The 57,671-nt window shown below is 57.9% G+C and carries 46 protein-coding genes, 4 pseudogenes and 1 other annotated feature (1 of these 51 cut by a window edge); of the genes and pseudogenes, 27 read left to right on the forward strand and 23 right to left on the reverse strand.

Annotated elements, in window-relative coordinates; genetic code table 11:
* Window positions 1–9 (forward strand): annotated as a pseudogene (locus tag ACERZ8_RS03410) (IS66 family transposase) (it extends 1,352 nt beyond the left edge of the window).
* A gap of 116 nt (window positions 10–125) precedes the next feature.
* Here the strand turns inward: ACERZ8_RS03410 and ACERZ8_RS03415 are convergent.
* The 7 genes from ACERZ8_RS03415 to ACERZ8_RS03445 form a co-directional block, all read right to left on the reverse strand.
* Complete coding sequence (locus tag ACERZ8_RS03415) at window positions 126–2,147, reverse strand: hypothetical protein (RefSeq protein ID WP_407590716.1); 2,022 nt, start codon at window positions 2,145–2,147, stop codon at window positions 126–128.
* Complete coding sequence (locus ACERZ8_RS03420) at window positions 2,144–3,028, reverse strand: hypothetical protein (RefSeq protein ID WP_407590718.1); 885 nt, start codon at window positions 3,026–3,028, stop codon at window positions 2,144–2,146. Before ACERZ8_RS03420 ends, ACERZ8_RS03415 begins: the two co-directional genes overlap by 4 nt.
* A 317-nt stretch (window positions 3,029–3,345) precedes the next feature.
* Window positions 3,346–3,723, reverse strand: coding sequence for a hypothetical protein (locus tag ACERZ8_RS03425; protein WP_407590719.1), 378 nt, complete (start codon window positions 3,721–3,723; stop codon window positions 3,346–3,348).
* Window positions 3,723–4,664, reverse strand: a complete 942-nt coding sequence (locus ACERZ8_RS03430; protein ID WP_407590720.1) for a hypothetical protein — start codon at window positions 4,662–4,664, stop codon at window positions 3,723–3,725. Before ACERZ8_RS03430 ends, ACERZ8_RS03425 begins: the two co-directional genes overlap by 1 nt.
* Window positions 4,665–5,028: 364 nt before the next feature.
* Complete coding sequence (locus tag ACERZ8_RS03435) at window positions 5,029–5,340, reverse strand: hypothetical protein (protein WP_407590721.1); 312 nt, start codon at window positions 5,338–5,340, stop codon at window positions 5,029–5,031.
* Window positions 5,330–6,103: a peroxidase family protein gene (locus tag ACERZ8_RS03440; RefSeq protein WP_407594146.1), complete on the reverse strand. Its 774-nt coding sequence runs from the start codon at window positions 6,101–6,103 to the stop codon at window positions 5,330–5,332. The genes ACERZ8_RS03435 and ACERZ8_RS03440 overlap by 11 nt, the downstream gene beginning before the upstream one ends.
* Window positions 6,061–6,630 (reverse strand): peroxidase family protein, encoded by a 570-nt coding sequence (locus ACERZ8_RS03445; protein ID WP_407590722.1) that lies wholly within the window; start codon window positions 6,628–6,630, stop codon window positions 6,061–6,063. The genes ACERZ8_RS03440 and ACERZ8_RS03445 overlap by 43 nt, the downstream gene beginning before the upstream one ends.
* A 1,038-nt stretch (window positions 6,631–7,668) precedes the next feature.
* Between ACERZ8_RS03445 and ACERZ8_RS03450 the strand changes: the two genes are divergently transcribed.
* The 7 genes and pseudogenes from ACERZ8_RS03450 (at window position 7,669) to tnpC (ending at window position 15,758) form a co-directional block, all read left to right on the forward strand.
* Window positions 7,669–9,423, forward strand: a complete 1,755-nt coding sequence (locus ACERZ8_RS03450; RefSeq protein WP_407590723.1) for a BTAD domain-containing putative transcriptional regulator — start codon at window positions 7,669–7,671, stop codon at window positions 9,421–9,423.
* 224 nt (window positions 9,424–9,647) lie between these two features.
* Window positions 9,648–10,370, forward strand: a complete 723-nt coding sequence (locus ACERZ8_RS03455) for a phosphatase PAP2 family protein (RefSeq protein WP_407590724.1) — start codon at window positions 9,648–9,650, stop codon at window positions 10,368–10,370.
* A 33-nt stretch (window positions 10,371–10,403) separates the two neighbouring features.
* On the forward strand, window positions 10,404–11,417 hold the full coding sequence (locus ACERZ8_RS03460; protein WP_407590726.1) for a hypothetical protein: 1,014 nt from the start codon (window positions 10,404–10,406) through the stop codon (window positions 11,415–11,417).
* A 213-nt stretch (window positions 11,418–11,630) separates the two neighbouring features.
* Window positions 11,631–13,088 carry a polysaccharide lyase domain-containing protein gene (locus ACERZ8_RS03465; RefSeq protein WP_407590727.1) on the forward strand — a complete coding sequence of 486 codons (1,458 nt, stop codon included), beginning with the start codon at window positions 11,631–11,633 and terminating at the stop codon, window positions 13,086–13,088.
* Window positions 13,089–13,473: 385 nt separating this feature from the next.
* Window positions 13,474–13,866 carry an IS66-like element accessory protein TnpA gene (gene tnpA, locus ACERZ8_RS03470; protein ID WP_407590729.1) on the forward strand — a complete coding sequence of 131 codons (393 nt, stop codon included), beginning with the start codon at window positions 13,474–13,476 and terminating at the stop codon, window positions 13,864–13,866.
* Window positions 13,863–14,210: an IS66 family insertion sequence element accessory protein TnpB gene (gene tnpB, locus ACERZ8_RS03475; RefSeq protein WP_407590730.1), complete on the forward strand. Its 348-nt coding sequence runs from the start codon at window positions 13,863–13,865 to the stop codon at window positions 14,208–14,210. Before tnpA ends, tnpB begins: the two co-directional genes overlap by 4 nt.
* Before the next feature lie 49 nt (window positions 14,211–14,259).
* Window positions 14,260–15,758: pseudogene (tnpC, locus tag ACERZ8_RS03480) on the forward strand (IS66 family transposase).
* Between the two features lie 773 nt (window positions 15,759–16,531).
* On the opposite strand, the gene ACERZ8_RS03485 reads toward tnpC, so the two are convergent.
* The 5 genes from ACERZ8_RS03485 to ACERZ8_RS03505 all read right to left on the reverse strand — a co-directional run bounded on the left by ACERZ8_RS03485 (window position 16,532) and on the right by ACERZ8_RS03505 (window position 21,545).
* Window positions 16,532–18,745 carry a hypothetical protein gene (locus ACERZ8_RS03485; RefSeq protein ID WP_407590731.1) on the reverse strand — a complete coding sequence of 738 codons (2,214 nt, stop codon included), beginning with the start codon at window positions 18,743–18,745 and terminating at the stop codon, window positions 16,532–16,534.
* Window positions 18,742–19,626: a hypothetical protein gene (locus tag ACERZ8_RS03490; RefSeq protein ID WP_407590732.1), complete on the reverse strand. Its 885-nt coding sequence runs from the start codon at window positions 19,624–19,626 to the stop codon at window positions 18,742–18,744. Before ACERZ8_RS03490 ends, ACERZ8_RS03485 begins: the two co-directional genes overlap by 4 nt.
* Window positions 19,623–20,591 carry a hypothetical protein gene (locus tag ACERZ8_RS03495; protein WP_407590733.1) on the reverse strand — a complete coding sequence of 323 codons (969 nt, stop codon included), beginning with the start codon at window positions 20,589–20,591 and terminating at the stop codon, window positions 19,623–19,625. Before ACERZ8_RS03495 ends, ACERZ8_RS03490 begins: the two co-directional genes overlap by 4 nt.
* 154 nt (window positions 20,592–20,745) lie before the next feature.
* Window positions 20,746–21,255 (reverse strand): GNAT family N-acetyltransferase, encoded by a 510-nt coding sequence (locus ACERZ8_RS03500; RefSeq protein WP_407590734.1) that lies wholly within the window; start codon window positions 21,253–21,255, stop codon window positions 20,746–20,748.
* The gene (locus ACERZ8_RS03505; protein ID WP_407590735.1) at window positions 21,252–21,545 is read right to left on the reverse strand and encodes a type II toxin-antitoxin system TacA family antitoxin; all 294 of its coding nucleotides are present in this window, start codon (window positions 21,543–21,545) and stop codon (window positions 21,252–21,254) included. The genes ACERZ8_RS03500 and ACERZ8_RS03505 overlap by 4 nt, the downstream gene beginning before the upstream one ends.
* Before the next feature lie 1,348 nt (window positions 21,546–22,893).
* Here ACERZ8_RS03505 and ACERZ8_RS03510 point away from each other — a divergent pair.
* The 11 genes from ACERZ8_RS03510 to ACERZ8_RS03560 all read left to right on the forward strand — a co-directional run bounded on the left by ACERZ8_RS03510 (window position 22,894) and on the right by ACERZ8_RS03560 (window position 35,759).
* On the forward strand, window positions 22,894–23,079 hold the full coding sequence (locus tag ACERZ8_RS03510) for a hypothetical protein (RefSeq protein ID WP_407590736.1): 186 nt from the start codon (window positions 22,894–22,896) through the stop codon (window positions 23,077–23,079).
* A gap of 273 nt (window positions 23,080–23,352) precedes the next feature.
* Window positions 23,353–23,808, forward strand: coding sequence for a hypothetical protein (locus ACERZ8_RS03515; protein ID WP_407590737.1), 456 nt, complete (start codon window positions 23,353–23,355; stop codon window positions 23,806–23,808).
* 2 nt (window positions 23,809–23,810) lie between these two features.
* Window positions 23,811–24,116, forward strand: a complete 306-nt coding sequence (locus tag ACERZ8_RS03520; RefSeq protein WP_407590738.1) for a hypothetical protein — start codon at window positions 23,811–23,813, stop codon at window positions 24,114–24,116.
* Window positions 24,113–26,458: a hypothetical protein gene (locus tag ACERZ8_RS03525; protein ID WP_407590740.1), complete on the forward strand. Its 2,346-nt coding sequence runs from the start codon at window positions 24,113–24,115 to the stop codon at window positions 26,456–26,458. Before ACERZ8_RS03520 ends, ACERZ8_RS03525 begins: the two co-directional genes overlap by 4 nt.
* 189 nt (window positions 26,459–26,647) lie before the next feature.
* On the forward strand, window positions 26,648–26,932 hold the full coding sequence (locus ACERZ8_RS03530; RefSeq protein ID WP_407590742.1) for a hypothetical protein: 285 nt from the start codon (window positions 26,648–26,650) through the stop codon (window positions 26,930–26,932).
* A 269-nt stretch (window positions 26,933–27,201) separates the two neighbouring features.
* Entirely contained in the window at window positions 27,202–28,638 is a 1,437-nt protein-coding gene (locus tag ACERZ8_RS03535; RefSeq protein ID WP_407590744.1) for a hypothetical protein, read from the forward strand.
* 5 nt (window positions 28,639–28,643) lie between these two features.
* On the forward strand, window positions 28,644–29,342 hold the full coding sequence (locus ACERZ8_RS03540) for an RNA polymerase sigma factor (protein WP_407590745.1): 699 nt from the start codon (window positions 28,644–28,646) through the stop codon (window positions 29,340–29,342).
* Window position 29,343: 1 nt separating this feature from the next.
* On the forward strand, window positions 29,344–30,054 hold the full coding sequence (locus ACERZ8_RS03545; RefSeq protein ID WP_407590746.1) for a hypothetical protein: 711 nt from the start codon (window positions 29,344–29,346) through the stop codon (window positions 30,052–30,054).
* Window positions 30,055–30,067: 13 nt separating this feature from the next.
* Window positions 30,068–34,036 carry a hypothetical protein gene (locus tag ACERZ8_RS03550; protein WP_407590747.1) on the forward strand — a complete coding sequence of 1,323 codons (3,969 nt, stop codon included), beginning with the start codon at window positions 30,068–30,070 and terminating at the stop codon, window positions 34,034–34,036.
* Between the two features lie 251 nt (window positions 34,037–34,287).
* Window positions 34,288–34,485: a hypothetical protein gene (locus tag ACERZ8_RS03555; protein WP_407590748.1), complete on the forward strand. Its 198-nt coding sequence runs from the start codon at window positions 34,288–34,290 to the stop codon at window positions 34,483–34,485.
* 45 nt (window positions 34,486–34,530) lie between these two features.
* A protein-coding gene (locus ACERZ8_RS03560) for an IS3 family transposase (protein ID WP_407590749.1) occupies window positions 34,531–35,759 on the forward strand; the annotation gives its coding sequence in 2 pieces (ribosomal slippage) (window positions 34,531–34,825 and window positions 34,825–35,759; 1,230 coding nt in all).
* Window positions 34,818–34,934, forward strand: a sequence feature (AL1L pseudoknot). Its footprint overlaps the gene before it by 117 nt.
* Before the next feature lie 98 nt (window positions 35,760–35,857).
* On the opposite strand, the gene ACERZ8_RS03565 is transcribed toward ACERZ8_RS03560, so the two are convergent.
* The 11 genes and pseudogenes from ACERZ8_RS03565 to trbB all read right to left on the reverse strand — a co-directional run bounded on the left by ACERZ8_RS03565 (window position 35,858) and on the right by trbB (window position 45,461).
* A complete protein-coding gene (locus ACERZ8_RS03565; protein ID WP_407590750.1) occupies window positions 35,858–36,106 on the reverse strand; it encodes a DUF2274 domain-containing protein in 249 nt (82 codons plus the stop codon).
* Between the two features lies 1 nt (window position 36,107).
* Window positions 36,108–37,244: a TrbI/VirB10 family protein gene (locus ACERZ8_RS03570; protein ID WP_407590751.1), complete on the reverse strand. Its 1,137-nt coding sequence runs from the start codon at window positions 37,242–37,244 to the stop codon at window positions 36,108–36,110.
* Entirely contained in the window at window positions 37,241–38,215 is a 975-nt protein-coding gene (gene trbG / locus ACERZ8_RS03575) for a P-type conjugative transfer protein TrbG (protein WP_407590752.1), read from the reverse strand. The genes ACERZ8_RS03570 and trbG overlap by 4 nt, the downstream gene beginning before the upstream one ends.
* Window positions 38,212–38,901, reverse strand: coding sequence for a conjugal transfer protein TrbF (gene trbF / locus ACERZ8_RS03580; protein WP_407590753.1), 690 nt, complete (start codon window positions 38,899–38,901; stop codon window positions 38,212–38,214). The genes trbG and trbF overlap by 4 nt, the downstream gene beginning before the upstream one ends.
* A pseudogene (gene trbL / locus ACERZ8_RS03585) lies at window positions 38,898–40,246 on the reverse strand (P-type conjugative transfer protein TrbL). The gene trbF and the pseudogene trbL overlap by 4 nt, the downstream one beginning before the upstream one ends.
* Before the next feature lie 3 nt (window positions 40,247–40,249).
* A complete protein-coding gene (trbK-alt, locus tag ACERZ8_RS03590; protein ID WP_407590754.1) occupies window positions 40,250–40,516 on the reverse strand; it encodes a putative entry exclusion protein TrbK-alt in 267 nt (88 codons plus the stop codon).
* A gap of 14 nt (window positions 40,517–40,530) precedes the next feature.
* Entirely contained in the window at window positions 40,531–41,319 is a 789-nt protein-coding gene (gene trbJ / locus ACERZ8_RS03595) for a P-type conjugative transfer protein TrbJ (RefSeq protein ID WP_407590756.1), read from the reverse strand.
* Window positions 41,316–43,810 (reverse strand): annotated as a pseudogene (gene trbE / locus ACERZ8_RS03600) (conjugal transfer protein TrbE). The gene trbJ and the pseudogene trbE overlap by 4 nt, the downstream one beginning before the upstream one ends.
* Window positions 43,811–43,820: 10 nt before the next feature.
* Window positions 43,821–44,114: a VirB3 family type IV secretion system protein gene (locus tag ACERZ8_RS03605; protein WP_407590757.1), complete on the reverse strand. Its 294-nt coding sequence runs from the start codon at window positions 44,112–44,114 to the stop codon at window positions 43,821–43,823.
* Window positions 44,115–44,180: 66 nt separating this feature from the next.
* Window positions 44,181–44,444 (reverse strand): TrbC/VirB2 family protein, encoded by a 264-nt coding sequence (locus ACERZ8_RS03610; protein WP_367274677.1) that lies wholly within the window; start codon window positions 44,442–44,444, stop codon window positions 44,181–44,183.
* Between the two features lie 66 nt (window positions 44,445–44,510).
* Entirely contained in the window at window positions 44,511–45,461 is a 951-nt protein-coding gene (trbB, locus tag ACERZ8_RS03615; protein ID WP_455771658.1) for a P-type conjugative transfer ATPase TrbB, read from the reverse strand.
* A 372-nt stretch (window positions 45,462–45,833) separates the two neighbouring features.
* Between trbB and ACERZ8_RS03620 the strand changes: the two genes are divergently transcribed.
* From ACERZ8_RS03620 to dpdF, 8 genes are all read left to right on the forward strand, one after another.
* Entirely contained in the window at window positions 45,834–46,778 is a 945-nt protein-coding gene (locus tag ACERZ8_RS03620) for a hypothetical protein (RefSeq protein WP_407590759.1), read from the forward strand.
* Entirely contained in the window at window positions 46,775–47,896 is a 1,122-nt protein-coding gene (gene dbpB, locus ACERZ8_RS03625) for a DGQHR domain-containing protein DpdB (RefSeq protein ID WP_407590760.1), read from the forward strand. Before ACERZ8_RS03620 ends, dbpB (ACERZ8_RS03625) begins: the two co-directional genes overlap by 4 nt.
* Entirely contained in the window at window positions 47,893–49,209 is a 1,317-nt protein-coding gene (gene dpdA, locus ACERZ8_RS03630; protein ID WP_407590761.1) for a tRNA-guanine transglycosylase DpdA, read from the forward strand. Before dbpB (ACERZ8_RS03625) ends, dpdA begins: the two co-directional genes overlap by 4 nt.
* Window positions 49,187–50,326: a DGQHR domain-containing protein DpdB gene (dbpB, locus tag ACERZ8_RS03635; protein WP_407590762.1), complete on the forward strand. Its 1,140-nt coding sequence runs from the start codon at window positions 49,187–49,189 to the stop codon at window positions 50,324–50,326. Before dpdA ends, dbpB (ACERZ8_RS03635) begins: the two co-directional genes overlap by 23 nt.
* A gap of 14 nt (window positions 50,327–50,340) precedes the next feature.
* Window positions 50,341–51,078, forward strand: a complete 738-nt coding sequence (gene queC, locus ACERZ8_RS03640; protein ID WP_407590763.1) for a 7-cyano-7-deazaguanine synthase QueC — start codon at window positions 50,341–50,343, stop codon at window positions 51,076–51,078.
* Between the two features lie 10 nt (window positions 51,079–51,088).
* A complete protein-coding gene (locus tag ACERZ8_RS03645) occupies window positions 51,089–51,646 on the forward strand; it encodes a VUT family protein (protein ID WP_407590764.1) in 558 nt (185 codons plus the stop codon).
* A gap of 215 nt (window positions 51,647–51,861) precedes the next feature.
* Window positions 51,862–55,125: a protein DpdE gene (dpdE, locus tag ACERZ8_RS03650; protein WP_407590765.1), complete on the forward strand. Its 3,264-nt coding sequence runs from the start codon at window positions 51,862–51,864 to the stop codon at window positions 55,123–55,125.
* Entirely contained in the window at window positions 55,125–57,524 is a 2,400-nt protein-coding gene (gene dpdF, locus ACERZ8_RS03655) for a protein DpdF (protein WP_407590766.1), read from the forward strand. Before dpdE ends, dpdF begins: the two co-directional genes overlap by 1 nt.
* The last annotated feature ends 147 nt before the right edge of the window (window positions 57,525–57,671 follow it).

Here is a 57,671-nt window from a genome sequence, read left to right on the forward strand (position 1 = left end):
TCTCTCTGAAGAGCCGTGGAGGCAGCTTGCTGACGTTGTAGATAATGTTCGGGCCTTCTGCTTGGGATTTGGGACCTCGTATTGAGGACGGTGAGGGCCGCCATCGCGCGTACCCTTTGTGTGTGCTATGGAGCGCGCAGACCAATGCTATTGCCAATGACTGTGATAACGGTCGCCGCAAGCAGGAGACCCAGCAAGGCATGAATTACAAAATAGGCTCGCACCCATGCTTGGTGCCGAAATCTAAGCTTCTTGTGAGCATCGTTTATTGTGACAAGCGGTATAAGCCTGTCAAAGCTAAACACGACAGCATCGAACCAGATCCAAGCAATTAGCTCCCGCTTCCACTTTCGTCTGATCTTATCTCGGCGTTGCGCAAGTGAAACTTGACGCAGCCTAGGAACAATCTGGCGGTACAGGAAGTACCGGCCTTCTAGGGACAGCCGCGCCACAACGGCTCCAAACAAAACGGCGACCAAGGCAACCCAAAGAGTGCGATTGGGCATTAGCCCGTAGCCCCCCAGTCGCTCGGCGATTTCCCGCAAGACGCGGCGAGCAGACCATCCCAAGGCATCAGTCTGCGTCTTCGCCCTTTCGAACTCCAGAGCCGAAGCTTCCGTCACCAAGCCATTGCTACGAAGCGTTTCAGCAAAGACCCTCAGAGCAACGCTCTTTTGATCGTCGATCCCGATGCTATCGACGAGGAATCCGATCCTTGTAACCAGTCTGGATGTTTGGTCGCCAGCATCATGGAAATCCAGAGAACCGACCGAAACGGCTGACAACCGGGTATCTGACGGAAGCTTGGTAGTTTGTGACACAGTAAGGCGCGGCGTGGCGAAACCCGTCAGGTCGAGAATCTGATTGGTGTTGGGAAAAGTCGTGTCTCCGTGAATGTCGGAGGCCAACGCCAGTTTTACTCCAGCATGCGTCTCTGATAAATCGAGGATGGTTGCCGAGAGTCCGCTGACGTCGACAGTATCTGTGACACGCATATTGTTCAGGCAAAGCCGCCCAGTCGCGATCGAGGGATGACGCACTTTAGCGACCTCTATCGAGTTCACTTCAATCGATTCGCCGATGTTCGCGCCTGCGAAAGAAACAAAGTCCGTCACGTACCGGAAGGCAACGTCGATTGAGCATGTATCTCTGTTGGATGCTGCGCCAAGATTGGATGCTTTCACCTCCACGTTTCGAGCAATCAAGTCACGAAAGTCGGCAGCTGGGAGCGAAGCAGAATGAAACCGCAGGAGGTCGACCTCCAGTCCTAGCGCACTGATTGCTCCGTCGACGCGCAGGGCATCGCCATAGAGCTCCGACGCAATGACTGCGCGCCAGAGCTCGACATTGTTGGCGAAAAAGACGTTGGGGTAACCCTCAATCGGTTCATTTGAAGATAAGTCATACTTTTCGTCAATCCATGAGCGCGTCCGATTGTATATGTCCGATGATTGGCGGGATCGGGCCAGCGCGAGGACCTGCATTTCACCATCAGCGAAAGACGCATGGCCAAAGACGGCCTCGGTTACGCCAACGGTTCCGCCTACTCGAATACCTGAGGCAATCAGACCTCCGAAACGGCTAAATTGTAACTCCAGATCATTCGCAACGTGCAATCCCTGTGCGAGAATTAGCCCCTCCCGGGTTTCTCCACTGCCGGCAAGTACGAGGTTGCTTGTCAGAAAAAGGTTTCCACCGAAAACGGAGTTTCTTAAGCCCATGTTGCCGCAGAACACGCTGCCGGAGATCGTAAGTGAGTAGGGGAATCGGGGAGGCGCATTGAACGCTCCAACAACAGTTAGGCCCGACAGAGAAACCGCGTCTTGCGGAACATTCACATCTTCCCGTGCGAGGTGATCCAACAAGGCTGTCAGATCCACACCCAATATCCCACCTGTGGGTTTGGCTGGGCAAAGTCCTCGCGGGACCTCGGCAATAGCCGTTCCAATGTGTTCCTGCGGGACAAGCGCGGCAGCAAGGGCCGCATTGTCCTGCGTGCCTGTTGCCGATCCATCGGCCAAGATATCGATACAAAGCCACTGTGCCGCCGGACTCGAAAGTTCCTCGCATTCAGCTGCCGATGCAGGTGTTGGCAATACACCCTGCAGCGCCACGCCAAGGCAAACCCAAGTCAAGACACGGATCATCGCAAGTCAATGGTACCAAAGGACTGGAAGCTAATTTCGTTTTCGATCATCCCGTCCCATCGCTGGCTTCCGGAGCACTCACCTAGGACTGTTTCGGCCCATATTATAGGCATGTCTCCACTAGTGGATTCTAAGAGAACGTCGCCTCCATGAACCCCATTGGCTTGAGTCCAATCCACTTCAGAGAAGCTGTGGTTCGCGTCGAAATGACTCATTAATTCGGCGGCGTCTTCGGTCGGCGCACCAGAGTAAAGAACATATCCGTCGAAGAACATATCGGACCGGTCGGCGGCCCATGGCTTTATTGTGGATACTCCAGATTCGGATTGACCGATTGCGCTCAGTTGTTCAACAGCCATCCTTACCGCCTGTGAGTAATCATAGCCGACGCGCGACCCGTCATAACTGCTACCGATGGAGCTGTAGACGTCTGCGACAGCAATTTGATCTTGCGAACGGACGGCGATTGCTAATTTCACGTTATCAGGTTGGTTGAGTTCGGATGTCCAATCGTAGTCATCCGCCTGATTAACAAACACCATAAACGTGGTCGGTTGCCCCTGTTCGGCCAGACTGTTCAGAGCTTCGTTCATGGACTGCAAGTCGGGTGTGTCGTACGATTGGATTACGACAAGAGAGTCTGCGGCAAGCTGGATCCTATCTGACAGGTCGTACCCGTTGGACTGTTCAATCGTGACAGGTGATCGAAACTGCGTGTATGCAGAAGCTACGTCGTTTAACACAGCGGCATTTTGGGTATCTACGATAACGGCTGTCTGTGCCCGCAAAGATGTCCCGGCAGCGAGAGCCAGAACCACCACCAAAACCAAGGTTGAAGTTGCCGCCTCCGAGCGCAGCGCCTCAATGTTCTTCAAAATCATGACTGCCTCCAATTTATTGCCAATTTCAAGGTGCAGACCACCTCAGCTTCCGTCAAGTTGCTTTGGCAGGTCACTGTGTTCGGGTCTCAACCGCAAATCATGAATCCAAGTAGTTTTCGATTTTCGAAGCGCTTCGAGATGCTTTTCACACCCAAGCCCGCGGCCGTCGGGGCAAATCGTCAGGCGACAGATCAAGTTATTTTGTTTCGCCACACATCCGTCTTCCAGAAATCTCGATTTGTACTCAGACATTTGGTTCTCCTTCTTGCGATTGAGGCCCTATCAACTCACTCGGAGACGATCCCGGCTGCGCGGGCTCAAGCGGCGAAAATCCGCGCAAGATCGGTGATGATTTTCGTCACGAGCGAAACGGTGACGAGTGCTTCATTCACCTTGTTCAGGTTTCGCGTGGCCTTGGCTGCGGCGTCCCGCGCGGCCTTCAAATCACGAAGTGCGACCGCAGTACCCTTGGCGGAACGCAGATACGCGTCTTCGGTATCAGCGAGAACGACAATATTCTTGGCAACCTCGCGGCGCTTTGCAATCACTTCCTCAAGGCGTGCCTCCTCCGCAGAGGTGCGGGACTTCTTTCGTTTGAGCGCGAGTTCCTCGGCTCGAATCGGTCGGAGCTGTTTCAAGAGCGCGCTATGCAGCGTTCGGAAATAGCCGCGGCTTTTATTGTCGTGACTAGGCATTAGGATTGGTCCTCTTCTGCGATGGCGACACGAATGTCAGCCACTTCCTTGGTTGCGTCGCGAAGTTGCGCGAGCGAGGCGGGCCCAAGCAGTTTTTCGGCCATCGCGCGATGGGCGAGACGAAACGAAATGAGGCCTGCCTCAAGCGACTGTTTTCGGCCAATTTCAACGCGGTCAGTTGTCCTTTTAAGCGCGTCAAGGGCAGCCTGGTATTCTGCGGGGTTGCCGGAGGCGCGCGTGTCCTCGACCCGGTCCGCGGCGGCGCTGATTTCAGCCAAACCGCCGGCGCGGGGCGCATCACCGCTTTCTCGCAAGAAGGCGATCATGGTGAGAACTCCGAGTTCAACCGCCTCGTCACCGGAACGGACAGCTTTCCGCAGGGCATTGTTTCGCGCCTGCTCAGCTGCGAATTCGAAGATTATCGGTACCGACGTCGACCGCTTCTGGAGTCCTGCATTGGCATCCGAGTCCAGAATACCGGGCGCCGTTTTCGACAGGGTATCGAGATCCGCAAAGAGCTGTTGGGTGTTGGCAGCGATTTTTCCCGGCGTATCGCTCGCAGCTAACTGCGCGACGCTCTTGAGATAAAGCTTCATGCTCTCCAGGATCGCGCGCGCGTTGCGATACCGAATAAGGTCCGAGTCGGGCGTGAACGCTTCTTCCAGTGCGCAAGGTTCCGAAGTGAATTCGTTGTTGCCGATGAGATAGCAAGCTTCACTTGGCTCATAGACGTACTCACCTGCACGAATAAGCGCGTCGACCTGCTGCGCCAGAGCGCGCGCTTCGCCGGCCGCCAGCACCTTGTCCATCGGCATATCCACCGCCTGAAGCGCCTTTTGGCTGACGCCGATCTCTGTTTTCACATCCGGCACAGCGCAGGCGTTCAGACAAATGATGGACAGAATGCAGAGTGACGTAGCACTCGCCGGTTTCATAGTCATGGGTTGCTCCTGTTTCTTTTGATTGGATTCAGGTGGGAAGCGCCCGCGGACCGGCCCAGCCCCAAACGCCGCTGCTGTCGGCTGGCGCATGGAGCAGGGCAAGTCTCACGCTACGCCTTGCTCACCTTGACCACCTGCTCGGTTGGCGCGGGAGGGACCATGTACGCAACGATGAAAGAGACGAGAACCGTCAAGGCACCCTGAACTTCAGGCGGTACTGCTGGCCCTCCCATCTGTCCATTCAGCCACAACAGGAGCTGAACGATGGCACCCGCAAGCACGCTTGCCGTGACCTTTCTTACAGGGCGGTTCGAATTCATACGCGTTTGGATCTTTTGCTCACTTCCGGAAGTTGCATCCGTCATCACGATTCTCCTATTGGGTTGATGTCATTCACAAACCGAAGCATGTCGGTCATGGTGAAGTGTCCGGGTTTCTCGCTGGGCAATTCAGGCACCCAATTCTTGCGTTGCCACAGGAATGACCGCTGATCGCCATGTACGAGACCGAGGAATGTCTCGGCCACGATGGTCGATCCGACCGGTCCGAGCCGCTGGCCTCGGTGAAGCTGTTCAGCTTCCTTGAGGATATAGAACCATAAGGGCGTCTGCTGGTGCAGGCCGTGCTTGCGGGCTGCCTCCCCGCCAATACCGGTTGCGACGACCTCAGGTACCAAGGGCTCGAGCCCCATATGCCGCGCGACTGACTGTCCGGACGGCAGCCCGACCTCGGACGCCGCGGCTTAGGTTTCGAAAGGCCAAAACCGCGTTTCTGTCAGTTTCCCCGGGCAAGGTGCTGAGTGCCGGGGCCACTAGGGCATCCAGCTTGCGCGACGCATTGGGTCGCACTGCGGCATCGAGATCGAAGAATCGCCGCCAGTCGATGATCCAGTTGCCGGGCAGATCCCGCAGTTTCCCGCCCGGGATTCCCGGCGTCGGCGACACGCCGGGATCATCGGCAAGCGCACCTACAATTGCACCCGACTTGCCCGTGAACCCAAAGAGCAGCTGCAGGCTTGCCGGCGTCAGGGCGCTCGGGTCCGTTCCGAAGACCCGATTGTAATCATAAATTTCGCGGATCATCGAGTGGCCCAAACGGTAAGCCGCCGCTGAGAATTCCGCGGGAATGTAGGGCGTGGTCTTGAAGCGGTAGAACCTGCGGCCCTGCTCCTTGATCTTTCGGACCAGTCCCGGTTCGGTCAACCGCTCGACCCAGTCGAAAAGAACGATCCACTGGTAGTGCCAGGTGACGATCCGCCTAGCCTCGTCGAACTGTTCAGCACTCGTCAGCCCCGGTTGTCCTTCGCTCAGGAAATTGACGACCGCGTTGTGAAACTTGAGAAACGCCAGATGGGTCTGAGCGACCGCAAGGTTCTCGTCGTTGCGCTCGTCCCCGATCAGAGCGCGCCCAACTCCGTTGCGTGGCAGGTCGTTCGGCAGGGCCGTCGGTACGTTCTGGGCGGGGAAGCCGACGTCGTTCCGATTAGGAACTTGTTTGTGGGTCCATAGGGTGGGGACAGACTCCGCGCGTAAAGCTCCGGTGACCGGCCGGGACCTTCAGCGTAGAGCGAGTCGAGATCCAGCGCCGGCGTCCGGAAATTCTCCGTCGCCAGCGGATCGGCCTTCTGCACATGCAGTGGCGTCGTGTCGAGGGTGATGTCGTGATCAACGAACTGACCGAAATAGGTGTACCCTGCCGGTATGTCCGGGTTGTCCCCCGTGGCATCCATCGCGGTGTCAACCATCGCCTCGGCAAGTTCGAAGAGTGCATCCTTGCTTGCGACGAGACCGGGCAAATCGGGGAACATGCGCCCGAACTTGCCGGGATCCCCATTGCCGCTGCGCACATCGAGCGTTTCCGCCGTCAGCGATCTGAGATGCTGCCCATGCGAACGCGGCCCATGTGGCGAAAGTTTGTTCGAGCTCGCCGGCGGTTTGAAAGATTTGTTTAAGTCATCTGGTGCCATGCTTGACTTCCTCCGCTGTCACGGCGCCGAATCTGGCGCTAAAAAGGCATGGAGACTGTCCGACTGCGGTGTGAGCCGATCGTCATTGGCGCGTGAGCCAAACGTCAAAGATGAGTTTCCAGCTCGTAAAATCGCTCTTTTCCACCGTTTAGGAGAGGTGGTTCAGGGAAACTTTAGAGCCGGAAGAATAGACTTTTTGTGCGACCGCGGCATGATGCTGCGAGCGAGGAAAAGACTGCGGCAAGCCGACCAAGTCAGAACCACAGCCCGGCATTCGAGGCAAAGATGGCGGTTGCCGCGATCAAAGTTGAGTAGGCCCCGATCGATCTGAAGCAGGATCTCAACTTGCATCCGAAGCAGATCAAGCATTGGCGCGATCAGCTGCTCTAGGGTGCGGCCGGGGTGTTCTGCGACGGTGCAAAGTCCGAGCTGGAACCTGCGATCGAAGTGAAGAACCAGAATGCGAAGATGGGAGAGGTCAGGCTGCAGAAGGAATTCTAATGCGGCGCGCTCGGCAAAGCGAGTCTGCAGCCGAACGCAAGAAGATGATCGATCTTACACCCGATACCTTACACTTTGCGGCAGACGACGTCCGCATTTGTCGCTTGACTGAAAAACTCCCAATCATGCTTACTGAATGAGGGCTATGCGCGAAGCGGCGGCGGCACAACCGAGACGAAAATAGGTTTGAGAAACACACGGAACCCGAACTGACAATCCGAACCAACTTTGCGTTCGCAAATGTTTCTGATGTTATGCTTGAATATTAAACTGAAATTTTGAAAGCGCTGGGTGGTTTAGTTGGGGACAGAACTTGATCGCAGAATAATATTACGCATTTGCGGCACCCCGACACTGACATGGAACGGTCGGAAGGTGGAGGTTCCTGGGAATAAAGCGCGGGCTCTTCTGGCATATCTAGTTCTTGGGAAGGCGGCCGCGCATAGCCGGGACCATCTTTGCGAACTCCTGTGGGGCAATGTTGGTCACAATAAAGCGAGAGCGTCTTTGCGCCAGTGTCTCGTCGGTCTACGACGCGTGTTAGACCCAATATGCCCGGCAGCGCTCAATGCGGACGTGAACTCAATTTCCTTACGTAGCGGGGTTTTCACGACCGACATTGATGACCTCTTGAGTGAAATCAAGGAGGGAAATGCCGATAGCCCGATGCTGAAGCAGCTACCTCTGGCGCATCAATTGTTCGTGGGTACCGACGGTTTGAACTCGGAATTTGATGACTGGCTAAGTTCCGCACGGTCCGCCATTCTGTCGGATATTCTAGACGGATTGCGCAGTATTTATCTGGACGAGACCATTCCGCAGAACATCAGAATTCTTTATTCTCAGACCGCGCTATTACTTGATGATTTGGACGAACAAGCCGTGCGCACCCTCATGCTTTGTCACGCTGCTTGCAGCAATCCGACCGCGGCACTGCGAGTCTACAATGAGTTCTACAAGCGGTTGGAGGACAATCTCGATGCCGAACCTGCGATCGCCACGCAAGACCTGGCGGTGCAGATAAAACTTTCAAAGGCCGAGAATGCTCCGAAGGAACACAAGCTTGGCTTAAGCGTGCTACCAGCGACCGCGCGCACGGGTACCGCCAAGATTGCGATCATGCCTTTCGAGATCGTGGGTGGGAAAAACGAAGATCCATATCTGCCAATCGGCGTTCTAGATCACATTACCTGCCATATGGCATCCTTTCGTGCACCAGCTGTGATTTCCAGCAATTCGACGCGCAGATTCCTTGGCCAGCCGCCGCGTCCCGCCGACGTCGCGCGGGAACTCGATGCCAATTACGTTCTGACGGGCACTATCCGGATTGATGGCGCCGACGCAGGCGTTTCAGTTCAACTTGTCGAAACGCAAAGCGAAAGTGTGCTCTGGGCTAAGGTAAGTATCTGCAAGACAGACGATTTGAAGTCACTGAACGTTCCGATTGCAGAAGAGATCGCCCGCGCGATCGTGCCTTCCGTCGATGCCGAAGAGCTGCGCCATTCGAAGTCAGTACCCGCGGAAGAACTGGAACCCTACCATCTGGTTTTGCAGGCGAAGGATTTAGTGTTCCGGCTGAAGAGAGAGGATTTTGTCAAGGCGCGCGACCTCCTGCGCAGAGCTGTGGAAAATGGCCCACAGTTTTCGCCAGCGCATGCGCTATTTGCGGAATGGCATTCCATCAACCTTTGGGAAGGATGGTCGAAAAATGCACTCAAAGACAGGGCGGCGCTTGAACATCACGCCTTGAAGGCAATCGCGCTATCGCCGGGCGACGGTCGCGTGATGGCGCTTTGGGCGCACAATCGGATGATGTTTGAGCGTGAATACGACTCTGCTCTATCGACATTTCATGACGCGATAGAGCTTTGCCCCAACGATGCCGATACACTGGCTTGGTCGGTTCCAACACTCGCAAACACGCGGAATTCCGAGGCGGCTGTGCGAAACGGCGAAAAGGCTCTCGCCCTGTCTCCCTATGATCCGTTCATCTTCCGAAACGAGCATTTTCTGGGACTTGCTCACTATACGAATGGCGATTTCGATAAATCGGCGGAATACGGGTTGAGTAGCTTCCGTCGGGCACCAAACTACCAGGGAAACATTCGGGCTACGATCGCGGCGCTCTGCGGCGCGGGGCGACAGGCTGAAACGGTTTATCTGGTCGAGCACCACAACAAGATCGCCCCGAGTTTTTCGGTGGCGGAGTTTAAGAAGAGGCACGGCTTGCGCGATCCAGAAGACCGGGAAGTCTTTGCTTCAAGATTGATTGCAGCGGGATTACCGTCATAGCCTTTGACACTGAATTGACGCGGCGATGACGCAGCGCCGTTATCTTGATTGAAAGGGATAAGGAGGGATTTATTGTGATTCACGGCAGCACACATGGTTCATCACACGGGTCGTCGCACGGGTCTTCACATGGCTCATCGCACGGATCGACTTCGGGGGGCATGGGACCCGGCGCAGGAACCGTTATTCCTGCCGGGAAACAACTGGAGACAATCGCTGAGAGGGTGGATCGGTTCAATCACTTCAAGCCAACAAGCTTTGACCGTCGAAACCTCCATCCGGACTTATTTGTCCAAACGAAGTTGAAGGATGTCCTGCCCGCTATCGTCAAGGAAGATAGTTTCTACCAGACCATGCTTAGCGATCTGCTTGAAGCGCAATCTGTCAAAGACGACCTGAACAAGGCCCTTGCAGACAGGGATGAAGTCCTGCGCGACTATGGTGCGGAAATTAGGGATCAAGCCGACAGTTTTCACCACTACTTCTATAATGTCCTCTCTCTGCACCCTTTGACGCACCCAAAGACCGCGCAGCTGATATCTTTGGCAATGATTGTATCTGGCATTGTCGGAATGCATTGCAAGCTGTTATTCATGCGACCGCGCCCCGTGCAAGTTTGGCCGGGTCTGCTGCCTGTACTACCGACGCCTCCGCACCCGTCTTTTCCGAGCAATCACGCGACGCAGGCTTACACAGTCGCCTTTCTGATCGCCGATGCTCTGGGCTCCCCAATGGACCGTGGCATTGGGCAATACTTGTCAAGCCTGGCTAAGCGCGTTGCTGAGAACCGTGAGAGGGCCGGCGTCCACTTCATGTCGGACAGTGAAGCGGGCGAGCGGCTGGCGCGGAATGTCGCAAGCGAACTCATGACGACTTCCTTTGTCAAGGATGATCTGATCGTTGGGTGCAAAGAAGAACTGCTCCATTTCGAGAACGCTGCACCGTAGAGACAAACCGCGACACTAAGGGAGATCAATACCATGGCGCAACGACGTTATGTATTCGGAGGAGCTGTGCCTCCCGGCTGGTCCGCTTCGGTTGCCATCGACATTATGCGGAGTGCGAAGATCCGCCTCGACAATAGGTTCTTCAAAACTAAAGACTTGGTTGGCGGACTCATCAGGGCAGAAAACTGGCAGGTTCGGGATCAAGGTGAGCGGGGGACCTGCAATGCGTTTGCCGTGGCAGCTGCTGAGGAACTTCGGGAGTTTAATCTGTCCGGGAAGTTGAACGATTTGTCCGAGGAGTATCTCTACGGGAAAATGCGGTCATATGGTCTCGAACCATTAAGTGATATCGGGATGGATGTTTCTCACGTAGATACGGAGGCGATTGAAGAGTCAGGAGGTACCTTTCTGGAGCAGGCGCGGAAGGCGCTTTCCGAATGGGGAATATGCAGCGAAGACCTGGCAGAGTATCAGAAACATGCGGAGGAGAATACGTTTGAAGACAACTTTTCAGAGAATGCAATCAATCAAGCGCAAGAGAACAAGATCGGTGAGAGCCTACTCGATCACGATATCGTCTCGAAACCAGTGGTCGGGATAGGAAAACCTTGGCTGCGGGCATCCACAAACCGACGCATTTCTGAGGTTTTGGCCGAAAAGATTCAGTCAGGGCTGCCGGTAGCCGCATCCTTTGCAGTCCTCAGCGGTACTGGAAAGCAAGCCTGGACGGGACGGACAGCTTTGAAATTTGGGAAAGTTGAGTACCCTACGGATGAGGTTGCCAAGGAGATGATAGCTATTGGCGGCCACTCAGTTTGCTTGGTCGGTTTTGTCGAAAATCACGACCCAAGCATTCTGCACGGAGGCTGGTTTGTCTTTCGGAACAGCCATGGGGAGGATGGCTTCGCAACTTCGATTGAGACAGACGAGGAGGAGCCTAAGGCACCGGCTGCAGGTTATGGCCTGATATCCACACATGATGTCGATAGATATTGCTGGGAGTATTTGGCGAGGACTTCAAGTGGATCCGGGCACCCCGTTTTCTAGCCTCAGCAGCCGTCTCGTGAGTTTTCAGATCCGGCACTCTAGCGTCGATCAGTCGCTACGAAACGGTACATCTTGGGCGATGGCCGTTGAGAGAATTATTTGACTGAGCAGTTGCGCACGCGATCCTCGGCAGAGACGGATTTTTCTTGTGGCGTGAACGCAATTTTCTGGACACAAAAGATTTTTTACTCCCAATGAAAGCAGGAGGAACTTATGGCGACCCTCATTGCCGCACCCGAGTTTTCCGTCGTTAGGCATGACGGTTCGGATATCACGGCACTCGATTTGCAGACAGCGCTCAACAAGGCGGACCCGGGAGATACCGTCCTTTTGATGCCGGGCGTCTATCGCGACCCGGTCTGGTTGCTGCGCGGCGGAACGAAAGACGCGCCGGTAACCGTTAAGGGCCCAGCGCACGGGATTGCCATGTTCGACGGGGGGCGCAAGCCGCGTGACGGTTTACATCACAGCAAATGGGCTATGGATGGGCAGTGGGCCATGTTCAAGATGCTCGACGTTGGACATGTCGTATTCGACGGATTTTCATTTTGCGACTGCTGGCCGCAGGTATTCTATCTCAGAGGCTGCCATGACATAGCGTTCCGCCGCATAAGGGGAACAGGCGCTCGGAACGTGATCTTTGTGCGCAACTCCGATAAAACCCTGTCGCGCAGTTTTATCATAGAAGAAATGCACTGGGTCCAAGACGTCTATCAGGACATGTGGAACGGTCGGGTCAAATGGAAGGAGGTCAAGGAACGGGACGGCTACGAGAACAAAAGCTGGTTCAACGGCGCCTTGTTCGAAAGCTACGATATTCTTGGTGACGTAGTGATCCGTGACTGCGATGTGTCTCATGCGTTCAATGCGATCCGGATGGATATCAAGCCGGAGCGGGTTTCCGTCCAAAACGGAAAACCCGTCGTATCCAGAAATCGAAATGTCAGGATCTATCGAAACCGGTTTTCGTATATCAGAGATAATGCCGTCGAACCGGAGAAGGGCCTTCACGGCTGGTTGGTTGCAGAAAATACGTTCTTTCAAGTCCATGCAGCCCTTTCCTGCGATGCAGTTTCGATCCGCGATGGCGCATTTGTGTCAAATAGTTTTCTCAATCTCAGCCGTCCTGACGATGCCAGCAATACAGGCGGCAAGATCTTGAAGTTTCTCAGCTTGGGAGATCGAACACCGCGCCCACCTTGCTCGGGTTTCGTAACGGCGTTCAATTCGATCCGCAGCAGAACGCGGCTGGTCGCGGGCGCTCGGCTGAAGGATTGGTGCAACGTCAATAATGTAGTGGAACGCTTTGCCGCTTCCGATAGGGACGACGTTGCGCTTTTCGCTGAAATGGAGTGGTTTGAAGACGCCTTCACTGATGCGATGGCCACCAACGACCCCGGCTATCCTGACGTTTACCTTGCAGAAGGAGGCAAAGTCGGAGACTGGAGCGCTTTGCCGAAAGTCTTTGACTTTGAAGATCCGGTCAATTTGCGCACAGAGCAAGACTTCGACTGGGATGGGTCCTTGCCCTTGAGCAGCGAGGCTGCGGCCCTGAACTCCATTCCCGTTACGATCCACGGGCCGGAGGACTTGAACAAAGGGATTCCGGGCGGTGGGTCGGTTGGATTTAGGAATCTGGTTGATCTGGGTTTGGATCAATGGATAATTTAATCACTTTACCTGACGGCGGTATGGCAAAGCACTTCGCCGACGTGCCCCAATCGGCTCTAGAAGCTTTCAGTACGGACCAGCCTGGGTGGAATTCGTTGAGAAGCTCAACACAGACCTGCGTACCCCAACCTCGCCGGTGACCACCTCAGCCTGAACCTTCATCACCCGATGGGGCACTTTCCGGCACTGAAAGCAACGTTCATCGCAACCAATTACTACCACGCGATGTGAACGACTTCGGCTCATCTTGCTTCTACAGTGTTTCGAAAGGTTAAAAACCATACGCCGCCCTGTAGGGCGTAAGCGTCCGGCCTGGCTGCTCTGACACGCGATAGAGTGTGTTGATAAGTGTCCACCATTGATAGTGGACATCTTGGGGACGGATATGGCGGGTAAGAAGGGTCAGAAGAAGCGGTTCTGGTCGGATGAGGAGAAGGTTTCGATCTGCCTGCAAACATGTGCGCCGGGGGTTTCGGTTGCGCAGGTTGCGCGGCGGTATGCGATGAACGCCAATTTGATCCATAAATGGTTGCGTGATCCCAAGTTTGCGCCTGATGTGGAGACGGTTGTAGAACAGATCGCCCCGGATTCGTGCTTTCTTCCAGTTGAGATTGTTGACCGGCCTGTGATCGAAGAACCGGCCCCTAAGCCAGCAGCCAATGTCATATCCGGCCACAGCTCGATTGAGATCGATATCGCAGGCGGTCATCAATTGAGGATTGTCGGTACTTACGATCCCGAAGCACTGGCTCGGCTAATCCGAGGTCTGTCTGCATGATCCCTGTTCCGGCGAACACGCAGGTCTGGCTGGCAGCTGGCGTGACCGACATGCGGCGTGGGTTCACTACGCTGGCGGCGCAAGCCGAACAAACGCTGAAGCAAGATCCGTTCACGGGGCATCTGTTTGTCTTTCGTGGTCGCCGGGGTGACCTGATCAAGATTATTTGGTGGGATGGCCAGGGTGCGTGCCTGTTCAGCAAGCGGCTTGAGAAAGGCCGGTTCGTGTGGCCATCGGCCAAAGAGGGCAAATTTGCTCTCACGGCGGCGCAGTTGGCGATGTTACTAGAAGGGATCGATTGGCGTGTGCCACAGCGCAGCTGGACACCGCTCAAGGCGGGATAAATGCGCGTGTGGGATTCCCGCCCAGCCGTTGTTTTGCTATGGTCTGGCCATGCTGGACGTCGACAAATCTCTGCCGAAAGACCCTGATGAACTGAGACAGTTCACAGCGCTTTTGCTCGCGGAGGTGAAGTCGCAAGCGGTTTTGATCGAGAAGCTACGGCATCAATTGGCAGGTCAGCGTCATCACCGGTTTGGATCGTCATCAGAAAGCATTGAGCAGCTTCAACTGGCCTTGGAGACGAGCGAGATCGCGGTCGCCAAGATGACAGCCAAGCTGCGTCTTCCCGATGAAAAACCAAAGGATAAACCCAAGCGACGCCCGATCCCTGACCACATCCCACGCATGGAAGTCGAACTGACCACTGGTGACGACGACTGCGCTCAGTGCGGTGGTGGCCTGCGCCGTCTGGGCGAGGATGTGACCGAAGAACTGGAGTGTGTGCCTCGGCGCTTCATCGTGAACCGCATTGTGCGGCCGCGCTTTGCGTGCTCGGGCTGCGAGGCCTTTACGCAAGCCACATTGCCATCGCGTCCCATCGAACGGGGCCGCCCCGGTCCCGGGCTGCTGGCGCATGTGTTGGTCAATAAGTACGCGGATCACCTGCCGCTGCACCGCCAAAGCGGCATCTTCGAACGCGACGGGATTGATATTGATCGCTCCACGCTGGCCGACTGGGTTGGTAAATCCACAGCCCTGCTGGAGCCACTTGCAGACGCCATCGGGCGACATGTGCTGGCAGGACAGGCGATCTTTGCAGACGACACGCCAGTGAAGATGCTCGCCCCGGAACCGGCAAAACCGCGACGGCGCGATTGTGGGCTTATGGGCGCGACGAACGACCCTGGGGCAGCGACGTTCCACCCGCCAGTTGGTATCAGTTCTCGCCGGATCGCAAAGGGCAGCATCCAAAGGATCATCTCGCAAAGTATCAAGGCTGGATGCACGCGGACGGATATGCCGGGTTCGAAGATCTATATCGTTCCGGCGGCATCCGTGAGGTGGCCTGCATGGCCCACGTCAGACGCAAGTTCGTCGATATCCACCGCGCTCAAGGTTCCGCCATCGCTGACGAGGCAATCGGGCGCATCGCGCAACTCTACGCGGTCGAGAAAGAGGCGCGTGGATCAGCGCCAGAAAGACGCGCTGCACTCCGACAGGAAAAGGCAAAGCCAATCTTCGATGATCTCGAAACATGGCTGCATGCCCAACTGCCCAGTATCTCGGGAAAATCGCCGCTGGCGGGAACGATCCGCTATGCCCTGACGCGCATGGCGCGGCTCAAGGCATACCTCGATCACGGCATCTTGGAATTGGACAACAATACCGCCGAACGCGCGATGCGATCCGTCGCCATCGGGCGCAAAAACTATCTGTTCGTCGGATCACAAACAGGCGGCAAGGCCGCCGCCATCGCTTACACCTTGATCGAAACCGCCAAGCTGAACGATATCGATCCGCAGGCATGGCTGGCAGATACTCTGGCACGCATCCAAGATTATAAGATCAACCGCGTCGATGACTTGTTGCCGTGGAAAACTGCACCGTAGGGCGGTCAGACCGGACGCTTACTGTAGGGCGGCATACAAACTTTGAAAGTGTACAATAATTTGGCTGCGAGAAGGCGCAGCAGATGATCATGGCACTAACAGTCCACAAAAGCAAAGAAGTCCGCGGCAGTACCGGCAGAAGCATCGCGAATATCGTTGGTTGCGTGGGCTCGCAACTCACGATTTCTGCGGTTGGTGGAGAGCGTGGTGCCAAGGCTTGCGGCGTAGAATTGCCAGACGTGGGGTGAAAAGGTGCGGATGACGTGATTTCAGCTTGGGCGCCCGCAAACGAACGTGCCGATACGCCCCGTGCACACGATCCGCACATGCTAACCGAGTAACCGCCTTTAGCCATTTCGGTTTCGGCCCGATCCTCCATTACATACACGTGAAACCACAGAACGCCCCCAAATCATTCATAGGGGATATCCTAGACCATACATCTTACCCGCCAATCTTCTCTACTGCAGAAATTGCCTTCTAATTCCGCTCGCCAGAAAGCAATTTGAGCAAACCCTTATACACGGCCACATCGAGCGGCAATTGCAGCTCATTCTGTACCGAACGAAGGGCCTCATAGTCTGAACGTACAGCCGCTCTGTAAGCACGTGAAATCGAAGGTCCATCCGGCCAATCTTCATCAATCACTGGCGCTGGCAGTACATTCACAAGTCTATCAATCTCGTTCGAGTAATTGGGCCACATTTCCCTAAGCCTCGCCCCTGTCATTATGGCTGCATGAACATTTGATCGAAAGTGTAAACGTACCGAATTCAAAAATCTTCATAACCCTTCTTTCCGGTCTTCACAACAGAACTTGCAGCGCGAACCTCTGCCTCAGCCAACGAATCTTCGCAAGCTCTTAGTTCACTAACCACAATTGAAAACGACTTGAGACAATGTTTCGCCGGTTCAGAAAAAAACATAGGTTCCGCAAGGGCGCCGAAGGCAAACCACTCACAAAAAGAAACATGAATAGCGGCTCGTTCACTCCTGGCCCTCATTACACGAGATAACTGCCCACTTTCAGTGTGAACGTTGATCGCCTCAACGAGTATCGCGTCAGCTGACGACAACCAATCTTCCCAGGCGTTAGAGAACCCGACATCAACAGAAGGTTCGAAAGAGGAAATTCTAAAACGCTGAGCAACTGCAACAAGGTACTCGTATTCATAATGCTCATCTGGAGTTGCACCGGAATCATCTAAGTACTTTGTATTCTCCAAAGACGCAATTGCGGCTAGGTTGGAATAACGTGCGGCCTCAATCCATATTTCAAGCCTAAAAGCAATTAGAGCGGCGAGCGCAAATAGCTTGGCCGGCGCCTCAGTCAAAAATTGCAGTTCTTTATGAACAACATCAAGCCCAAGTTCTGCAAACCGATTGATCGCTAAATCTGCCTCCTCCGCATCGCCGGAAATTGAAGTCACAAACTTCAGTTGTACATGAACCGTTGCACGACGGGTACGCTGGTAGAGCCGATCACGATACTCGTCAAACAGACGAGTAACGGAGTCTGGTGTTGTTTGTAACGAAAAGTGTGCGCCAATCTCTCCTGCCGACGCGAGCTTCTTCTCAATTTCAATAAACAGCCGCTCACCACCGTTCTCTGAAGCCTGTTCAAAGCTTACACGCTCTTGCTTGAGACGTGCAGCAACAAGTTTTGGAAATGCCTCGAGCATAAGCTGCTCGATTGGCCGCAACTCATTGACCAACCGCTCGAGTTCAAAGACTTTTTCACGCAGCCAAACTATTTCTTGTGATTGTGGAAATGCTTCAACAACTTGTGCGATTGCCTCATCGATCTGCGCCTGGACGTCCAACACGAATGCATCGCGCGCGCGCAATCTCTCCTCATCCTCCGCCTCAACCAAAAGATGTAGGTTAATCGATACCAACAAAAACTCCAAAACTTGTTGAAGCTTTCGAAATGCATACTTCTGTGTCGATAAAGTGGCTTTTGCACTCACGGCGTTGAAGATTGGCGCATAATGGCTTATTGGCCGGACCAAATACTGTTCCTGCCGAGGGTTTTTCACATGTCTTGATCGATAGGCCTCCAGCAAAACTGTGTCTCCGGTCACCAAAAGAATTCTTACATCTTTGAATTTCCTTTGGCGCGCCGCCCAACTTATTAGCCCCAGAGCTTGACAGTCCGCCTTGAAACCTTCGCGGGTTTTGATATTCGAAGGATGACGGCTCATGACGTCAGCTAGTTGCGCACGCCAGGACTCGACCTCCTCATTGATCTCATTTCTTTCGTTTGCATCCGGCGCAAGACGTGATTCAAGCGTTCTAAAGCGGCCGGCTATTTCACGTGACCTGTATCGAAATAGTTGATTGGCAGGTTCAGCGACGTCGTCACTGGCAAGCAACCGACAAACCTCACGAGAGCGAAGCCCCGCAGCACGCTCGCTGAATTCTTTTCCCGATAGCCCAGCTAGTTCACTCAACCAAGGAGAACTATACGGAAGTTGATTTGCCCAAGCTTCAAAAGTTCTTCTATCACCTTTAGGATCAGCTTCGATCGCATCACTCAAATTGGACATGTTTTGGAGAACTGAATTTTTGAAGTCTTCATCACCACGCATACGCTCGACATTGTCTTTGATGTAGGATCGAAGGTGGTACTCCTGACCGTCAAGCTCCTTTTTATGACCCACAGTCATATGCCAAATGCAGTTTTTTTGCCCGGGCAATTCACCAGAAAAAAGATACTCCGCAGAAATCAAGCAAGCTTGAGAGTTTATGTCGAGATCGAACTCACGATTCGTGCGCCAAAGAGGAGTATGAAGGACCTCACAAAAATGTGGATTCTTATACGGCTCAAGAAACATTTGAACTATGTTTGTATCAAAAACATATATGACTTCGTGCCCCTGGGCCGAGTACCTGTCATCATCTTCATTTCTATCAATAGTGCAGCATAAATCGATGAGCTGGCCAAGTTGGGCAGTGAATCGCTTTAGATGTTGCTGCGTGCTCATTGCGGAGTTTCCGAACCGTCTGTATCTTCCGCATCTCCAAACTCCGGAAATGACATGTCCGTAAGGTTCTTAAGGCCACTGAGACGCTGTGCGGCTACCTTCTTGGCTGATGGTGACAGATTTAGTACCAAGACGTTGCCTGGATGGGATAGATGAAGCAGCACTCTTCGAAATTCCGCAATCTTCTCATCCTCACCTTCTATGGGACGGAGAGAAGTTCGAAGGTCTTCAACACCGAAGTTCGAACGAAGCGCTGCCGCAATTTCGCGAACGAACGTGTGCGAATGCGGCGGCTCAACCAACGCCGGCATTATCGTTGCAAGCCTATTAGGCAACATCTCCAAACCACCATTATCTTGGCGGGCAAGGAGCAAGGCAAGTTTTGCCAGCAACTGTGGTGTCGCAAGGTCTTCGCTCCACAAGAGCTCAATCAGACTGACCAGCTCCGTGTATTTGTAACGTAGCTTGGCAGCCTCGACAGCCACATATGCAAGTTCGGCGCGAGCATCGGGAGGCAAGTCTTGTGAGCGCGCGATCAAATTCCAACCTGCATCTGCAACGCCACGCCCGCCGAGGCGTGCGGAGATGCTTAGGAGAAGAACCGCGCCCTGCCAACCATCCAAAGCCGGAGACCAAGTTCGCAGAGCTTCTACCGCCGCAGCCCCGGCAACTCCCTTATTAGCCAAGTGTATGGTCCGTATCTGAGCCACCAAATCACCTGCTGGATTAACTGAATCAGGGTCAACAAGAAGAGGCGAAAACGCCCTAAACCTGACTGGGGTAGGTGCTTCAGCTGAATACAAAATCACCCCTTCCCGGAGCCAATTAATCCAGAGATCAACATCACCTTCGGCCAGTTCTTTTGCGGAAATCTCATTCATAACTCAATTACTTCGGCCAATTTGAGTAACAGTTCCGCCGCGCTCTTATCCTCAATACCTAAATCTCTGAGATAAGAACCGGCTCGGTCAACGGGTTTAGCGGTTAGCGGTCCTAAAGATGTACAACTGATAAACGCTCCAACATCCATGTTTGGCCGTACTATCTCCAAGGCTCCAGCGTATTCGCCCCTTTGTTCAGCAGCCGCTCTGGCCGCATCGTCAATTTCAAACGTCCGTCCGTAGGGATTGTCCTGGTTTCTCGGCCAAGCTCGGAAACGTCTGTGACCACGAGCCTCTATGGCCGTCGATCCAGTTGGCATCTGCGTATTCCTGTCATCCGGCCGATCAAAGAGCAGCTGTCCCACGGACTCGCGAGTTACAAACGCGAGAAGCTCGGTCGTTGGCTGAATGTGCGACAGCCCCAAAAGCGCGACCACGCGACGCGCAATACTTGCCTTCTGAGACGGCGAACAGAAAGTATCTTGGGCCTGTTCGATTAAATCTGCCACCTCGCCAAAATATGGCGTCAGCCAAAGCGGTCGATCAGCCCGCCCGACCCATCCGACGCACTCATTCTGGCGAAATGCCTCAGCTATCTCATCGCTTCCCGCACGCCTCGGCGGCGAAAGCAAAAAACGACCAAGCATTCCGTCTTCATTCGCCTGAATTGTGATGGCGTGATTATCCAAGTGCTCATTAAGAGGACCTGGCCGAAAGTAGTGATCTTGAAGCCCAAACACACTCATGGCTGTATCGAGCTCTAGCAGTAGAGATCTGAAATCACGAAATGATGTTCGGTTGAAGTTCTCGGCCATCTCGGCCAATCGACGCTTGACAGAATCAACTGAGACATGACCACGCTCGAGGCCAATCAGAAGATTTGCAAAACAAGCACGGACTTCGCGCTCCATTGGCGCATCCAACGAAACATCTCGCAGTTCATTTGCGATGACACGAAGCTTCAAACAGTTTACCCCCCGTTTCCATGCCCGAAAGTACAATGACAATTGGCTTGCTGAAAGAAAAATCTGGCTCCCTTCGACCTCGCTTTGTCAAGGATGAACCTATCAGGCAAATCCCAGACCCGAAAAAGCCAAAACTCGGTCTTTGGCATGCATGCTAAAGTGCATCCTTGATCGTCTCCACCGGGAGAATCAAGGAACGACCAGATGTCGGAGAGGGTATAAAGCCATACTGCTGATAATAGGGCACCGCGTCATCGTCGATGGCGTGAACAAGTAGCGCTCGAACCCCAATCGTCTTGGATACTTCCAGAGTCCGTAGCATTGCTTCACGCAGCATACCGCTACCAAGCCCCAAACCTGAGTGGTTCCGATCCACCGCAAGCCTTCCAAGAACGATCACAGGTATGAATTCCGGTGAATTGTGCCGTTTGCGTCGAGGCAGATCTCTGCGATCAATCCGACCGGTTGCTAGGGTATAATACGCTATCACTGAGTTGCCAGCATCCGCAATTACGTATGTACGTGATACGACACCTTCATTATCGAGGGCGTGGGTTTTCAGCCATGACGTCATCGCCTCGTTTCCGCAGTCAAACGCCTTCAAACTGTGGCGAGAACTGATTAGCTCCGGAGGCGTAAACAGTGGGTTGAGTAATTCACTCATTTCTCCCAAGGTGCCCTGCTAGCCATCAAGCGTCTCAATTTTTCTACAGACGCAGGAGGGTTCGAAAGGAGCTCATCTAATCTCTCAGTCTGCTCTTCATCAAGCTGAAAAGCACGGGCATCTAGAAGCGTGTCAACAGCAGCTCGTCGAGCACTATCGACCATGAACTCAGTTCGCGACTTGCGAGCGACTGCTGCCGCCGAGTCGATTAGACCGCGGTCGTCCATACTGATGCGCATCGAGAGCTTAGGGCCATCGCGTGACACATGGCTTTTTTTCTTTTCGGACATGGAGCTATACCTCAAGTTTTTAAGCCCTTTGTCAGCTCGTATGGACAATGTCAATACAAAATTGTCGAAGCGAACTTAGGGCATGGGGACTTGGCAACACCACGGCCGATGCAGTTCCCTTCAAGAGCGCGGGACCGTAAGCAAGCCCTGCTGACCTCCAACTGCGTCGACTCCTTTCGCGACGTCGAGGAGCTCAGTGCACGTGAACGCGTTTCGCCAAGCAACGCATGTTCCAAAGTTCTGCATATGCTGACCAGCGTGTGTTCGAGCTTCAACACCATTTCTAGCCGTCATGCTGGCTTCCTACGCCAATGCAAGTTCCTGGTCAGTCTTTGGGCCCACAACTCACGTACCTAAGTGAGTTAATACGCTGTGGAAAACCGCAAAGAACACGCCAGAAGACGAAACGACGCGATCGAAGCATGAACATGAGCTGCACACGACGCCTCGCAAATCACTGAAATAGAAGTTAAATCGCCACTATCCATCACGAGAACGACGGCGATTGGACGCTGCTCTACGTCGTCGCAATTGGTTGCGGGGTGATTTGAACCTACGGGGCTAAGCCATTGATATTGCGCGAACCGAATGAACGGCGATATCCTGCCGCTCGCCAAGGCACTGAAATTAATATGGTTTCTTTAGAGGTTTGGTTGCGGGGGCTCGCAACTCACGATTTCTGCGGCTGGTTGAGAGCGCGGTCCCGCGGCTTGTGGCGTAGAATTGGCAGCCGCGGCGCGAAAAGGTGCGGATGACGGGTTTTCAGCTTTGGCGCCAGCAGGGGAACCCGCCAATGCGCCCTCTACACATGATCCACACACATAAACGCCGATGACGCCTTGGGTTTCGGCCCGGTCTTCCAGTGTACTGAAGAATGATCCTTTGGAGCCAGCAAGTTCTGGAGGGAACAGGTCGGGGCTCGAATGTTTTCTGGCACCTAAGCCACTGAAGTAACTGGATCGGGCATTGATCTTTGCGGCCATCCGTTCCAGTCGCGACTGGCAGTTAATCTTGCGGAAGCAATCGAGGCAGCCCTTGGTGGAATAGGACGGAGCCCCCGATCTACTGCTTTGACATCCACCATGTGCTTGGCGAGATCAACAACCATGATGCTGCCCTCTCGCTTGCATGCCCTCCCTTCTGAAAACACGGGACACCTCGTGTCTGACGCAGAGTTCCGCAATCAGGGGAAAGGAACAGCAGCCCTTGGAAATGCACTCTCCCACCTGCAGGTCGGCACCGAGCCCGAGCACCCTGCGGGAAATGTATAGCCACCATTCGACTGTCACGGTGTGCCGCAATTCACGCTGTCGCGGCATACCACGTGAACATCGTATGGAGTAACATCTTGGCCAGCTTTTCGATCTTTTCGATCTATGTCGGCGCAGATGCGCACGGCTTCTTTGCCTACATCGCGCCCTTGGATGGCGGCTTGCACGTCCTCGCACGATCCTCCTGCCCCAGCCGTGCCCGTGAACTTGGCCGGCGAGAGCTTCGTCGCCTCGATCAGATCAACAACCGTCAAAGCGCGTGAGGTGACGCGCATCTCGGAAACACGACACCGTCAAACGTTCCGTTTCGCGCCCTCTTCGCCGAGGCTTGGCCGCGAACACTCAGCCGTTCTGCAGGCTGCCATGCCGAATTACTACTGCACCGAATAGCGCGCGCCACATGCCGCTTTGGACGGCCAACCGGTGCCACGACCTTCTCGAACGCCCCTTCAACGTGTTCACCAACCGCTCAGCCGCGGGAAAACACAGCCCTCTCTTCGACTGACTGGATGTGGAACTCCAGAACGGGGGTGAAGGTGGATAGCGCGAACTTCTTGTCGGCCTTTGACGAAGCCGTCGCCAAGGACGCCGGCGATTGGGTTTCTGAAGTATTTGAAATCGTTGATCCCTTTCTAGAGCACTTGTTCGGCGTCATCGACCCCATCACGGCGGTCGCATTTCTTGCCGGTGCCGTTGCGGCAATGACTGGCGCCCGGCTCGCCCTGCTTGGTGCAGTGATCCTGGTTCTGGCAGAGCTCGCAGTCGCGTCGGAGATTCTCGCGGGGGTTCCACCATGGTCGGCACCGGCGGCGATCGCGCTACTGCTCCTCGGCGCCGTGCAAGGCGTTCTGACGCTGGTCGTGGGCGAGCAGACGGCCGGTACCCTGCTGGCGGCAGCAATCGTCGGTACGATCTTCTTCATTCTGTGGCGGGGACCGGCTCGGGCACTTCGAATTCTTGGTGCGGTCGCACACCGGATGGCGAGGCGCTGATCATGGTCGATACGCCGCTCTTCGCATTCGATTACGGTCACGTTCTGGCTGGCGCTGCATCGGGCCTCGTCCTTTCAGTGCTCCTCCGCAATCCCGTCGTGGCCGCTCTGGTGGCTACTTCCCTTGCGGGCGGGCTCGTCTGGACCATCGCGATGGATCCATCGGGACCGACTGCGTTCTTCGAGTTCGCCGCCGAAAGGCTATCACAGCTCGCAACGCAGGGTTTCCTGACCGGAGCGCTTCTCGCGAAGGCCGCGGTCGGTCTTGTCGAAGGTCTTGGAAGAGCTGGTCGGAGGCGGCGTCGATGAACGCGCCCTTCCACAACAAGAAGCATCTCGGCAGCCAGTTGTCATACGATCAGATCAACCAGATCGTCGACCGTTTCCTTTCGGATGAAGCCCGCCGCGAAGCCACCTTCGATGCCTACCGAGAGTCCGATCTGGAGCGCTTTCTCTGTCGTTTGAACAGAAAGCGTCGTCGCGCATTTCTTCGGAGGCTGGTCCCGTCCGTCCCGGTTCCCAACCTTCTCCGTCGGCGATCGACATGGGGCAGGAAAAGCGAACCGGTCGATATTTCGCAAGGTCAAGGCACTGACCCGAGCATCCCGGTTCGGCAGGCGACGCGCTGGCACCCTAGATGGCAGAGGTCTCTCAGGTTTCTTGTATTCCTCGCGCTCCTGAAGGTGGCGGGATTCTACGCCGCCGAGCCCGTTCTCGGGCCCGTCGTCTCCACATTGCCCAGCGGCCTCGCGGCTCGCGCGGAAATCGCTCTTCGATGCGGTGATACTGTGATGTTCCGCGACGACACCGGGAGTTTCGTCGGGGCCATTCCCGTTGATCCCTCGGGCGCTTGTACGTCCGGCCATCTCACCTCCCCCTTCAACGACGCGACAGCGCTGCGCGTGGCAGAGGCAATTGCGGTTCTCGAGGGTAGATGGGCGCGGTCGCCGCTGACACTGTTCGGACAGGATCTGGTTGGCCTCGTCCGAGGTGCGGCTTTCGAAATCGAGCGCTCGATCAGAGGCCTCGACCGCCAGGAGGTGCTGAACCGCTGGTTGGCAGGTGAACGACCGACCTTTCTCCAGCCACGTGGCAGCGGCCCCGTCCTGTCCGCTTTTGAAGCATTGGTCGGGCAGCCCGGACGCGTCGACGAACCGCTCGACAAAGCACGCAACGTCGGTGCCGCCATGGTGTTCGTGGCGAGAACCATGGGCATGGACGAGAACGCGCGCGCGCATTTCCTCGCCGAACGCATGACGGTGATCCATGGCGAGGGTCGTCCACTGGCCGGCGCACTGGCGGCTGAACTGCTGTTCGGCGGTCCACCCGGAAACCTGGGCGAGGTGTGCCTCTTTGCGGCGGCATCCACATTTCACTTCTATCAGGATCTTCCCGTCTTCGGCGCACACGTCGATCGACGGTACGAACGTGCCCGTGCTCGGGCACGGGTCTGCGCAACGAGGCTCGCCAGAAACGACGAGGAACGCCTGCTTGCCTACGAGGTCATCGAAGCGTTCCGAAACCCGTCGTCGATGCTTTCCGTTCTGCCCGGCGGCTCCGCAACTACTGTGCGTGACGCTCTCGGCGCGGCCGGGATCACTGAACCGCTGTCTGACGCGCTGTTGCCACTCGACGTGGAAGCGCAGACCGCAGCCCAAGAGACTGTGCGCGATGTTCTTAACCAGCTGTCGTACCGGCTCGCTCCCGGCGTTTGCTTTGCCGGAAATTGCGATGTGCAGGCGGATTACCTCGTGGCGGTCGCCGAAATCGACGACGAGGCCCTTCCCCTGCGCGTGGCCTTCACCAACCGTCATCGATCTCTTCTCGGGCCCTTCGCTGACGCAGACGCGTCGCAACCTGTTGCTCTGGCACCAGCGTTCGGGCTCGGAAGCCAGCACAAGGCGATGCTCGCGCTGATCTCGGCGCGCCATGGCGAGACCCGGCTCTGCAACAGGATTTACGGCACCATCACGAACACGTCCGGTCCGGCACCGGTTGAGGACTGCACCACCCGCTCTCCTTCGGGATGGGTCGACGTTCGCGAGGCCTTGGGAAGATCGATGAATCTCCCCTGGGTCGACGTCGCGCGCCGTCATGCTCTCGAGATGAGCGTCCTGGAGACCAATCTCGGGTTCCTCGGGGACCCGGCCGGACCGGGAGGTGCGGCCCTCGGTGTCGGTCGCCGGGCGCCTCCCGAACGCTTCATGGCGCTGTTCGCCGCCGTAGTTCGAGCTGCTGACGGCTCCCGCCCCGCAACCGACGGCCTGATGGTGCTTGACGGCTATCCAGCTCGATCGGTGGATCTTGAAGCCGTCGGTTACGAAGCAGATGTCGTTCGTGAAACTGCTGCGCTGTTCTCGGCCCCGTTTGAAGAATACGGTACGCTCCGGCATCTCCCCGACCAATTGCGTCCTCTCGGATGCACCCCGACGCTTGGGAAGACCGGCACCACCGAGATCGCCGGTGGCGGCCTCGCGCGCTCCCGCACGGCGACAGTTGTCGTGTCATGTGGCGACCGGCAGTTCGTCGTGTTTGCGAGCATCGAAAGCTCGATCGCGCAGCAAACGGTCGGTGCCATCACCGCACGAGAACTTGGTGAACTGATCGCTGCCGCCTTGTCGGGACTTGGCGGTCAACGCCGGGAACCGTGACCGCGAATGGCGGCACGAGCGGTTGGTCGGACCGTCTCATGTATTTCGCCCTGACCATGATGCGTGATTCCCAGACCGGCCAAGTCTACTTGCCGTACTTCCGCGGGAAAACGCGCACTGTCCTTCGACTGATCCCTTGAATGCCGCCGAAACGGTCTTGGCGGCCTTTTAGCGGAGGAGGACGACAACATGGAAACGGTGACCCTGACGGCTCACGCCGAAACACGCGCCAACCAGAGAGGCATCCGCCGGGAGACGATGGCGATCCTTCTTGACTACGGCGTCGCCAAGATCCGCGGCGGCGCGGAGGTCATCTACATGGATCAGGCGGCGCGCCGGAAGGCCCGCGAAGACCTCGGCGACAAGGTCTATGCCCGCATCGAACGTGCACTCGATGCGTACCTCGTCGTTGCGGAAGATGGCCGCGTGATGACCTGCGCGCACCGCCGCAAGCCGCTTCGGTTCAGGAACTGATCGTAATGCAGCCCGAGACATCCTGCCTTGGTCAGGAACGCGAGCGGCCCATCCCAAAGGGCGGCGTTCAAAGCGAATATCGCGCTCACGGAGAAAATCTCTGCGGCTCGCGGGAAAAACAGCGTCGCGCTTCGACTGATTGATAGAAGCCAGTCTCGGTTTCCTGGTCGCCTGGCGGTGGCCCTTCCGTCCGCCCCGGTTTCGGGGCGGGCGGCGCACCAGACAAAGACGACAGATGTGCCCGCGAGGGACTGGAACCAAGGCTGATCATGAGCAAGATCAAGAAATTCACCGTGCTGCTCAACGGCGTTTCGGCCGCGCTAACAGGTGCCGGGTTCTACACGTTGCTGGAGCCGTGGGCGGAGCGGCTCATCCCGCACGATTATGGCTGGATGGCGGCCGCCGGGCTTGCTGGGCTGGGAAGTGTGGTCGTCCAGGGCCTTCTGCACGAGGCCTGGTGGCGGGCTGGTTCCGAGGGAGTTCTTCGTGCTCCGTTCAACCTGTTCGTCGGCGTGACGATGAGCGGCCTGAGTTGGCTAGGGGGCGCAGGGGGCGCAATGCTCGTCTCCAGCTATAGCGACCTGGTCTACGGCCAGCAGCAGCGGGAGGTCGCGGGCACAGTCGTTCCCGTGCGCGCCTTTGCGAGCGACTTCGCCGAATTGCGCGCGGATCTACTCGGCCTTTCAGATGAAGCCGCGCAACTTGCGGCGACGGAAATGCGTCAGGGCGGCACCTGCACCAATGATGCCAACCCCAGCAGCAACTGCGGCCCGCGCTGCCGCATGCGGCAGCGCCACGCGCGTGAACTCGCCGAGATCGACTCGATTGCCGCTGGGCTCGAGTCCCGCGCGCGCGACATCTCCATCGCGATGTCTACCGCCGCAGACATTGTGGCTCAGCGCGATATTTATGCTGAAGCTGTGCGCCTCCAGGCGAACACCGAACAGCGACGGATGGCGGACCGGCTGCGCTCTTTGGCCGAGGAGTTTGGCAGAGAACTGATCGACGTTCACCCCGAGACGGGCGTGGAACAGGCGTTTGTCTGCGAAGACCAGGAATTCGCCGCGCGTCTGGCCGCCCTTGCGACAAGGTCTGCAGAACGGGTCGATCTTCCTTCCACCGCGCCACGCGAACAGCAGGTCGATCTTTCGGACGCCCTCGGCTGCGTGGTCGCCCGTGTCGGTGAGTTGGCCTGGGGCGCGCAGCCCTGTCTCGGCAGGATCAGCGACGGACCACTGAAAGCGGCTTTTGTGCTCGAGTTCGTTATTGTTATCCTGCTTCTCGGAGAGGCTGCTCGCCAGCGTCGTCTTGGGCGTATTCCGACCATGGCGCAGCGGTTCTTCAAGGAGGGGGCGACCGAGAACTTGACCGATCGTGACGTTGAAAATGCCCATTGGTTGATCCGGGCCGCCAGCCTCTACATCGTCGAGGCCGGACGACGTGGCAAGTTCATCGCCGTGCCGAACGACGGCGCACCAGACGCGCGTGCGGATGCCATGCGCTTCGTACGGTTTCTTGGTGAAAGCCGCCCCGTGCTATTCCGTGTCCCGCTTGCTGACCTCGACCGCGGCTGGACGCTCGCCCGCGGACTGGCCTTCGAGGATGCGACCGAGTTTGACCTGTATCGTTGGCCGAATGAGGCGGACGCGATTTTGCGACAATCCGAAAGGTGCACTCGTTGGCGGACTGCCAGGCCCGCAGCGTAGCTGACATGCTACTCTCTGATAAACTAGGAGACGGACAACTGGAAAATCGAATGGAAAGACGGGAAGGCCTCAGCTCGTTTTATGGTGAGTATGTCCGTTCTGTGTGGAAGGCACACGGTCGAGAACTGTTGAAACTTGCCTTGAGCGGATCTGTAATCAAAGAGCGGGGAGCGCTGGTCCCTCCGTTAAGCGACGCTGAAGCAAAAGTCTGTGTTCAGGAAGTATTCTCGTACTTTCTGACCGGTATTGAACAGCGAAAGCAAAATGTCATGGACGTCATCGAAGAGTACCCGCCAGAGAGCGAGACCCTTCGACATATGCTTATACCGTTTGTTCAGTATCGAGCGATCGACATCAAGAGAAAGAAAACGAAACGAGCTACGGTTGAACGCGAGATCTCGTCCGATGTAGAGATCGTAAGTGCTCTTCACCAACCCCCAATTAGCCCAGAAGATTCGCTTATTCAGCGAGAGAATTCGCCAGTCTCTCGTCTGACCGATTTTCTTCATCAGGCGGCGTCGGCCGGGGAACTAAATGATCAACAAAAGAGAGCGTTTCAGCTTCTCATACAAGAGACAGCTGGCGAGATATCAGAGCATGCGGCAGCCTTGGAATTAGGTGTGTCAATCAAGAGATATAAGAACCTCAAGAGCGAAGCGAAAGGAAAGCTTAGAAGCTTTGCCAATAGCAGGAAAGGCAAGTAGCATGTCCAATGAAAACAAGAAAAATAGAGCGCAGGATAAATCCTTGACAAAAGGAGTTGATCTTGAACTGAACTTTCTTTTGGCTGAAGTGGAAGGTCGACTTCGTGAACCCAGCGATGAGCTTGTTCGAGATACGTTTGCCTCCATTGAGTCCCAGATCCAAGAATTCGAGTCCAGGCAGACTGATTTGCCGGCCAACACCAGTTATGCAGACCCACTTGCTGTTGCTCGGAAAATAAAGAGTTGGATTGACGTAAAAATCGATACGGCTGCCGCTTGGTTCCCTGATCCCGGAGAGGCAAGTGCAATCGGAGGTATGGCTCATGTAAAACGACGCCGTGCCGAGGGCGCATTGAAAGCGCCCTATGAATGGCAGCGCGTGGGCGGGGTGCCGTCCGTTCTTTCGGATGTTTGTAGTTTCGAACTTTGGGAACGTGGGCGCGAGAGAGAGGTCCGCATCGTTCCAGGTAGCGCCCTCGGCAACGTCGTCGTGCATCAGGTGCTGATGCCGGCATTGGTCTCGAGCCGGGATCCGGCCGCCTTTCCGGTCGTGGTAAAGAGCGAGGAAGGGCAGGACCCGCGTCTCGTCGTGGAAGGCCTGAAATCCTCGCGACTGAAGAACCTGAAAGAGGCCATCGAGGAGGCCCAGGCAGCAGGCGACGAGGACGAGGTTGCGCGTCTTCTGCCGCGCCTCGGGCTTGAAGCCAAGTAACGAGGATCCACAAATGCAGACCGCTTCATGTTCCAAGCCGTTGAACCTGGCGCATCACTGGATGCTCGATCAGCGTCGGGTTTTCTGCGCCGGATTCCTGTCCGGTGTCGGAACCGACGAAAGGCAGGAACTGCGTGTCAACGGAGCTGCAGCTTTCCTTGCCGAGATGCGGGACGACGAGTTTGCGACGGCCTCAGACTCCCTGCTCGGACTTCTCGGTGACATGCACGAAGACGTCTACGCTCCCGACCCTGACGACACACATATCAAGGTCTCGGTCGAGAGACAGCATCAGCTCGCCCGAAAGGAGCTTGACCGGCGCCAGGGCAAGGCCGGTGGGCGCGAGCGAAGCGTTCTACTTGATCACGCTGCATGGCTTCTCCAGGACGACCGATTGAACCTCGAGAATGTCCTGAAATGGTTGAAATGGAACAGTCCGTCCCTCACCAAAGAAGTCGTATTCCTGCTGAGGCAGCTTTCCGGCGCATCGGCGGATGAAACAACCCAACTGGAGCGTTGGCTGCTGCAGGCACGAGGTAGCCATTACGGACAGTACCAGCGGCTGCGGGCAGTCGATAACATCCACGGATGGGTGCTGACCCGGCTGGCCGAATTTACAGCGGGGGAAACGGGACGCAGAGCAGACGAAAGAACCCTGATTGCTCCTTGGTGGACGAGGCTTTGTAACACTTGGAGAAATGCTCACTTTTTCTGGCCTCTATTCTTCTGCGGGCCCGACGACCTATTGAACGAACAGAATCCTGAGGCTGATCTATTCTATGGGATGAGCCTGCCCGTTGCTCTCACACTGTCTCCGAATGCCGACAGCAAGGTCCGCTTTGAACCAGAACCCGACCGCCTTGAATTGGCAGCTGAGTGGCGCGCCGCTTTCGATATTGGACTTAGGGCAGGCAAAGCAATGTGGAGATCCCAGAACAGCCGGCTCCGCCTCCATGCGGCCAGTTCTGTTGCAGACAAGGAACGGTCCGACCTCATCGTCGACATGAGTATGGCCGAGGAAATCGTTTCGGTCCTTGGGTTCACCGATGAGGCGCGCTACCAAATCGGCGGTCGGAGCGCCGAAGCTTACTGGGCGCAAGCGTGTCTCAGCCTTCTACTCGATGCCGGTATGGCGCCGGCTGGCGTAGCCACGGGCTGCATCGAAGAGGTGCAGGGGGCGCTGCGCGTCATGCCTGTCGGGGGCCTCGAACAGAAGCTCTACTATGCGAACGGTTTTGGGTTCTCTCGGGTAATTGTGCCAGGACAGGAGCGCGCTCTGATTGAGGCCGAGACTGCGCAAGAGCAAAACGAAGTATCCGAGACCGAAGCGGCATCACCCTATGCCGACGCGATCGCGGCCTATCTTAGGTTCCGTTCAAGAATCGAAGAACGGAACATGGACTTGAGGGTGGAGGTGAATTTCTGCCCGGATGCGAGGACGTCGGCGGACGCGCTACAGTCGAAAGGCTGGCGGCGCGCAAGTTTTTTCCGTCTTCCCGAAACCCAACGCGAATTCGGAGAGCATCTCCGTCGCCTTCACCTGTCCGACGCAGAGCCACGGAAGCTCACTGCCTTCGAGCGTCGAGCCGCGAAAGATGACCCATGGCGCCCCGAGGAGACCGAGGCCCTCGAAGTACTGGACGCGTTCTTGTTGGGGGACCAACCCCGTGCCGTGCGACACATCAGCCGCAACGAATTCGATCTTCTTCTTGGCAAGATCGCTGGTGGCACCAAGAACGCCAGCACGGGCAATGCCATTCCGCAAAATGCCGAGGCGGCAATTGGAAAATGGCTAGCATGGCAAGATCACAAGACAAGGCGCGGGCCGATGACACAAGCCGAACGCAGACGAAGTGGTCTTGGAGTTCTCGCTCTGAAATCCCAAGTCGGAGATTACGAGTACCGTTTGTGGGCGACGATCGCCGAGCAACTCGACGCAACATCCGACTGGTTTACGAATTTCCGCTGGGCAGACAAAGAGCGGGCGGCAGAGCGGTTGGCTGGTCTGCTTGGAAACACTCATGTCGACAAAAGAATTTCGCGCACGGCGCCGCCGGACCTTGTCATAATCTTCGATGAAGCTTGTTTCACTGGTCCGCGCCCTACGGTTGTGCCGTTTGAATCCGACTTTAGCGCAGACTGGCGGCCGATACTCGATCCAAGATGGCGGGATACGGACACGCCCTTCCCTCTCGAAGAGCATCTGCACGCCAGTTCTGACGGTCTCGTTGGGATCAGAAACAGCCTCTGGCCTGAAGACGATCGCCGTAGAACCAGGATTCTAATTATCCAGGGGCCATCGGCTGACCTTCAAGACCAGAAACGGCAACGAAACTATGTTCCTAAAAAGTTCGAGGATGTTCTAGCCCGCCTTTCCATTTTTCGCTTCGGTTTCAGCGTGCACGCAGCTTACGCCATTCTGAACCATGGCGTTGAAGAGGTGACAAACTTCACACGAGTTCGAAGGATTCTCTCAGAAATGCGTGCCCGAAATTTCCTTCAATATTCTCGCGGGACGTATTTCATTAATCCGCACTTTCGTGCTGCGAGCAGGACTTCTACTTACCAACTCGAAGCCACTTACCACATGCAGGCGGCATTCGCATTGTGTCCGCTACTTAGACCCTCAAAGAGGTTCGTGTCTGAGAACCGGGACAAGAGCCTCAACGTTGAGAATGTTCAGGAAGCGATCTGGCACCTAAAACAAGCCGTACGACTTCTGCCGCCAAAAGACCGCACATACAGGCAAGATGCCATTGCCGCGCAAAAATCTCTTTCTTTAATCCCGCGAATACCAGACTGGGACACATTCAACGAAATGCACCGCCGTGGGCGGGCTCTACTGGCTGATGCCTATGCCTTGGGGAGCGAGCTCTTTTCTGCGGAAAAGCATGTGGCTGCTTTGGATGGTCACACCTTTCAAACGCTTGGTCATCGTCCAGGCAAGATGCTCGACGTTATCGGAGCTTATGGGGCTGACCTTAGGAAGAGGCTGGCATCAAATGAATTTGATCCAAGTGAGCAAGACGAAGTGGGCCGGATCCTTAGCGATCTGACAAGAGAGTGCCAAGAGCTGTTTCAGGAATATGCCTGCAATCCAGAGTTGCCAAAACGCGTCGCGCGTAGAACGGCCACTCAGTACGAACAAGCCGCCGTATCGCTTGGCACTTGGGTTGCCGACGAGGCAAACGAGATCATTCAGAGGTGCCTCGACGAAATAGGCCAAGCCTCGTACCTGGCCTGCTCTGAGGAGGAGTTCCTTGACACCTACCTGATCCACCCATGGTGGAAGTGGAAGATCTATTCCGAGGACGACCGGGTGCATCGGCGAGAGTTGTGCCGTCTTGCTGCGCGTAGTGAACTAATGAAGCAGGTCCACACAGACTGGGATCAGAAGTTCGAGGAGCCCTGGACGATCTTCTTTCAGGACCTCCCGGACCGAGGCTGCGATCTCGAACTTTCGGAGATGCTGGCGTTGTGGTGGGAGGCCCGTGGATCAGATCTGGTTAGGCGCGCCGCTTACCGCGATGTCGTTCTGGGGCTGCGGGGCCAAAGAGGAACGATCTTCGAGAACTATTTAGGAGTTCTGCAAAGAGGAGGTACGAGGCTTTTGGGTCGCGTCTCTCGTTCGCAACTAAGCGAGGAGGAAGAAAAACAAGCGCTCGCCTACTTATCTGCAGTGAATCTTTCAGATCCAGTTCTCGCCTTCGACCTCATTTCTAAGTGGAATGACGCTGAGATAAACAACAGCGGCCTTCCGTTAAGCTTCCAAGACTGGGTCGGAAGCTCTCAGGCTCGTGGCGAGTTCGTCGGTTCGGTCGTTGCGAACAAGGGTAGTTGGGCAGCGATGTTCCAATCAACTCCGAAATCCGAGCATGGGCCTCGAAAAAAGGCTTGGTATATCGCAAAGCGATTTTACCAACCAGCAAAACTGCCTGCCGTCAACCCATTGCTACTCAACACAAAAAGAGGAAGAAACTGATAGCCGGTTGTGTCCGTCGGAAAGATGCAGCGTCGATGCTTTCAGTACAGCGGTTAAGATCGATCAGGAGGCCGTGCCGCTCCGCACGTCCTTTCTCGGCCCGCGCCAGAGTTTCCTGAAGGTCTAGCACCAAGACGAAACAGTCGAGCCCGCCAACAGCACGGTCGGCGAGGGGCTTGCGCGCGGGAAATCCTATCGCCCTTCTCGACTGAACGGGTGAGCCCATTGCCGCAACCGACAGGACGGTCCCCATGTCCGACGAAGATCACGTGCCTGCGCCTGCAGTTTTGAACAGCCTCGCGCTGTGCGAACTGAGCGAGTATGCCGGGTGCGCACACCACATGTCGTTCGATCTCGCGATGAGACGAGCGATGGTCGATGCCCTCGCAAAAGCGGCGCAAAATGCGGCTGGCAGATCCTTCGCGCCGACCACTGGTTCAGTACTGTGAACCGCCCCTTGTTTGCCGGAGACCCAGAAGTAAGGATACTGGGTCATGGGAAAGACGAAGAACGGAGCACGTTATCCAGAGGAATTGCGCGCCAGAGCGGTGCGGATGGTTTTGGATCACGAGAGCGAATATGCGAGCAGATCGGCAGCAATCTTGTCGATTTCGCAGAAGGTTGGATGCAGCAGGGACATTCTGCGCATTTGGGTCAAGCAGCATGAGACGGATGCCGGCAAGCGTGATGGTCTGACGACGACCGAACGGGATCGCATCAAAGAACTGGAACGCGAGAACCGGCAGCTGCGTCAGGCCAATGAGATCCTCAAAAAGGCTTCTGCATATTTTGCTCAGGCGGAGCTCGACCGCCCATTCCGCAAATGATCGCCTTCATCAAGGATCAGCGAAGTGTCCATGGGGTCGAGCCTATCTGCCGGGTTCTGCAGATTGCCCCTTCGACGTTCTATGAGAACCTTGCCATCGAACGTGACCCCAGCCGTGTCTCGGATCGGGCCAAGCGAGACGCTTATCTGCGCAAGGAGATGGCCGACGTTTGGACAAAGAACAGGTCTGTCTATGGGGCACGCAAACTGTGGCATGCGATGAAACGCGACAAGATCGATGTCGCCCGCTGCACCGTCGAGCGATTGATGCGCCAGCTTGGCATTCAAGGCGTTCGGCGCGGTAAGAAGATCAAAACAACCCAAGGGCAGCCTGCGGATCAATGCCCGCTGGATAAGGTCAATCGCCAGTTCCGGGCCTCACAGCCCAATGAGCTATGGGTGTCAGACTTTACATTCGTGTCCACCTGGCGCGGCTTTGTCTACGTTGCGTTTGTCATCGACACCTTTGCTAACCGGATCGTTGGCTGGAAAGCATCGACAACACAGGACACGCAGTTTGTATTGGACGCTCTTGAACAGGCGATCCATGCGCGCAAGCCTGCTGAGAACCTGATCCATAACTCTGATCGCGGCAGCCAGTACGTGTCGATCAAATACACAGAGCGTCTCGCAGACGCGGGGTTGGAACCCTCCGTCGGCAGCGTCGGTGACAGTTATGATAATGCACTGGCCGAAACGATAATCGGCCTGTTCAAAACCGAAGTCATCAATCGACTGGGGCCGTGGAAATCCAAGGATCAGGTCGAATGGGAAACCTTGCAATGGGTCGATTGGTTCAACTACGAGCGTCTGCTCGAACCGCTCGGCTACATCACGCCAGTCGAAGCGGAGGAGAAATACGAACAAGCCTTGAAGTCAGACAAAATCGCGGCTTGAAATACGAACTCAACAGTCTCCGGCAAAACCGGGGCGGTTCACGCATCCACTCCGTCCGGGTTAGCCACCTCTGTACTACTGGGAACTGGAGCCGTGGATCATGGTCCTTGTTTCGCCACCTCGCGTTTCGGAAGCGCTCGTCGCCCCTTGGCGAAGCCACGATCCGTCGCGACAAATCGCTCGAGCATGGGAACAATCAGCTTTGCCGGTTCGATCGGCCCCTGTCCTCCTTCCCGTCCTAGGATTTCACCATAGGCGATCAGGTCACGGTGTAGCTGCGCAGGCAATTCCACGGTCAGCTTCACAGGCTTGTAATCCGGGATCGGACCGAGTTTCAGCTTGGTCATGTCAGCCTCCGGATGGCGCGAAGACGAGATCGCGCGTGACGATCACACGGACGGGGAAGCCCGGGCGAATTGTGAGGGTTGGCGGAACCTCCAGCTGGCGTTGAACGATGCGCTGCCCGGCCTCGTTGATCGTGTCGAGGGCTCCGTCCCGGAGGGCACGAGCGAGGCGGTCTTCCTCGTCGAGGGACAACTCCGCGCCAACGGCGAGCAGGGTCGAAAGCCCCGCCGCGCGCAGGATGCTGGCCCAGTGATTGTCGACGCGGTCCTCGAGACCCGCATAACCCGCGGCATCGGCACCGGGCTGGCGTTCGAGCACGAGGGACCGTCCATCGGGGAAAATCAGCCGGGTCCAGACCAGGAGCACACGACGCTGGCCGACGGTGATGCTGTCGTCATAGGCCCCGATCAGGCGGGTGCCCTGCGGGATCAGGAGCAGGCTGCCGGTGGGGCTGTCATAGACGTTCTGGGTGACCTGCGCCGTGATCTGACCTGGCAGATCGGAGCGGATGCCGGTGATCAGCGCGGCCGGGATGACGGAGCCGGCCTGCAGGAGCCAGGGCGAGGCCGAAGGTTGCACGCGGTCGGGGGCGACCGTGCGGCGGTCGATCGGCCCGGTCAGGAAGGCATGGCGCGGATCGGTTTCCGGGCGGGCCACCATCCCGCCCCCGGGTGCCGCAGGCGGCATTTGGAACCCCGGAGACGCGGGCGCCCCGGACCGTGTCTGGAAGAACAGGTCGCTGACACGGGCGGCCTCTAGTTCGGCAAGCCGCTGCTGCTCCGCCGGGTCCATGGTCGGGGGCGCGAGGCTTGGAGCCGCAATGGGCTGGCCGCGTTGCTGCGCGTCGAGGATGCCGCCGCCGAGGTCGCCCGGCAGGGGCGGACCGAGCCGGGGAATGGCATCATAGCTACCGGGCAGATCGCGAAGGCCATCGGCGGGCTGGCGTCGGTCGGTGGTGATCAATTCCTCCGGCGCGGCCGTCCGGTCCGGGCGTTGTAGGCCATAGATCAGCGCCGCACCGATGCCGAGACCCGCGGCGACGCCGAGCCCGACAATCACCTTGCGGGAAATCCGCGTGACGCGCGGCGGATCGGCGCGCAGGCGCATCGCGGCAGCGGTGTCGGTCGATGTTTCGCTCATGTCCCCTGCTCCGGATTGTGCCGCACCACCGTTGCCTCGGTTTGGGGCTCGATCCTCAGGATACGGACCACCTCCTGCCGGGGTCCGCGGCCAAGGCGCAGTTCCGCCGCACCAAAGAGTCGGTCGACGATAAGCACATTGCCGTGGATGCGGGAGTTGACGATCTCCAGCTCGCCATCGGCCCCGAGAACGAAGAGCGGTGGCATCTCGCCCTGGGCAATGCCGCGCGGAAAGACGACATAGACCCGGCGCCCGTCATCGAAGACCGAGACCGGCCGCCAGGGCGGGTTGTCGCCTTGCAGCCCGTAGCGGTGGTTGCGCGCATGCGCGGGCGGGATACGCGGCGTGGCCGGCGCGACGCGGGGTGTCTCGGGCGCGCGCGGATAGGCCCAGGAGATGGCCGGCATCCAGGTCTCTTCGCTGGCGTTGAGCTCGATCAGGTAGGTCCGCCGGTCAGTCGAGATCACGAGGTTCGTGCGGATATCGGGCCGCGTGGGTTTCACGAGGACGAGGACGCGGGTGTCCCGGCCCGCGCCGCTTTCGGTGTCGCCGATGATCCAGCGCGCCGTGTCGCCCGCCGCGATCGGGCCGGTGCCCGACAGCCGTTCGCCGGGTTCGAGCGCGATGGTCGTGATCTGACCCGGGGCGGCATAGACCTGATAGAGCGCGCCCTCCGACCAGGGATAAATTTGGATCGCGTTGAAATACCCCGCCTGCCGCGGTTCGACGCGGGCGGCTTGATTGGCATTGCCGACCTGCGCGACGGGTGTGGCGGCGGCCTCGCCGCCCCGGCTCGGGGTCGAGGCCGGCGGGACATGGAGCGGGCGCGTGCGGTCGTCGGGTCCTGTAGCAGGCGGTGACGGCAAGGGTGGGACCGCGTCGTCATAGGCGAATGCCGGCGGGCGGTCGCTGGCGCAGCTGGCAAGGAGCGTGAAGGCCAAGAGGATGCTGGGTAGGATCGGTCGGGTCATTGGCTCATCTCCCGCGACCAATTGATCGCATTCACGTAGATTCCGAGAGGATTGGCGCGCAGGCGGTCCGCCGTGCGCGGCGGCTCGATCACGATGGTCAGGATCGCGGTCCAGCGTTCGGTGCGCGCGAGCTGGCCGTTCTCGTAGTGCCGTTCGGCCCAGGCCACCCGGAAACTGTCGGGCGAGGCACGGATGACGCTCGAGACCTCGACCGAGACCTGATCCTCGCCGACCCGCGTGAAGAGGTCGTTGGCGCGGGCATGATCGTTCAGCGCCAGCGCGCCACGATCGGTGGTGAACTCATACGCCCGCAGCCAGTTCTGCCGCACGATGATCGGATCGGCTGGCAGGCCCCGGACCTCCTCGATGAAGCGGGCGAGATGCCAGGCGATCTGCGGATCGCTCGGGCGATACCCCGCGCTGGCCGCCTCGACAGCGCGGGCCTCGCCGTGGCGGTCGATCTCGACGACGTAAGGCACGACGGTGCCGCGCGCCGATTGCCAGACCAACGCCGTTGCGAAGCCACCCGCGAGGACCAGGCAGCCGAAGGCCATGAGGCGCCAGTTCTTCGCCTGCACCCGGGCGGAGCCGATGCGCTCGTCCCAGACCTGGGCGGTCTTCTGGTAAGGGGTCTCGGGGTCCGGGGTCTTGCCGTAATGCGCGGCGGCGCGTTTGAAGAGGTTCATGGGCGGTCGCTTTCGGACAGGGAAACGGAGGCGCCGGAACCGGGACTGTCCCCGGCACGCAACGCATGGGTGGCGGCGGAAACGCCATGGCTCATGGCCTGGCTGCGGCGCATCGAGCGCGCCCAGGCCGGTGGACTGCCTGCCGAGGCGGTCATGGCGGTCGACGCACCTGCCACGCTGCCGAGCGAGGAGGTGCCGCCGGTGGCGGCGAAGCCCGCGCGCGCGCCTCCGGCGTGGCTTGACTTGACCGCTTCGGAAGCCGAGGCGGCGGCCCGGCGCAGGGGCGATGCAGCCGCGGATCCCGCGGCTCTTGCTACGCCGCCGAGACCAGAGGCCACACCGGCGGCCCCAGTCTGACCCATGGATCCGAGGCTGTAGGCTGTGGACGCAGCCCCGGTGGCGGCAGCAGCTCCGCGCGTGGCAGCGGCCCCGCCAGAGGCGAGTGCGCCAGTACCTCGAGCCGCGAGCATGGCCCCGCCACCCGCCGCGACCGCGGCGCCGCCCACGGCAAGCCCGGTGCCGACGGCGGCCCCCGCGCCCAGTTGCGGCCCGCCGGAGACGAGGCCCGTGGCGATGCCGGGCCCGAAGATGCCGAGACCGAGGAGCGAGAGCGCGGCCAGCACGATCGCCATGGCCTCGTCGATGGTGGGCGTCACGCCCCCGAAGCCGGCGGTGAACTGGCCGAAGAGCGTCGAGCCGATGCCGATGATCACCGCCAGCACCAGCACCTTGATGCCGGAGGAAACGACATTGCCGAGCACCCGCTCGGCCATGAAGGCGGTCTTGCCGAAGAGACCGAAGGGGATGAGGACGAACCCCGCGAGGGTCGTGAGCTTGAACTCGATCAGCGTCACGAAAAGCTGCACGGCGAGCAGGAAGAAGGCCAGAAGCACGAGCGTCCAGGCGAAGAGCAGGCAGGCGATCTGGATGAAGTTCTCGAAGAAGGCGACGAAGCCCATGAGATCGGCGGTGGATTCCAGAAGCGGTCGCCCGGCATCGAGACCGGTCTGCGCCACGCGGCCCGGGCGCAGGAGATCGGCGGGCGAGAAGCCGGTGCCGGAGGCCAAGAGACCCAGCCCCGCGAAACTGTCGAAGACGATGGCCGCAAGGCTGTTCCAGTTGGAGATGAGCCAGGCGAAGACGCCGACGAAGAGGGTCTTTTTCACGAGGCGGGCGATGATGTCGTCATCCGCACCCCAGGCCCAGAAGAGCGCCGCCAGCGTCACGTCGATCACGATGAGCGTGCTGGCGATGAAGGTGACCTCGCCCCCAAAAGCCCGAAGCCGCTGTCGATATAGGAGGTGAAGACCCCGAGGAAGGTGTCGATGACGCCGGTGCCGCCCATGGCTCACTCTTCCCCGGCCCGGTCGCGCCCGAGGAAGCGGTCGCGGGTTTCGGCCCAGATGGCGAGGCAGTCGGGATCGGAGGCCGCGGCCTCGCCCAATTCCTGGCAACGCCGCTGTTCGGCGCGCAAGGGATCGGCCTCCGGAACAGGCAAAGCCGCCGGACGCACCGTCTGCCCCACCTCGTCCCGGCCCATCTCCACCAGTGCCGCGGTGATCGCGATGGCGACGAAGACGATGGCGGCGATGCGCGCGAGGACCGATCCCTCCATGGGCCTGTCCCCCCTCAGTTGTTGAACATCCGGGCATTGCCGGGCTGGTAGCCCGCGCCCGGTGTGAGGAACCGCTCGCGCTGGACCCGGCCCTGTTCGGCCGCCGCGGACCGCTCGGCCTCGACCAATGCCGAGGCACGGCCGTTGGCGGCGACGACGGCGATCAGGTCGGCGATCTGCTGGGACTGCAGCGCGAGGAGCTGGTTACCCGCTTGGGTCGCCTGCAAGGCGCCGACGGCGGATTGGCTTTCGCCGACAAGGGCGGAGAGCTCGGCGCGCTGACCGTCGAGATTGCCGACGACACCCGCCTGCACGCGCAGCGCGTCCTGCAGCCCGCCGACGGTGTTTTCCCAGCGGGAGCGCGCATCGGCCAGAAGCTGCGCCTCGGGCGCGGCCATGGGGATATTGGCGTAGTCCAGCTGAAAGACCTGGTCGATCTGGGCGACATCGAAGGCGATGTTCTGCGCCTGGGACAGAAGCTGCCGCGTCCGGTCGACATTCTGCTGCAGCGCCTGCAGCGAGGAATAGGGCAGGCTCGCAAGGTTGCGGGCCTGGTTCATCAGCATCTGCGCCTCGTTCTGTAGCTGGGTGATCTGGTTGTTGATCTGCTCCAGCGCCCGGGCGGCGGAGAGGATGTTCTCGGCGTGATTGCGCGGGTCATAGACGATGCGCCCGCCCCCGCCGAAGAGGAAAGCCTGGGCGGGCGTGGCAAAGATCGGCGAAAGACCGATGGGGGCGGCCAGCGCCAGGGCCAAGGCGGAGGCGCTGGCGAGGCGGGACAGGCGATGGGCGGCATGGGTCATGGGGTGGTCTCCTCTGCGGGTTCGGGGGCTTGGGGGATCGGTGCATCCGATACGTCAGGCTCCAGCGCGAGATTTGTCAGGTCGGGGATCAGCTCGGCGGCCCAGCCGACCCCGCGGGCCTCGAGCCAGGCGGCGAGAAAGCCGTCGCGCCCATGGTCTGCGAGGATCTCCGAGATCAGCGCCTGGTCGGACTTGGACGAGGCGGCGCAAAGGGCGAGGCCGACCTCGGAGGGGCCGAGTTCGAAGAGCCGATTGCCGCGCCGCGACTGGCAGTAATAGTCGCGCTTGGGCGTGGCCCGGACGAGGATCTCGATCTGGCGGTCATTGAGGCCGAAGCGGCGGTAGATCGCGGTGATCTGGGGCTCGATGGCGCGCTCGTTGGGAAGAAGCAGCCGGGTCGGGCAGCTTTCGATGATGGCGGGCGCGATGGCCGAGGCGTCGATATCCGAGAGCGATTGAGTGGCGAAGATCACCGAGGCATTCTTTTTCCGTAGCGTCTTCAGCCATTCGCGGAGCTGGCCCGCGAAGCCCTCGTCATCGAGCGCGAGCCAGCCCTCGTCGATGATCAGCAGCGTCGGCCGCCCGTCGAGCCGGTCGCCGATGCGGTGGAAGAGATAGGAGAGAACCGCGGGCGCCGCGGCGGTGCCGACCAGCCCTTCGATCTCGAAGGCCTGGACCGAGGCCGCGCCAAGCTCTTCCGTCTCGGCATCGAGCAGCCTTCCATGGGCACCACCGAGGCAATAGGGGCGCAGGGCCTGTTTCAGATCGGAGGATTGCAGCAGGACGGCGAGACCGGTGATCGTGCGCTCGCCCAACGGGGCCGAGGCCAGCGAGGTCAGCGCGGACCAGAGATGCTCCTTCACCTCCGGCGTGATCGTGATGCCCTCGCGGGCGAGGATCGCACCGATCCAGCCTGCGGCCCAGCTGCGCTCGGCGGGATCGTCGATCCAGGCAAGTGGCTGCAGGGAGACCGTCGCGTCCGCGGCCTCGGTCAGCTCGCCGCCGAGATCATGCCAGTCCCCGCCCATGGCCAGCGTGGCGGCGCGGATCGAGCCCCCGAAGTCGAAGGCGAAAACCTGTGCGCCCGGGTAGCGGCGGAACTGCAGCGCCATGAGCGCAAGGAGCACCGATTTGCCCGCCCCGGTGGGACCGACGACCAGCGTGTGGCCGACATCGCCCACGTGGAGCGACAGGCGGAAGGGCGTCGCGCCCTCGGTCTTGCCGTAGAGCAGCGGCGGTCCGTCGAAATGCGCATCCCGCTCCTCCCCGCCCAGACGGCGGAGAGCGGGATCATATGGGCGAGGTTCAGGGTGGAGATCGGCGGCTGGCGGACATTGGCGTAAGCCTGCCCCGGCAGCGAGCCGAGCCAGGCATCGACCGCGTTCACCGTCTCGACCATGGCGGTGAAGTCCCGGCCCTGCACGACCTTCTCGACGAGGCGCAGCTTCTCGTCGGCGCGGCGCGGATCCTCGTCCCAGACGATGAGCGTCGCCGTGACATAGGCCTCGCCTGCGATATCGGCGCCGAGTTCCTGCAGGGCCATGTCGGCATCGGCGGCCTTGTTGGCGGCGTCCGTGTCGACCAGCGCGGATTGCTCGTTGGTCATCACCTCTTTCAGGATCGCGGCGATGGATTTGCGCTTGGCGAACCATTGGCGGCGGATGCGCGCGACCATGCGGGTCGCCTCCATCTTGTCCATCAGGATCGCGCGGGTCGCCCAGCGATAGGGGAAGGCCAGCCGGTTGAGATCGTCGAGGATCCCGGGCGTGGTGGCGGTCGGGAAGCCCGAGAGGGTCAGGACGCGCAGATGGGCGGTCCCGAGCCGCGGCTCGAGCCCGCCGGTCAGCGGCTGATCGGCCAGAAGCGCGTCGAGATAGGCCGGGGTTTCCGGCACGCGGACGCGGTGGGCCTGCGTCGAGATGGTGGAGTGCAGATAGGTCAGCGTCTCGCTGTCACCCATCCAGCGGCATTCGGGCATGATCCCGTCGAACAGCGCCAGCACGCGATCGGTGCGGTCAATGAACCCGCGCAGCACCTCGCCTGCATCGATGCCGGTCTTGTCGCGGCCTTCGTAAAGCCAGGTCTCGGCCCGCGCAGCCTCCTCGGCGGGCGGCAGGTAAAGGAAGGTCAGAAGATAGTCCGACTGGAAATGCGCCCCCTGCCCGGCGAACCCCGCGCGGCGCTCGGCATCGACAAGCGCCGAGGCCGTGTCGGGAAAGCGGCTGTCGGGATAGTCGGCCGCCGGCACGCGCTGCGCCTCGACGAAGATCGCCCAGCCGGACCCGAGACGGCGAAAGGCGTTGTTGATGCGCCCCGCCACGGCCACGAGTTCCGCCGCGACCGCGCTGTCGAGATCGGGGCCGCGGAACCGGGCCGAGCGTTGCAGGCTGCCATCCTTGTTCAGCACCACGCCGGGGGCCACCAGCGCCGCCCGGGGCAGGTAATCCGCCAGCCGCGTCCCTTTCCGGCGATACTCCGCGAGGTTCATCATGTGCGCGCCCTCAGACCTCGAGATGACCGGGAAGGCGCAGATGCCGGCGACCGACCTCGACGAAGAGCGGATCGCGTCGTGCGGCCCAGACCGCCACCACGTGGCCCAGGAGGCCGATGACGATCCCGGCGACCCAGAGTTGCAGCCCGAGCCCGATAGCCCCGGCCAGTGTGCCGTTCAGGATCGCGAAGGCCCGCGGCGCACCGGCCAGCAGGATCGGCTCGGTCAGCGCCCGGTGGACCGGGACGGTGAAGCCCGGCACGTCCGCCAGCTGTTCGAAAGCGGGCCATTCGCTACCGCTCATGGCGTTCCTCCCTCGCGGCTTTCCACTGGAAAGCCGCGTTCCCCTGCGGTGAACCGGTCGTCACCATCAAATCAGCGCCCCGCCGCCGAAGCTGAAGAAGCTCAGGAAGAAGGAACTCGCGGCAAAGGCGATGGAGATGCCGAAGACGATCTGGATCAGGCGGCGGAAGCCCCCGGAAGTGTCGCCGAAGGCTAAAGTCAGGCCGGTGACGATGATAATGATCACGGCGATGATCTTGGCGACCGGCCCCTCGATCGACTCGAGGATCGATTGCAGCGGCGCTTCCCAGGGCATGGAGGATCCCGCCGCCCGGGCGGGTCCGGCCAGCATCAGGGTGACGGTGGCGTAGGTGACGGCATGGGTGGCCTGCGCGCGCAGCCAGGTGAAAGAATTGGGTCATGAGGGGTCTCCTGTCTTGGTTTCCAGCCCGGTCGGCCGCGCCGCCGGGATGATGCGGTAGTCTCCGTCCGGTCCGAGCCCCTCGATGCGGGCGAGTTCGGCGAGATGCCGGCTGGCCCCGCGCCCGGAGAGGACGGCGATGAGATCGATGGTCTCGGCGATGAGGGCGCGCGGCACGGTGACCACGGCCTCCTGGATGAGCTGCTCCATCCGGCGCAGCGCGCCGAGGGCGGAGCCCGCGTGGATCGTGCCGATCCCGCCGGGATGCCCGGTGCCCCAGGCCTTCAAAAGGTCAAGCGCCTCGGCCCCGCGCACCTCGCCGATGGGAATGCGGTCGGGGCGCAGGCGGAGCGAGGAGCGGACAAGATCGGAGAGCGAAGCGACGCCGTCCTTGGTGCGCAGGGCGACGAGGTTGGGTGCTGTGCATTGCAGCTCGCGCGTGTCCTCGATGATCACGATGCGGTCCGACGATCCAGCAACCTCGGCCAGGAGCGCATTGGTCAGGGTCGTCTTGCCGGTCGAGGTTCCGCCCGCCACGAGGATATTGGCCCGCGCGGCAACGCCCGCGCGCAACAGCGCCGCCTGGGTCTCGCCCATGATCCCGGACGCGACGTAATCGGCGAGCGTGAAGACCGCGACGGCGGGTTTGCGGATCGCGAAACAGGGCGCGGTGACCACGGGCGGGAGGAGCCCCTCGAAGCGTTCCCCGGTCTCGGGCAGTTCGGCCGAGACGCGCGGGCGCGCGGCGTGCACTTCGGCCCCGACATGATGGGCGACGAGGCGCACGATCCGCTCGCCATCGGCGGGCGACAGCGTGGCGCCAGTGTCAGAGAGCCCCTCGGACAGCCGGTCGATCCAGAGCCGCCCGTCGGGATTGAGCATGACCTCGACGGTCATCGGGTCTTCCAGAAACCCGGCGATGGCGGGCCCGAGCGCCGTGCGCAGCATCCGCGCGCCGCGGGCCATCGCTTCCGGTTTCCGAACTGCCTCTGCCATGCTGTCCCCGTTCCGTGAGTGGCCACCGACGGGCGGCCCTGGATCGGGTCCATCAAGAAAACCGGAAACCGGCCGCGCTCAACAGTGATTCAAGGGGCGTAGGGCTCTGGCGTGCAAAGACAGGGAAAGGGCAGGCCACCAATGAGAGCAGTCACGCAACTGCCGCTCAAGTCAAGTCATCAAACTGAAAGTGAGCGCCACTTCCCACACGGCGCGACACAGTTATTTCGCATCAGGGATTGCCAACCACGCGCAGTTGTTTTGTTGCTCAGGTCTGTATGTTGTGCAATAACTGCAAAGCCACACGCTGCCGGTGCCCTGAAGTTGAAGCCATTAGTTCTGATTCCCTGTACTGATCGCAAGCGGATTCGTCCGCCTGAGACGCTCCTGGCGCGCAATCTTCCCAACGGTTCCGCTTTCGAAGTAGCCGCGGAGTGGGAAGCGCGGTTGTCACCCCAGTGCTGCCATGCGGATCACAGCATGGTCTACTGTGGTCGCGCCTACCAAGAAGCCGCCACGGCCGCCAAGATTCTTTCGTCCGAACTGGTTGTGATCTCTGCCGGCCTCGGGTTGGTAAGGCAAGGCCACCCGATTCCTTCCTACAGTTTGACGGTTGCGCCATCAGGCGAAGATGCCATCCTTCGTAAGATTACTGAGGGACAATCTGGACCTGGCGTTTGGTGGAGGGCCTTGAGGGCGTCACGAACCGCTTCATTCGGAATCAATGATCTCCTGCGGGAAGCTTCAGAAGTATTGGTGCTGATTTCTTTATCCGCCAGTTACGCAAAACTCATCGATGAAGAACTTTCTGCCGTTTCAGAAGAAGATATCGGACGCCTCCGGATATTCGGCGCTGGGATAAACGAACACCTTCCACGCAGGCTGTCCTCGTCAGTCATGCCGTACGATATGCGTCTCAACGGACCTAACAGTCCGATAAGTGGGACGATGTCTGATTTCAGTAGTCGTGCGCTACGTCACTACGCAGATTGTCTCGCATCAGGAATGATCGAGGGCGCAAGCCCACATGACGACGGCGCTGTCTTGTCAGACATCATGAAGAACTGGGAGCACCGTGAAATCCCAGTGCGCACGCGCATGACCGACGAAGAGGTTGTTGATTTTGTCCTGGACAATTGGAGCGCTGCCGGAGGCCGCTCTGGTGTATCCCTGAGGCTGCTTCGGGATAGCGGTCATGCCTGCGAGCAAGGTCGATTTCGCGACCTCTTCAAGGTCGCGAAGAAAAGACGTCTGGAGGGGATAGCATGAGTGGTAAGTTGCTTCACCTTCGGGCTCTAAAGGCGCAGCAAGGCGCAGATGTCGATGTCTTCAGCTTCTTCATGCGTGGCGCAGACGTCTTGCGGATTGCAGATATCTCCCGTGTTCACAGAGATGATGCGGATGAACTCAAAGGCTTTCAAAGGAAGGAAATCCAGAACCACGTTCGCAGTATTGTCGAGTACTTGGATCGTGGAGAGGTCCTTTTCCCGAACGCTATCATCCTAGCCTTTCAATCCAGCATCGAATTCAAGCAATCGCGCGGCCCAAGTCCCGAAGGAGCCGTAAGCGGCACGCTTTCAATACCTCTGAACGACATTGATCGAAAAGCCGCCTGGATTGTCGATGGACAGCAAAGAGCGTTCGCCCTTAGTCGTAGCTCCAACCAAGACATTATGGTTCCAGTCGTTGGCTTTGTAGCTCCGAGCATCGACGTTCAGCGCGAGCAGTTCATTCTCGTGAACAAGGCAAAACCTTTGCCGCGGCGACTTATCAACGAACTACTCCCTGAAATCTCCGCCGACCTGCCGCATGATTTGCGTCCAGCAAAGATACCTAGCGAGCTCTGCGGTATCCTGAATAAGGATGCGAAGTCGCCCTTCTACAAATTGATACGGCGGGTCTCAGATGAACAAGACAACTCCACAGCCGTGGTCATCGACACAGCTCTCATCAACATGATGAAGCATTCAATCAACAACTACGGGGCCTTGGCACTATACAAAAATACCATGGCCGACGGTGCCGCCGATGTCGAAGGGATGTATCGTCTCCTCTGCGTTTATTGGAGCGCGGTTAAGTCAGTTTTCCCCGAGGCTTGGGGACTAAAGCCACAGGACAGTCGATTGATGCACTCGGCAGGTATCCAAGCCATGGGTGTTCTCATGGACCGCATGATGCCCCGAATGCACCAGACGAAAAATGTGTCTGAAGAAGTCGAGGCTGCTCTTCGACGCATAGCACCCTATTGCTGTTGGACAGATGGTACGTGGGATGCGCTTGGCTTACCCTGGAACGAAATCCAGAACACGCCTAGGCATATTAAGGCGCTCGCGGAGCATCTCGTACAGCTTGATTTCGCTGAATCTCAAAAGCAGGCGGCGAAATGAAGTTCATCTTTGCAGACAGCTTGGACTACGTCGATCCGCGATACGATTTCTTGACGGATCGCTCACCGTCTACCCGGGAACCATATTGGGACGACAGTTATCCGCATGAGTATCTGGGCTACGCGCCCTATGACGGTGTGCTCGTTTCGCGAGCGATTGTCGGTGGTTATCAGGGCGGGGGTAAATACTCCGAAAGCCAAGCCATGCGTTTTAGGCGCGTCGGGGCAAGGGAGTTCCTGAGGCTCCGTGAGAAGGATTTTCCTGGTTCGCTCATGTTCGGTGACTGCGGAGCGTTCACTTACCACAAGCTCGAGTATCCGCCCTATACCGCCGAGGAAATGGTCGATTTCTACGGAGACGGACAGTTTACACACGGGTGCTCAATCGATCATGTCATCTTCGATTACGATGAGGATAGTGACGACGCCAGCACTGAGAACTCTCAACTCGAAGAAAACCGCCGACGGTTTGAGATCACGTCCGTGAACGCAGAAGAGTTCCTCAAGAAGAGCAAGAGACTAGGTAATAGCTTTACTCCAATGGGCGTTGTCCAAGGATGGTCGCCAGCGTCTATGGCGGAGGCCGCGTTGCGCCTAAAGAAGATGGGGTACCGCTACATCGCAGTGGGCGGAATGGTTCCGTTGAGAGCGCCACAAATAAAAAAGGCGCTTGAGGCGATACGCGCCGCTATAGGAAATGATATCGGAATGCACATCCTAGGATTTGCAAAGGCCGAAGAAATTGCTTCTTTCAGCCACCTTAACATTACCAGCTTTGATACGACCTCACCCCTTATCCGAGCGTTCAAGGATTCTAACCGGAACTACTACGCGCTGAGGCCAGAGGGTGGGCTTGAGTATTTCTCTGCAATCCGGGTTCCTCAGGCTATCGAGAACAATGGTCTCAAGAACCTCGCGAAACAAGGCGCGTATTCGCAGGAAGACCTTCAGTCTCGTGAGCGGCGCGCTTTGGAAAACCTTCGTGCTTATGACAGAGGTGAAGTCAAAGTAGTGGACGCGCTCGAAGCGGTGATGGACTACACAGCGCCCTTGGCCGTGGGCCGAGATGATGACCATACTCCGAATGAGGCTCGTAAACTGAAAGGTCTCAAGGAAAGATATCAAAGAACTTTGGTAGAAAGACCTTGGAAGGCGTGCCGATGTCGCGCCTGCGCAGAAGCCGGAATTGATGTGATCATTTTCCGCGCAAGCAACCGAAACAAGCGTCGCGGCATCCATAATCTCCAAGCTTATCGCAAGCATTTGGGACGTATTGAAGAGGCAAGAGATCATGTCGAAAAAGTTGAAGTTTAAAGCTATCCGCGCGCGACAGAGCGATAGCCACAAGGTATTTTCGTTTGTCGCAACGGCTAAGGACATCTTCGCGATGGCGCGGATCGAGCGGGCCGGACGAAGCGAACAAGGAGAGCTTTTTGGCTTTCAGCGCCCCCAAGTTTCCAAGCACATCCATGAAATCCGAGATTACCTCAGCCAGGACTCGGCGGTGCTTCCAAACTCCGTCGTTCTGGCATTTGTCGACGGAGTTCGGGTGACGGACTTAGACGAGAACCTCTCAACAGTTGAGGTTGAGATTGGAGATACTCCTCCGGGACAGATCGTTGATGGGCAACAGCGTTTGACGGCGCTTCATGGCCTGCCAGACAAGGACTTCCAGGTTTTTGTCAGCGCGATCGTTTGCGAGGACGAGGAGGACCTTCGTCGGCAGTTCATACTGATAAACAACACCCGACCACTTCCGAAGGACTTGATCTACGAACTGCTGCCGACTGTTTCGGGCTTGCCAGATCGAATGTCCTCTCGTGCATTTGCTGCGGATATGGCCACGCTTTTGAACTACTACGGGCGCGACATGGATACACCGCAAGCGCTCTTGGGTGAGATCAAGCAACACACAAACCCAAAGGGCTCGATTTCGAGCAACGCGATCCAGCGGGTCATTATGAATTCACGTTCTAATGGAGCGCTTCGCGATATCGCAAGGAGTGAAGATGCACCAAAGAGGTCCTTGAAACTCATCGCGGATTTCTATGGCGCCGTCATGGACCTCTTCCCGGAAGCATGGATTGGCATGAGTCCGCGGACATCGCGCCTCAAGCACAGCGTGGGAATCATCGCGCTGGGATACGCAATGGAGATGGCATATGCGCTCCATGGTGCTCGAACACGAGAAGATTTTCGCGAAAAGCTGAGTTGTCTAACGTCTGATGGTTTGTGTGCGTGGACTTCAGGAACGTGGATCCTCAGCCATGAGGAACGGAGACCCTGGGACCGTTTGCAAAACACTCCGCCCGATATCCGAATGCTGAGTGATTACCTGGTTCGCCTCGTTCGGGACCAGGGGGTCCGCCAAGGAAGTGACCTAGAGCATGCTCGCGCGACGCTTCCCGGACAGCCTGCGTTCCTGAATTGAGATTGGAAACAGCAATGGAAGGCACAGCAATCGTGATGTTCTCGGGTGGACAAGACTCGGCAACATGTCTCGCTTGGGCGCTGGAAAATTTTGAACATGTTGAAACCATTGGATTTGATTACGGCCAGACGCACAGAGTGGAACTCGAGGTTCGCCAGAAGTTTCTTGAGATCGCTATGCAGAAATTTCCCAAATGGGCTGACCGACTTGGCAAAGATCACTTGGTTGACCTTGGCGTTCTTGGGGAGATCAGCGACACTGCACTCACGCGAGACCGGGCCATAGAACTCTCGGACGCAGGCTTGCCGAATACTTTTGTTCCCGGCCGAAACCTCTTGTTCTTAACGGTCGCGGCGGCAGTAGGATACCGGCGCAATGCCAAACACATTGTCGGTGGAATGTGTGAGACCGACTACTCGGGGTATCCAGACTGTCGTGATGATACCATCAAGGCTCTTCAGGTCGCGGTCGGCCTTGGAATGGAGAAGCGATACGTCTTCCACACACCACTGATGTGGATTGACAAAGGGGCCACTTGGAAACTGGCCCACGAGTTGGGCGGGGCAGAACTCGTTGAGCTTATCAAGAACGAGACGCACACTTGCTACAAAGGTGACAGAAGCGAGTTGCACGAGTGGGGCTACGGGTGTGGAGCATGCCCAGCCTGCGAACTTAGGGCCTCGGGGTGGGCGGTTTTCGCCAATCAAAAGCAAGACTGGTCATCGAAACCATCACAAGCACAAATCACATAAGGAGAGAACCATGTCGAGCAGGAGACAAGGATACTTTTTTCTAGCGGCTTTCGCACTCTGTATTCCGGCGGCCAACTGGCTGATCGGCAATGTTGGTACATTCTGTGTACCGGACGGCCCTTGTCTTATCCCGGTTGCACCAGGCCTGACGGCCCCGAGCGGCGTCCTTATGATCGGATTGGCTTTGGTGCTGCGCGACTTGGTGCAGCGTAGCTTGGGAGTGAAGTGGGCCGCTAGCGCTATAGTCATCGGTGCCGCCCTTTCCGCTTTCTTCGCGCCACCGGCATTGGTGATTGCATCGGCTGCCGCGTTCTTACTCTCAGAACTTGCGGACCTTGCTGTCTATACTCCCCTTCAGAAGAAAGGACTTGTGCTAGCTGTCTTTGCAAGCAGCGTTGTAGGGCTAGTAATAGACAGCGCGGTCTTCCTCTACTTGGCCTTCGGAAGTCTTGATTACATTTCCGGGCAGATTGTTGGGAAAGTTTGGATGGTTCTAATTGCGCTGCCGATTATCCATATTATGCGGAAGAAACATTTCGTTGCTCTGCAGGAGTCGGCGACACTATGACGGCTCTTACGTCAGCGTAATTTGATCCTGACATTTGCGATTGACTTTGCTTTCAAAGGATATCCACGGCGGCCATCTGTCGCCGTGGATTACTATTGGGGGAGTTTGCAGGCAGGCCAGGTCGACTTGAGACCAGCGCGCGAACGCTCGATATAAGAATGACTCCAAACTGGGGTTGATCTCTCGTGCGGAGAAGGGGAACACTCGGTTGCTGAATGTTGAGCAGGTTTTTTGAGCAGTTGTTCGTAAGAGCCACAGTTGAGCGCCTTGCACCATTGGGCATTGGCAAGCTAATCGGCCGCAAGGGATCACGATGCTCTGTAGAGTATTTCGAGTCCCCGGCTTCCGAGACCATTGTGCACACAATTGAGGCTCAAGACCTCGAACGAGTCAGGATCGCGGAACAAACACGCGTCTATCACTTCGACGCTACGTCGGGCGCATGGGAGATCGGTAGACTGCTCGACGATCATGGCGATAGTCAATTGGTCCAGTTTCCCAATAGAGTGACGAAACACCTGACAGCCGAAGACCTATACGTCAGGTGGGACCGACCCATCGAGGATCCAACGCCTTTTCTCGCCAACCGAATTAACGAAAGTCCGCGATTTTCTGACGCGCGCAGCGCCTTCGTCCGCTCGCAAATGCGCCAACGGGCAGCGTCTCTCGGGATGTCGTCACTGCTTTCGTGCGCTGTTGAACTCGAGGCGCACCAGATTGAAGTCGTGCGGCGGGTTCTTCAGGATCCTGTGCAACGCTACCTGCTCGCTGACGAGGTAGGACTCGGAAAGACGATTGAGGCCGCTGTGCTCATCAGGCAATGCGTTCTTGATACGCAGGAGAGTGGAATAATCTTAGTGATTGTTCCGAAGGCTCTGGTCGGGCAGTGGCGATCCGAGCTTGCTAGCAAGTTCTTCCTCGAACGGTTCTTCGACCAAAACATCTTTGTTGTCGCTTTTGACGATCGCGAACAAATCATGGCATTGCTGCCAAAGGCGACGATGTTGGTTATCGACGAAGCACATCATCTAAGCGAGCGAGGATCAGGTGGCGTAGACGAAACCTATGAAGTGATCGCAGCCGCCGCGCCCGAGATAGATCGGGTTCTTCTCCTTTCAGCAACGCCAGTTCTGCACAACGAACGCGGCTTTCTATCGATGCTGCATCTACTTGACCCGAAGACTTATTCTCTGGACGGCGAGGACGCGTTTCGCCGCAAGGTCGAAAGCCGCCAGGCCATAGCTGAGATTGTTGCTGGTTTGACGCCAGAGAATGCTCTCTACCTCGAATATACTATCGATCAACTCGCTGACCTATTCCCAGACGACGATTTGGTGCAGAAGCATGCGGCGGCGTTGCGGGAGATCGTCGAAACGATGCCGGATGAGAGCGACCCGGAACTCATCGAGGCCATCGGTCGGCTTCATGCGCATTTGAGCGAGGTTTACCGTCTGCATCGTCGTATTCTGCGTCATCGTCGGCGAAGCATTGGTGGGCTGACGCCCGAGAGGTCGGGTGCGGAGATTGTCCGTTACCGTAGTAATGATCGGGCAGCGCTCACCGAGGCAATTGAAGATTGGCGGTTCGGCGAGGCCTTGAACCTCGACGCCCCTGAAACTGGCTCGCTTAGGAAAGACCGTGTACGTGCTTTCTGGCAAGTGCTCGAAAGAATTTCGCAATATCCCGGATCAGGTGCGGGCACAGTTGGCGTCCTCGCGCGCCAAGCGGCGAAGATCGGCGACGCCGACCGGTTTGCGTCGATCAACCGATGCCTTGAGCGCAAGGGCCTTTTTGAGGATCGGGCGGATGCACTGATCGATGCGCTCCGGCCGTTTCTGGATGCAAAGGCGCAGTGCGTAGTCTTCTGTTCGGACCCCCAGACTGCCGATATGCTGGCAAAGCGGATTGCAGAGCAACTCGGTATTGCGGTAGACCGACACGATACAGAAGGTTCGGAATGGATGGCGTTTCACGACGGCGGCGACAATCAGGTGCTGGTCTGTGATCGTCATGCAGAAGAGGGTCTAAACCTCCAAGGCGGAAAGAAGGTTGTTGTGCACTATGACCTTCCGCTTAATGCCAATCGAATCGAGCAACGTCTGGGGCGTGCCGATCGCTACGGGTCGGGGGACGCCGTCCGTTCGATCGTTCTCGTTTGCGACGATGATCCAGTCGAGGTTCGCTGGGTTGCGTACGTCGATAAAGCGCTCAAGGTCTTTGATCGCTCTGTGGCGAGCCTTCAGTATTTGATCGATCAAATGGTGGGGGATATTGCCCGGGACTTGTTGATGGATGGCGTCGATACGCTCGTTGATCTGACAAAAGACAGCGCAGGCGATCAGGGTCTGATCGAACGCGAGTTCAAGGCTATCGACCAACAGGACGCCCTCGATGCGCTTGGCGCGCCGCCGAACGATATGGTTGACGAACTTTCCGATGTAGACGACGACTGGAAATCTCTTGCTAGCGACACCGTACTCTGGCTCGAGCAGATGCTCCAGTTCCAACGCATCGATGAGCAAACCGAAAGCGACATGCCATCGCCGCCGTTCCGCTATGTCTATTCTATGTCTAACAAGCGCACTTTGCTTCCGCTAACCTCGTTCATGTCGCACTGCGGCGGAGCGCTAGACCTCGATCTGAGTGGGCGCCGCGGCCAGTCGATCAGGACCATTCCTTATACGTTTCGTCGACGAACTGCGCTCAGCCGCAGCGCGCGGGCAAACGGTGTGGCTCTACTGCGTTATGGCGACGCACTCATAAGCGGTGTCACGGAATTCACCGAGGCCGACGATCGCGGCAAGTCGTTTGCGATGTGGCGATTTGCGCCTGACCATGTCGGTGATCCAGTCGCGGATATCTACTTTCGGTTCGACTTCGTGCTCGAGGCGGATGTCGCGGGCGCCATCAAAGTTTTGGGCGATCACAGGCGTGAAACCAGCGCAGCGAACGCGGCGATCAGACGACGCGGGGACATGGCACTGCCGCCCTTCTATCGTTCTCTGTGGCTAGACCGCGAATTGGTTCCTGTTGCCGACAAGGCTCTGCTCGCACGGCTCACGCGGCGTTATTCAGTGGAACCAGATCACAGCGGTGCAGTCGATCTAAACCTCAACGACCGGAGCTGGAAGCGCGTACTCCAGTTGGGCATTCCTGAACTCGAGTTTTGGTCGGATCTGAGTGGTAAGGCACGCGTTGTCGCCGAAACTGCGCTACGTGCCGATCCAGAACTCATCGAGAATCTTGTCAGAGCGGAGCAGCATGCGTTTCAGGTGGATCTCGGTCGAATTGGGCAATTGGCTGCAAGGGTACGCGCAAACGCAGATGCTGCAGACGAAAGCGATCTCGCCTTTGAAGAAATACTCGCAACTGCGTTGAGAGCAGGCATTCGAGCGCCAAGCGTGAGGGTAGATACCGTCGGCGCTGTTTTCCTCTCAGCGAACCGCGCCATTACCGACCGCGTATCAGGCGGTTCGTAATGGCTGAGTTTGATTTCGCCGCTCTTCAGGAACTTGTGCTCGATCCGGGCGCCGAAAAACGCGGTGAAATTCATGACGGTATTTTCGACCGAATTAGCCAGATATTAAGGGCATCGCAATCAACCGGGCAGTTGCCAAGTGCGCCGGACGCGGTTCCTCTATTTCGGCATGTGCTGCTTCGCCAGTCATTACGAGACGGCCAACAAGCACAATTGCGCGTGCCCACTCGACCAGGATGGCCGGATCGTGAAGCGTGGGCATCGTGTGGCGTGCGCGCGCACAGCGAGGCGAATGGCCACGTGCTCATTGAAGCGCAACCATGGAGTGCATCCTGGCTAGGGAGCACGGACAATCCAGTTTTTGAGGACATCTTTGCCGAGCGGAATGTACGGCTTGATTGGCAACGACCTATCGACCCTTTCCTCGGGGAAACTAGCGGTTTTCGGTCGTATGTGTCGCCTGGGCAGCGTGAGGCCGTACGCAGCGCGTTTCTACTTCCACCGGGCGAGACACTGATCGTTGCGTTACCGACAGGTTCCGGCAAGAGTTTCGTAGCCCAGGCGCCAGTGCTTGTGCGTGGACTAGAGGGCGGTCTATCGCTGTGCATAGTACCGACGACCGCTCTTGTGCTCGATCAGGCAAGGCAGATGCGGGATATGCTCAAGCGGCGCTTTCCGCGCCGCGACGTCCCACCGCTTGCCTGGCATAGTGGGCTTGGTGTTGAAGATCGGGCGGCCATAAAAGCCGCGATCCGAGAAGGTCGCCAAGGTATCCTCTATTGCTCGCCAGAAGCGGCCACGGGGGCCTTGCTGCCCGCGCTTTATGAAGCGGCAAAGGTCGGATCTCTTAGCTATCTGATCATCGATGAAGCGCACCTAGTGAGCCAATGGGGAGACGGTTTTCGGCCTGCATTCCAAATGCTTGCGGGTGTTCGGCGAGGATTGCTAGCAGCTTGTCCTGCGGGGGCGCCCTTTCGAACCTTACTGATGTCCGCGACGTTAACACCGGACACCGTAGCAACGATAGAAGCGCTCTTCGGTCCAACTCGAATCGTCCATATGATTGCATCGATCCACCTTCGGCCGGAGCCTCAATACTGGGTACACCGCGAAGACGATCCGAACGAGAAGGACCGAAAGGTCCTTGAGATTTTGCGCCATGCGCCTCGACCCTTCATACTATACGTAACCAAGCGTAGCGACGCGAAGCGCTGGATCAAATTGCTCCGACAGACTGGCTATGCCCGCCTCGATTGTTTCCACGGCGAGACTTCCGATTTGTCTCGGCGGCGCATCATCGAGCAATGGTCGGAGAACAGACTTGATGGCATCGTCGCCACCTCAGCTTTTGGGGTCGGGATCGACAAACAGGATGTAAGAACCGTTGTCCACGCTACCGTCCCAGAGACACTCGATCGCTATTATCAAGAAGTTGGTCGTGGCGGTCGCGATGGCTGCCCCTCGGCCTCCTTCCTGATCTACTCACGAAGAGACCAGGAAATCGCCGACCAGATCGCCTCGCCATCGCTAATCAGTGACGAACTTGCCTTTGAACGCTGGTCGACAATGTATGGCGGCAGCAATCAGCTTGATGGAATTGGTCAGTTGCTCGAAGTCGATCTCGCTGCGGTTCCGCCACGCCTTAGGCAGCAGTCCGACTACAATCAATCTTGGAATATGCGCACTCTCATCATGATGGCGCGTGCTGGTATGATCCAACTAGAGTCGCAACCGCCGTCCAAAATCGCACAGCATGAAGTGGAGGCTGGTTCAGACTTCGAGGCCCGAAATGAAGAATACTGGTCGACTTATTTTCAGCGCGCGGTCATCGGAATGCATGAATTTGGGCTTCTGAGTAAAGAGCGGTTCGAGGAACTGATCGGTCAAGAGCGTCAGCGCTCGTTAGTTGCAGCGGACGAAAATCGCAGCTTACTCGACAAACTGCTTAGCGGCTCGGTAGAAATCTCTTCGCTGCTAGACAAACTCTACCGAAGCAACGCACCGGGCCGATCGGTGATCGTTTCGCGTGCGTGCGGTGGGTGTCCAGTCCATAGACGCATAGGGTCAGTGGACACGAACTATTCCGCGCCGCCCGCTTTCGGAATCGAAGAGGTTGGTGCTTATGATCTTAGCTCTTTTACGTCCCGATTCCCGCAACTTGATCTTCGCGAACCGGTGATCATGCCGATAGATGGAACTAGCGACGATGCAGCGCTCATCTCTCTTCTCAAAGACTTCGTGTCGTTGTTTGGAGTGCGCGAGGTTGCAACGACGGCCGCATTTCGGCACCGCAACTCTGCTATTGCAAACCTGCACAAGCAGAGCGAGGATCATTTACTTTTGCTCCACTCGCTCGAAGAAGAAGCAACACTTCCGTCATCTTATAACTCCCTCGTGTAACACTCTGGACCGGCGCACCCGCTGATAGTCTTCCAGAGTTTCTGTTCAACATGAACCGACCCTTGCACGTAGTCATTGCGCCTGCCTCGACACCGGATACTCGGAATTTCGGGCGCCACATTGCCGACACGGGTTCGAACGTACTGA

The sequence above is a fragment of the Tateyamaria armeniaca genome (assembly GCF_045797845.1).
Taxonomy (GTDB): Bacteria; Pseudomonadota; Alphaproteobacteria; order Rhodobacterales; family Rhodobacteraceae; genus Tateyamaria; species Tateyamaria armeniaca.

What these genes read in the sequence shown, in the direction of transcription:
- ACERZ8_RS03415 (WP_407590716.1), bottom strand. Translation starts at nt 2,147, where the DNA reads ATGATCCGTGTCTTGACTTGGGTTTGCCTTGGCGTGGCGCTGCAGGGT.
- ACERZ8_RS03420 (WP_407590718.1), bottom strand. Translation starts at nt 3,028, where the DNA reads ATGATTTTGAAGAACATTGAGGCGCTGCGCTCGGAGGCGGCAACTTCA.
- ACERZ8_RS03425 (WP_407590719.1), bottom strand. Translation starts at nt 3,723, where the DNA reads ATGCCTAGTCACGACAATAAAAGCCGCGGCTATTTCCGAACGCTGCAT.
- ACERZ8_RS03430 (WP_407590720.1), bottom strand. Translation starts at nt 4,664, where the DNA reads ATGACTATGAAACCGGCGAGTGCTACGTCACTCTGCATTCTGTCCATC.
- ACERZ8_RS03445 (WP_407590722.1), bottom strand. Translation starts at nt 6,630, where the DNA reads ATGGCACCAGATGACTTAAACAAATCTTTCAAACCGCCGGCGAGCTCG.
- ACERZ8_RS03460 (WP_407590726.1), top strand. Translation starts at nt 10,404, where the DNA reads ATGGCGCAACGACGTTATGTATTCGGAGGAGCTGTGCCTCCCGGCTGG.
- ACERZ8_RS03465 (WP_407590727.1), top strand. Translation starts at nt 11,631, where the DNA reads ATGGCGACCCTCATTGCCGCACCCGAGTTTTCCGTCGTTAGGCATGAC.
- tnpA (WP_407590729.1), top strand. Translation starts at nt 13,474, where the DNA reads ATGGCGGGTAAGAAGGGTCAGAAGAAGCGGTTCTGGTCGGATGAGGAG.
- tnpB (WP_407590730.1), top strand. Translation starts at nt 13,863, where the DNA reads ATGATCCCTGTTCCGGCGAACACGCAGGTCTGGCTGGCAGCTGGCGTG.
- ACERZ8_RS03485 (WP_407590731.1), bottom strand. Translation starts at nt 18,745, where the DNA reads ATGAGCACGCAGCAACATCTAAAGCGATTCACTGCCCAACTTGGCCAG.
- ACERZ8_RS03490 (WP_407590732.1), bottom strand. Translation starts at nt 19,626, where the DNA reads ATGAATGAGATTTCCGCAAAAGAACTGGCCGAAGGTGATGTTGATCTC.
- ACERZ8_RS03500 (WP_407590734.1), bottom strand. Translation starts at nt 21,255, where the DNA reads ATGAGTGAATTACTCAACCCACTGTTTACGCCTCCGGAGCTAATCAGT.
- ACERZ8_RS03505 (WP_407590735.1), bottom strand. Translation starts at nt 21,545, where the DNA reads ATGTCCGAAAAGAAAAAAAGCCATGTGTCACGCGATGGCCCTAAGCTC.
- ACERZ8_RS03520 (WP_407590738.1), top strand. Translation starts at nt 23,811, where the DNA reads ATGGTCGATACGCCGCTCTTCGCATTCGATTACGGTCACGTTCTGGCT.
- ACERZ8_RS03525 (WP_407590740.1), top strand. Translation starts at nt 24,113, where the DNA reads ATGAACGCGCCCTTCCACAACAAGAAGCATCTCGGCAGCCAGTTGTCA.
- ACERZ8_RS03530 (WP_407590742.1), top strand. Translation starts at nt 26,648, where the DNA reads ATGGAAACGGTGACCCTGACGGCTCACGCCGAAACACGCGCCAACCAG.
- ACERZ8_RS03535 (WP_407590744.1), top strand. Translation starts at nt 27,202, where the DNA reads ATGAGCAAGATCAAGAAATTCACCGTGCTGCTCAACGGCGTTTCGGCC.
- ACERZ8_RS03540 (WP_407590745.1), top strand. Translation starts at nt 28,644, where the DNA reads ATGCTACTCTCTGATAAACTAGGAGACGGACAACTGGAAAATCGAATG.
- ACERZ8_RS03545 (WP_407590746.1), top strand. Translation starts at nt 29,344, where the DNA reads ATGTCCAATGAAAACAAGAAAAATAGAGCGCAGGATAAATCCTTGACA.
- ACERZ8_RS03550 (WP_407590747.1), top strand. Translation starts at nt 30,068, where the DNA reads ATGCAGACCGCTTCATGTTCCAAGCCGTTGAACCTGGCGCATCACTGG.
- ACERZ8_RS03555 (WP_407590748.1), top strand. Translation starts at nt 34,288, where the DNA reads ATGTCCGACGAAGATCACGTGCCTGCGCCTGCAGTTTTGAACAGCCTC.
- ACERZ8_RS03565 (WP_407590750.1), bottom strand. Translation starts at nt 36,106, where the DNA reads ATGACCAAGCTGAAACTCGGTCCGATCCCGGATTACAAGCCTGTGAAG.
- ACERZ8_RS03570 (WP_407590751.1), bottom strand. Translation starts at nt 37,244, where the DNA reads ATGAGCGAAACATCGACCGACACCGCTGCCGCGATGCGCCTGCGCGCC.
- trbG (WP_407590752.1), bottom strand. Translation starts at nt 38,215, where the DNA reads ATGACCCGACCGATCCTACCCAGCATCCTCTTGGCCTTCACGCTCCTT.
- trbF (WP_407590753.1), bottom strand. Translation starts at nt 38,901, where the DNA reads ATGAACCTCTTCAAACGCGCCGCCGCGCATTACGGCAAGACCCCGGAC.
- trbK-alt (WP_407590754.1), bottom strand. Translation starts at nt 40,516, where the DNA reads ATGGAGGGATCGGTCCTCGCGCGCATCGCCGCCATCGTCTTCGTCGCC.
- trbJ (WP_407590756.1), bottom strand. Translation starts at nt 41,319, where the DNA reads ATGACCCATGCCGCCCATCGCCTGTCCCGCCTCGCCAGCGCCTCCGCC.
- ACERZ8_RS03605 (WP_407590757.1), bottom strand. Translation starts at nt 44,114, where the DNA reads ATGAGCGGTAGCGAATGGCCCGCTTTCGAACAGCTGGCGGACGTGCCG.
- ACERZ8_RS03610 (WP_367274677.1), bottom strand. Translation starts at nt 44,444, where the DNA reads ATGCTGGCCGGACCCGCCCGGGCGGCGGGATCCTCCATGCCCTGGGAA.
- trbB (WP_455771658.1), bottom strand. Translation starts at nt 45,461, where the DNA reads ATGCTGCGCACGGCGCTCGGGCCCGCCATCGCCGGGTTTCTGGAAGAC.
- dbpB (WP_407590760.1), top strand. Translation starts at nt 46,775, where the DNA reads ATGAGTGGTAAGTTGCTTCACCTTCGGGCTCTAAAGGCGCAGCAAGGC.
- dpdA (WP_407590761.1), top strand. Translation starts at nt 47,893, where the DNA reads ATGAAGTTCATCTTTGCAGACAGCTTGGACTACGTCGATCCGCGATAC.
- dbpB (WP_407590762.1), top strand. Translation starts at nt 49,187, where the DNA reads ATGTCGAAAAAGTTGAAGTTTAAAGCTATCCGCGCGCGACAGAGCGAT.
- queC (WP_407590763.1), top strand. Translation starts at nt 50,341, where the DNA reads ATGGAAGGCACAGCAATCGTGATGTTCTCGGGTGGACAAGACTCGGCA.
- ACERZ8_RS03645 (WP_407590764.1), top strand. Translation starts at nt 51,089, where the DNA reads ATGTCGAGCAGGAGACAAGGATACTTTTTTCTAGCGGCTTTCGCACTC.
- dpdE (WP_407590765.1), top strand. Translation starts at nt 51,862, where the DNA reads ATGTTGAGCAGGTTTTTTGAGCAGTTGTTCGTAAGAGCCACAGTTGAG.
- dpdF (WP_407590766.1), top strand. Translation starts at nt 55,125, where the DNA reads ATGGCTGAGTTTGATTTCGCCGCTCTTCAGGAACTTGTGCTCGATCCG.